Genomic DNA, 48211 nt, shown 5'->3' with positions numbered 1-48211 from the left:
GACTCTACGCCGATGATAGTGCGGATTGCCCGTGTGAAAGTAGGTAATCGTCAGGCTTCTTATTGCGAAACCCCGGCCCTAAAAAGCCGGGGTTTTTGCTTTTTCGCTCTCCCTATAAGTGAGAGCGTTGTGGGTTCAGCGCCGAATAAAGTGCTTGACACAGTTCGGAACTTACCCCATAATCATCAGTTCTCTACGGAGGGGTGCCCGAGTGGCTAAAGGGGGCAGACTGTAAATCTGTTGGCTTACGCCTACGTTGGTTCGAATCCAACCTCCTCCACCAGAATTCAGCTGAAGTTAAGTGTCGGGAATCGGCAGTAGTCGGAAAAACTTCGCGGGTGTAGCTCAATGGTAGAGCAGAAGCCTTCCAAGCTTACGACGAGGGTTCGATTCCCTTCACCCGCTCCAGCGACGCAATAAAGCAGTTCAGAGCAGTTTTTGCCCATGTGGCTCAGTGGTAGAGCACTCCCTTGGTAAGGGAGAGGTCGGCAGTTCGATCCTGCCCATGGGCACCAGCCGGTATCTAGCAGGCCTCCAGAAGCGTTCAGAAGGCCTCGCATCGAGCAGGCAGCAGCAACCCAGTGATTGTTTGCGCGCCCCGCGCAACGTACGGAAAAATCCTCTTAGGAGTCGAAAATGGCCAAGGGTAAGTTTGAGCGGACCAAGCCGCACGTGAACGTGGGCACGATCGGTCACGTTGACCACGGCAAGACCACGCTGACGGCAGCTATCACGACGGTTCTGACCAAGAAGTTCGGCGGCGAAGCCAAGGCTTACGACCAGATCGACGCGGCACCGGAAGAAAAGGCACGTGGTATTACCATCAACACTGCGCACGTCGAGTACGAAACGGCTAACCGCCACTACGCACACGTCGACTGCCCGGGCCACGCTGACTATGTGAAGAACATGATCACGGGCGCGGCACAGATGGACGGCGCGATCCTGGTTTGCTCGGCTGCTGACGGCCCGATGCCGCAAACGCGTGAGCACATCCTGCTGGCACGTCAGGTTGGCGTTCCGTACATCATCGTCTTCCTGAACAAGTGCGACATGGTCGACGACGCCGAGCTGCTCGAGCTGGTCGAAATGGAAGTGCGCGAGCTTCTGTCGAAGTACGACTTCCCGGGCGACGACACGCCGATCGTCAAGGGTTCGGCCAAGCTGGCGCTGGAAGGCGACACGGGCGAGCTGGGTGAAGTGGCGATCATGAGCCTGGCCGACGCGCTGGACACGTACATCCCGACGCCGGAGCGCGCAGTTGACGGCGCCTTCCTGATGCCGGTCGAAGACGTGTTCTCGATCTCGGGTCGTGGCACGGTGGTGACGGGTCGTATCGAGCGTGGCCTGGTCAAGGTCGGCGAAGAAATCGAAATCGTCGGTATCAAGCCGACGGTGAAGACGACCTGCACGGGCGTGGAAATGTTCCGCAAGCTGCTCGACCAGGGTCAGGCAGGCGACAACGTCGGTATCCTGCTGCGCGGCACGAAGCGTGAAGACGTCGAGCGCGGCCAGGTTCTGGCCAAGCCGGGTTCGATCACGCCGCACACGCACTTCACGGCTGAAGTGTACGTGCTGAGCAAGGACGAAGGCGGCCGCCACACGCCGTTCTTCAACAACTACCGTCCGCAGTTCTACTTCCGTACGACGGACGTGACGGGCTCGATCGAGCTGCCGAAGGACAAGGAAATGGTCATGCCGGGCGACAACGTGTCGATCACGGTGAAGCTGATCGCTCCGATCGCGATGGAAGAAGGTCTGCGCTTCGCAATCCGCGAAGGTGGCCGTACCGTCGGCGCCGGCGTGGTTGCAAAGATCATCGAGTAAGTTTTTGCCAGTCTCGTTGATCGACTAAGTGGTTTCCGGGGTGGTGGTTACCGCCACCCCAAAATGGTTTAGGGGTATAGCTCAACTGGCAGAGCGTCGGTCTCCAAAACCGAAGGTTGGGGGTTCGATTCCCTCTGCCCCTGCCAACTTCACGCGCTACGGCGCGTTGTTCTTTAAGGTGTTATGGCGAATCCTTCCGTCGAAACTGTAAATACTTCCAGCGACAAGCTCATGCTTGCAGCAGGTGTATTGTTGGTTGTGGCCGGGTTCGTAGGGTTCTACTGGCTCGGTAGCCAGGAGTGGTATGTCCGCGGTGCAGCGCTTGCAGTTGGCGTGATCGCGGGGGTGGTAGTCGGTCTTCTCTCGGCGCCCGGCAAGAGCTTCATCGCGTTTGCCAAAGACTCGTACAAAGAAGTTCGCAAGGTCGTCTGGCCGACTCGTAAAGAGGCCACGCAAACGACGTTGGTGGTCTTCGGTTTTGTGCTGGTAATGGCCATCTTTCTGTGGGTTTGCGACAAATCCATCGAATGGGTGATTTTCTCGGCGATTCTGGGTTGGAAATGATATGAGCGATACACCGGCATCCCCGAGCGGAAAACGTTGGTATGTGGTGCACGCCTACTCCGGGATGGAGAAGAGCGTGCAACGTGCGCTTCAGGAGCGCATCGATCGTGCCGGCATGCAAGACAAGTTTGGCCAGATCCTCGTCCCGACTGAAGAAGTCGTCGAGGTGAAGGGCGGTCACAAATCGGTGACCGAACGTCGTTTCTTCCCGGGCTACGTCCTGGTTGAAATGGAAATGACGGACGAAACGTGGCACCTCGTGAAGAACACGGCAAAGGTGACCGGTTTCGTCGGCGGGGCGCGTAATCGCCCGAGCCCGATTTCGCCGCGCGAAGTCGAAAAGATCATGTCGCAGATGCAGGAAGGCGTTGAGAAGCCGCGCCCCAAGACCCTGTTCGAAGTCGGCGAGATGGTCCGCGTGAAGGAAGGTCCGTTCACGGACTTCAACGGCAGCGTCGAAGAAGTCAACTACGAAAAATCGCGCGTCCGGGTCTCCGTCACCATTTTTGGCCGCGCCACACCAGTCGAACTCGAATTCGGCCAGGTCGAAAAGCTGTAAATCGAATACGACGGATCGCATCTCTGGTGCGATCCGTTTTTCCGCGCTTACGGTCCGCGTCATGGCCGTAGAGGAGCGCCAGTACTCCAGTCGGCTGTAAAAGATGTTTGGTACAGCGAAGATTGGGCGAGCGCGCGCTACCACTCACCCGAACGCTCACGCGTTCCAAAGAGGTTTTCAACATGGCAAAGAAAATCATCGGCTTTATCAAGCTGCAGATTCCTGCAGGTAAAGCCAACCCGTCGCCGCCGGTCGGTCCGGCACTGGGCCAACGCGGCCTGAACATCATGGAGTTCTGCAAGGCGTTCAACGCGCAGACCCAGGCACTGGAACCGGGTCTGCCGATTCCGGTCGTCATCACCGCGTTCGCCGACAAGAGCTTCACGTTCGTCCTGAAGACGCCGCCGGCTACGGTCCTGATCAAGAAGGCAGCGAAGGTCGACAAGGGTTCGGCCAAGCCGCACACGGACAAGGTCGCTACGATCACGCGCGCGCAAGCCGAAGAAATCGCCAAGACCAAGATGCCGGACCTCACGGCAGCCGATATGGATGCAGCGGTCCGCACGATCGCTGGTAGCGCCCGCTCGATGGGCATCGTCGTGGAGGGCGTGTAAATGGCTAAGGTTTCGAAGCGTCAAAAGGCTCTGGCCGCCAAGATCGATCGCCAGAAGCAATACGCAATCGTCGACGCACTGTCGCTCGTGAAGGAATGCGCTACGGCGAAGTTCGACGAGTCGATCGACGTCGCAGTCCAACTCGGCATCGACGCGAAGAAGTCGGACCAGGTCGTTCGTGGTTCGGTCGTTCTGCCCGCAGGTACCGGCAAGTCGGTTCGCGTTGCTGTGTTCGCACAAGGCGAAAAGGCTGAGCAAGCCAAGGCAGCTGGCGCAGAAATCGTCGGCATGGAAGACCTCGCCGAGCAGATCAAGGGCGGCAACCTGAACTTCGACATCGTGATCGCTTCGCCGGACACGATGCGTATCGTCGGTACGCTGGGTCAGATCCTCGGCCCGCGCGGCCTGATGCCGAACCCGAAGGTCGGTACGGTTACGCCGGACGTCGCCACCGCGGTCAAGAACGCGAAGGCTGGTCAGGTGCAATTCCGTGTCGACAAGGCCGGTATCATCCACGCGACCATCGGCCGTGCATCGTTCGAAGCGACCGCGCTGCGCAGCAACCTCGACGCGCTCCTCGAAGCGCTGACGAAGGCCAAGCCGGCAACGAGCAAGGGCGTGTACCTGCGCAAGATCGCTGTTTCGAGCACGATGGGCGTTGGCGTTCGCGTCGACCAGTCGTCGCTGGCAGCCTGATTGCCGCAATAGCGTCGCAACAAGTTTTGCCGCGCTGAGGTCTGGAGCGTAGCTTGCTACCCTGATCGCAGTGCGGATTTAAAGGGCTTTGGGCGGTTGTGCAGCGGCAGTCTGCGCGGCACAACCGGTTGTCAAAGACCGTTGGCGGAAGTGCAGTCGTTGGGTGCTTCCTTAATGCAAAGCCAACGCAGATGGCGAACCCGAAAAAGTTTTGAAGTGCTGATGTGAGCTGAATCAGGCGGAAACGCCTGCAGATGCAAACTGATTTACTCCGGACTGGTCGGTCGCCGTTGTTGAACGCGGCATCTGGCGCAATCGCGTTGGGTGTCGAATCTGGAGGTTAACCGTGCCACTGAACAAAGAAGGTAAGCAGGCCGTCGTGGCTGAAGTCTCCGCGCAAGTCGCGAAGGCTCAGACCGTCGTGTTGGCCGAGTATCGTGGAATCGCGGTTGGCGATCTGACCAAGCTGCGCGCGAAAGCGCGTGAGCAGCAGGTGTACCTCCGCGTGTTGAAGAACACGCTGGCGCGTCGCGCTGTTGAAGGTACCCCGTTTGCTCCGCTGGCAGAGCAGATGACTGGCCCCCTGATCTACGGCATCTCGGAAGATGCAATTGCTGCAGCGAAGGTCGTGAACGACTTCGCAAAGAGCAATGACAAGTTGGTCATCAAGGCTGGTTCCTACGAAGGCAAGGTGATGGACAAGGCAGGCGTGCAAGCGCTGGCCAGCATCCCGAGCCGCGAAGAACTGCTCTCGAAGCTGCTGTTCGTTATGCAAGCTCCTGTCTCCGGTTTCGCGCGTGCACTCGCCGCGCTGGCAGAGAAGAAGCAAGCAGAAGCTGCCTGAGTTCAGGCAGTCGAACAAGCAAGAGCGAGCGAATATCGCTAGCTGTTTCCGAATTCAAATCTGGAGTAATTTCAAATGGCAATCGCAAAAGAAGACATCCTCGAAGCCGTTGGCGCGATGTCGGTTCTCGAACTGAACGAACTGGTCAAGGCATTCGAAGAGAAGTTTGGCGTGTCGGCAGCTGCTGTTGCAGTCGCTGGCCCGGCAGGCGGCGGCGCTGCTGCTGCTGCTGAAGAGCAGACCGAATTCACGGTCAACCTGCTCGAAGCAGGCGCGAACAAGGTTTCGGTCATTAAGGCCGTTCGTGAACTGACGGGTCTCGGCCTGAAGGAAGCGAAGGACCTGGTCGACGGCGCACCGAAGCCCGTGAAGGAAGCGGTGCCCAAGGCTGCTGCTGAAGAAGCGAAGAAGAAGCTGGAAGAAGCCGGCGCGAAGGCTGAAATCAAGTAAGTTTCAGCGCGCTGTGCGAAGGCTGGCGGTTTTTACACCGCCGGCCTTTTTGTGCTTTGTGGGGACTGCGTTTTTGTGTTCGATTTTCAGGAGTCGGAGGCAGGATGCGGGACCCAGAAGCCAAAGAAAAACGTCTTGTTCAGGGTGAGTGCCAGAACGGCATGAGGAACATCCAGACGCACGACGCTTCTCTTTGTCTTCTGAAGCGACTGCAGAAGGCAAGTTTGGTCGGGCAGCGGGCAAGTTATGACAAGCCCAAATCCGCTGCCGTCAGCCAGCGGTTGGTAGAGGCCAACCACCAAGCTTCCAAGGCTCGCGAAGCCATCGGGTCTCAGTCGGTGAACACTCGGGTCGTCCTACCCGCCGTGATTCGGAGATCGTATGCAATATTCCTTCACCGAGAAGAAGCGTATTCGCAAGAGTTTCGCGAAACGCCCCATCGTTCACCAAGTTCCTTTCCTGCTGGCTACCCAGCTTGAATCATTCAGCACGTTCCTGCAAGCAGAAACGGCGAGCGCCCAGCGCAAGTCGGAAGGTCTGCAAGCAGCGTTTTCGTCTGTTTTTCCTATTGTTTCCCATAACGGCTTTGCTCGTCTAGAGTTCGTCAGCTACATGCTGTCGCCGCCGGCATTCAACATCAAGGAATGCCAGCAGCGCGGTCTGACGTACTGCTCGGCGCTGCGCGCCAAGGTGCGTCTGGTCCTGCTCGACAAGGAATCGCCGAGCAAGCCGGTCGTCAAGGAAGTGAAGGAGCAGGAAGTGTACATGGGCGAAATTCCGCTCATGACGCCGACCGGTTCGTTCGTTATCAACGGCACCGAGCGTGTGATCGTCTCGCAGCTGCACCGTTCGCCTGGCGTGTTCTTCGAACACGACAAGGGCAAGACGCACAGCTCGGGCAAACTGCTGTTCTCCGCTCGTATCATTCCTTACCGCGGTTCGTGGCTCGATTTCGAGTTCGACCCGAAGGACGTGCTGTACTTCCGCGTCGACCGCCGCCGCAAGATGCCGGTCACGATCCTGCTGAAGGCCATCGGCCTCACGCCGGAACAGATCCTCGCGAACTTCTTCGTGTTCGACAACTTCACGCTGATGCCGGAAGGCGCGCAGATGGAGTTCGTGCCGGAGCGTCTGCGTGGTGAAGTCGCGCGCTTCGACATTTCGGATCGCGAAGGCAAGGTCATCGTCCAGAAGGACAAGCGCATCAACGCGAAGCACATTCGCGACCTCGAAAGCGCCAAGACCACCTACATTTCGGTCCCCGAAGATTATCTGCTCGGCCGCGTTCTGGCGAAGAACGTCGTCGACGGCGACACGGGCGAAGTGATCGCGAACGCGAACGACGAAATCACCGAAGGTGTGCTCGACAAGCTGCGCGAAGCGAAGATCAAGGACATCCAGACGCTCTACACGAACGATCTGGACCAGGGTCCGTACATCTCGTCGACGCTGCGTATCGACGAAACCGCCGACAAGACGGCCGCGCGCATCGCGATCTACCGCATGATGCGTCCGGGCGAGCCGCCGACCGAAGAAGCGGTCGAAGCCCTGTTCAACCGCCTGTTCTACAGCGAAGAAGCGTACGACCTCTCGAAGGTGGGTCGTATGAAGTTCAACCGCCGCGTCGGCCGTGACGAAATCGTCGGCCCGATGACGCTGCAGGACGACGACATCCTCGCGACGATCAAGATCCTCGTCGAGCTGCGCAACGGCAAGGGCGAAGTGGACGACATCGACCACTTGGGCAATCGTCGCGTGCGTTGCGTCGGCGAACTGGCGGAAAACCAGTTCCGCGCCGGTCTCGTGCGTGTCGAACGTGCAGTCAAGGAACGCCTCGGCCAGGCCGAAAGCGAAAACCTGATGCCGCACGACCTGATCAACTCGAAGCCGATTTCGTCGGCGATTCGCGAGTTCTTCGGTTCGTCGCAGCTGTCGCAGTTCATGGACCAGACCAACCCGCTGTCGGAAATCACCCACAAGCGCCGCGTGTCGGCACTTGGCCCGGGCGGTCTGACGCGCGAGCGCGCTGGCTTTGAAGTCCGCGACGTGCACCCGACCCACTACGGCCGCGTGTGTCCGATTGAGACGCCGGAAGGTCCGAACATTGGTCTGATCAACTCGCTCGCACTGTACGCGCACCTGAACGAATACGGCTTCCTCGAAACGCCGTATCGCAAGGTCGTGGACAGCAAGGTGACCGACCAGATCGACTACCTGTCGGCGATCGAAGAAGGCCGTTACGTGATCGCTCAGGCGAACGCGATGGTGGCTGAAGACGGCACGCTGACCGACGAACTCGTCTCGTCGCGTGAAGCGGGCGAAACGCTGATGGTCACGCCGGACCGCATCCAGTACATGGACGTGGCGCCGTCGCAGATCGTCTCGGTTGCAGCTTCGCTGATCCCGTTCCTCGAGCACGATGACGCGAACCGCGCACTGATGGGTTCGAACATGCAGCGTCAGGCCGTGCCTTGTCTGCGTCCGGAAAAGCCGGTCGTCGGTACGGGTATCGAGCGTACGGTTGCGGTCGACTCGGGTACGACGGTTCAGGCGCTGCGTGGCGGCGTGGTGGATTACGTCGACGCGGGCCGTATCGTGATTCGCGTGAACGACGATGAAGCCGTCGCCGGTGAAGTCGGCGTGGACATCTACAACCTGATCAAGTACACGCGTTCGAACCAGAACACGAACATCAACCAGCGTCCGATCGTGAAGATGGGCGACAAGGTTGCGCGTGACGACGTGCTGGCTGACGGCGCATCGACCGATCTGGGCGAGCTCGCGCTCGGCCAGAACATGCTGATCGCGTTCATGCCGTGGAACGGCTACAACTTCGAAGACTCGATCCTGATCTCGGAGAAGGTCGTTGCGGACGATCGCTACACGTCGATCCACATCGAAGAACTGAATGTCGTTGCACGCGACACGAAGCTCGGACCGGAAGAAATCACGCGCGACATTTCGAACCTCGCGGAAGTGCAGCTTGGCCGTCTCGACGAGTCGGGCATCGTGTACATCGGCGCGGAAGTCGAAGCGGGCGACGTGCTCGTGGGCAAGGTCACGCCGAAGGGCGAAACCCAGCTCACGCCGGAAGAAAAGCTGCTGCGCGCGATCTTCGGCGAGAAGGCTTCGGACGTGAAGGACACGTCGCTGCGCGTGCCCTCGGGCATGAGCGGCACGGTCATCGACGTGCAGGTGTTCACGCGCGAAGGCATCACGCGCGACAAGCGTGCGCAACAGATCATCGACGATGAACTGAAGCGTTATCGCCTCGACCTGAACGACCAGCTGCGCATCGTGGAAGGCGACGCGTTCCAGCGTCTCGCACGTATGCTCGACGGCAAGGTCGCGAACGGCGGTCCGAAGAAGCTCGCGAAGGGTACGAAGATCGATCAGGCTTACCTGAGCGACCTCGACCACTACCACTGGTTCGACATCCGCCTCGCGGACGAAGAAGCAGCGGCGCAGCTCGAAGCGATCAAGAACTCGATCGAAGAAAAGCGTCACCAGTTCGATCTGGCGTTCGAAGAGAAGCGCAAGAAGCTCACGCAAGGCGACGAACTGCCGCCGGGCGTGCTGAAGATGGTCAAGGTGTACCTCGCGGTCAAGCGTCGTCTGCAGCCTGGCGACAAGATGGCCGGCCGTCACGGTAACAAGGGTGTCGTGTCGAAGATCGTCCCGATCGAAGACATGCCGTACATGGCCGATGGCCGTCCGGCCGACGTCGTGCTGAACCCGCTGGGCGTTCCGTCACGGATGAACGTGGGTCAGGTTCTCGAAGTGCACCTCGGTTGGGCCGCGAAGGGTCTGGGCTGGCGTATTGGCGAAATGCTCGCGCGTCAGACCAAGATTGCAGAACTGCGTGAGTTCCTCACGAAGATCTACAACGAATCGGGCCACAAGGAAGACCTCGACAGCTTCAGCGACGACGAAATCTTCGAACTCGCGAAGAACCTGCGCGAAGGCGTGCCGTTCGCAACGCCGGTGTTCGACGGTGCGACCGAAGAGGAAATGGGCAAGATGCTCGATCTGGCATACCCGGACGACATCGCCGCGAACCTCGGCATGACGCCGTCGAAGAACCAGGTGCGTCTGTACGACGGCCGCACGGGCGAGATGTTCGAACGCACCGTGACCGTGGGTTACATGCACTACCTGAAGCTGCATCACCTTGTCGACGACAAGATGCACGCGCGTTCGACGGGTCCGTACTCGCTCGTCACGCAGCAGCCGCTGGGTGGTAAGGCGCAGTTCGGTGGTCAGCGCTTCGGTGAAATGGAAGTGTGGGCGCTCGAAGCGTATGGCGCTTCGTACGTGCTGCAGGAAATGTTGACGGTGAAGTCGGACGACGTGAACGGCCGGACGAAGGTGTACGAAAACCTCGTCAAGGGCGACCACGTGATCGATGCAGGCATGCCGGAATCCTTCAATGTGCTGGTGAAGGAAATCCGCTCGCTCGGTATCGACATCGACCTCGACCGCAACTAATCGGACTACGGAGAGAAGGCAATGAAAGCTCTGCTCGATCTATTCAAGCAAGTCCAACAAGAAGAAGTTTTTGACGCGATCAAGATCGGTCTGGCCTCGCCGGACAAGATCCGCTCGTGGTCGTTCGGCGAAGTGAAGAAGCCGGAGACCATCAACTACCGTACGTTCAAGCCGGAACGCGATGGTCTGTTCTGCGCGAAGATCTTCGGGCCGATCAAGGACTACGAGTGCCTGTGCGGCAAGTACAAGCGCCTGAAGCATCGTGGCGTGATCTGCGAGAAGTGCGGCGTTGAAGTCACGCTGGCGAAGGTGCGTCGCGAACGCATGGGCCACATCGAACTGGCCTCGCCGGTCGCGCACATCTGGTTCCTGAAGTCGCTGCCGTCGCGTCTGGGCATGGTGCTCGACATGACGCTGCGCGACATCGAACGCGTGCTGTACTTCGAAGCGTATGTGGTGATCGAACCGGGCATGACGCCGCTGAAGGCGCGTCAGATCATGACCGAAGAGGATTACTACAATAAGGTCGAAGAGTACGGTGACGAATTCCGCGCCGAGATGGGCGCGGAAGGCGTGCGCGAGCTGCTGCGTGCGATCAACATCGACGAACAGGTCGAAACGCTGCGCACCGAGCTGAAGAACACCGGCTCGGAAGCGAAGATCAAGAAGTACGCGAAGCGCCTGAAGGTGCTCGAGGCCTTCCAGCGTTCGGGCATCAAGCCCGAATGGATGGTGCTCGAAGTGCTGCCGGTGCTGCCGCCCGAACTGCGTCCGCTGGTGCCGCTGGACGGTGGCCGCTTCGCGACCTCGGACCTGAACGACCTGTATCGCCGCGTCATCAACCGTAACAACCGTCTGAAGCGTCTGCTCGAGCTGAAGGCGCCGGAGATCATCGTCCGCAACGAAAAGCGGATGCTCCAGGAAGCGGTTGACTCGCTGCTCGATAACGGCCGTCGCGGCAAGGCGATGACGGGCGCGAACAAGCGACCGCTGAAGTCGCTCGCCGACATGATCAAGGGTAAGGGCGGCCGCTTCCGTCAGAACCTGCTGGGTAAGCGCGTCGACTACTCGGGCCGTTCGGTCATCGTGGTGGGTCCGACGCTCAAGCTTCACCAGTGCGGTCTGCCGAAGCTGATGGCGCTCGAACTGTTCAAGCCGTTCATCTTCAACAAGCTGGAAACGATGGGCGTCGCGACGACCATCAAGGCTGCGAAGAAGGAAGTCGAGAACCAGACGCCGGTGGTGTGGGACATCCTCGAAGAGGTGATCCGCGAGCATCCGGTCATGCTGAACCGTGCACCGACGCTTCACCGTCTTGGCATTCAGGCTTTCGAGCCGGTGCTGATCGAAGGTAAGGCAATCCAGCTGCACCCGCTCGTTTGCGCGGCGTTCAACGCCGACTTCGACGGTGACCAGATGGCTGTTCACGTTCCGCTGTCGCTCGAAGCGCAGATGGAAGCGCGCACGCTGATGCTGGCGTCGAACAACGTCCTGTTCCCGGCCAACGGCGATCCGTCGATCGTGCCGTCGCAGGATATCGTGCTGGGCCTGTACTACGCCACGCGTGAAGCGATCAATGGCAAGGGCGAAGGCATGACGTTCACGGGCGTGTCGGAAGTGCTCCGCGCGTACGAGAACAAGGAAGTCGAGCTGGCTTCGCGCGTGAACGTGCGTATTACCGAAATGGTCCACAACGAGGACAAGTCGGAAGGCGCACCGGCATTCGTGCCGAAGATCTCGCTGTACGCGACCACGGTCGGCCGTTCGATCCTGTCGGAAATTCTGCCGCCGGGCCTGCCGTTCTCGGTGCTGAACAAGCCGCTGAAGAAGAAGGAAATCTCGCGTCTGATCAACACCGCGTTCCGCAAGTGCGGTCTGCGTGAGACGGTGATTTTCGCTGACCAGCTGATGCAGTCGGGTTTCCGCCTGGCAACGCGCGCCGGTATTTCGATCTGCGTGGACGACATGCTCGTGCCGCCGCAGAAGGAAACCATCGTCGGCGAAGCCGCGAAGAAGGTGAAGGAATACGACCGTCAGTACATGTCGGGTCTCGTCACCGCGCAGGAACGCTACAACAACGTGGTCGACATCTGGTCGAACACGTCGGAAGCGGTCGGCAAGGCGATGATGGAGCAGCTCGCGACGGAACCGGTTATCGACCGCGACGGCAAGGAAACGCGTCAGGAATCGTTCAACTCGATCTACATGATGGCCGACTCGGGCGCGCGGGGTTCCGCAACCCAGATTCGCCAGCTGGCGGGTATGCGCGGCCTGATGGCGAAGCCGGACGGCTCGATTATCGAAACGCCGATTACCGCGAACTTCCGCGAAGGTCTGAACGTGTTGCAGTACTTCATCTCGACCCACGGTGCACGTAAGGGTCTGGCTGATACGGCACTGAAGACCGCGAACTCGGGTTACCTGACGCGTCGTCTCGTCGACGTCACGCAGGATCTCGTGGTCGTCGAGGAAGATTGCGGCACGTCGAACGGCGTGGCGATGAAGGCACTCGTGGAAGGCGGTGAAGTCGTCGAAGCGCTGCGCGACCGTATTCTCGGCCGCGTTGCAGTGGCGGACGTCGTCAATCCTGAAACCCAGGAAACGATCTACGCTTCGGGCGACCTGCTCGACGAAGACGCAGTCGAAACGATCGAAAGCCTCGGCATCGACGAAGTGCGCGTGCGCACGCCGCTGACCTGCGAAACGCGTTACGGTCTGTGCGCGTCGTGCTATGGCCGCGACCTGGGTCGTGGCTCGCGCGTGAACGTCGGCGAAGCAGTCGGCGTGATCGCGGCACAGTCGATCGGCGAACCGGGCACGCAGCTCACGATGCGTACGTTCCACATCGGTGGTGCGGCATCGCGTGCAGCAGTGGCCTCGTCGGTGGAAGCCAAGTCGAACGGTACGGTCCGCTTCACGGCGACGATGCGTTACGTCACGAACGCGAAGGGCGAGCAGATCGTCATTTCGCGCTCGGGCGAAGCCATCATCGCCGACGATCACGGCCGCGAGCGCGAGCGTCACAAGGTGCCGTACGGCGCGACGCTGCTGCAACTCGACGGCGACACGATCAAGGCCGGCACGCAGCTCGCCACGTGGGATCCTCTGACGCGTCCGATCATCACCGAGTACGGTGGTACGGTGAAGTTCGAAAACGTCGAAGAAGGCGTGACGGTTGCGAAGCAGATCGACGATGTGACGGGTCTGTCGACCCTCGTCGTGATCGACGTGAAGCGCCGCGGTTCGCAGGCTTCGAAGAGCGTGCGTCCGCAGGTCAAGCTGCTCGACGCGAACGGCGACGAAGTCAAGATCCCGAACACCGAGCACTCGGTGCAGATCGGCTTCCAGGTCGGCGCTCTGATCACGGTGAAGGACGGTCAGCAAGTGCAGGTCGGTGAAGTGCTCGCACGTATCCCGACTGAAGCGCAGAAGACGCGTGACATTACCGGTGGTCTGCCGCGTGTGGCGGAACTGTTCGAAGCACGTTCGCCGAAGGACGCAGGTATCCTGGCGGAAGTCACGGGTACGACGTCGTTCGGTAAGGACACGAAGGGCAAGCAGCGTCTCGTTATCACGGACCTCGAAGGCAATCAGCACGAGTTCCTGATCGCGAAGGAAAAGCAGGTTCTGGTTCACGATGCACAGGTCGTCAACAAGGGCGAAATGATCGTGGACGGCCCGGCCGATCCGCACGACATCCTGCGTCTGCAGGGTATCGAAGCGCTGTCGCGTTACATCGTGGACGAAGTGCAGGACGTGTACCGTCTGCAGGGCGTGAAGATCAACGACAAGCACATCGAAGTAATCGTGCGTCAGATGCTGCGCCGCGTGCAGATCACCGACAACGGCGATACGCGTTTCATCCCTGGCGAACAAGTCGAGCGTTCGGACATGCTCGACGAGAACGACAAGATGATCGCGGAAGACAAGCGTCCGGCGACGTACGAGAACGTGCTGCTCGGTATCACGAAGGCATCGCTCTCGACCGACTCGTTCATCTCGGCGGCATCGTTCCAGGAAACGACCCGCGTGCTGACCGAAGCGGCGATCATGGGCAAGCGCGACGATCTGCGTGGCCTGAAGGAAAACGTGATCGTCGGCCGTCTGATTCCGGCCGGTACGGGTCTCGCGTTCCACAAGGCGCGCCGTGCGAAGGAATCGTCGGATCGCGAGCGTTTCGACCAGATCGCAGCGGAAGAAGCGTTCGACTTCGGCGCACCGGAAACCCCGGCTGCCGAAGTGCCGGAACAGCCGCATACGACGGACGAGTAAAGCAGGGGGCGGCGCAAGCCGCCTGATGCTGAACTCGCGCGCCATGCGCACCCAAAAAGCCGTCTGGTTTACGCCAGACGGCTTTTTTTATGGGCTTTTCTCGCGTATGTGCCGGTTTGTGTGCGCGCACCGATTCGCAGTCCCTGGTATTTTTTGCGAAGTGTGTGCGGGTCGTGCGAGGCCTTGCAAGGACATTGCGGGGCCGTCGCGTGTGCGACCTCGCGCCGCACTGCTGGCGCGGTCGCTGCGCGTGTCTGCGGCGCGTGCTAACGTAGCGCGCCAAGTCTGTCGGCGTACGAACTTTCGCGGCGCGCCGGCAGCATCTTTCTGAATCTGGAGGCGGTAATCATGTGGGTCGTTGGTGTCGGTCTCATCCTGAATCTGGTGGCGTGCATCGCCGACTTTTCGCATCTGCTGCATCACGTCGGAAATCAGGAGGCCGCCATGTTCTTCGCGACCTTCCTCGTGATGTGGGCATTCCTGATCATCGGTTACATCATGCAGCTGGCGGGCAAGGTGAAGATGGGCGGGCTGCTGCTCGCGCTCGGCTCGTTGCTGCTCATCGTGGGCAGTTTCGTGCAGTTGCCGTTCGGCGGGCTCGTGCTGTTTTCGGTGGTGGCGGGCATCGTGACGTTCGTCGGTGCGCTGCGCGTCGCGCAAAAGCGCGCCTGAGTCTTCCGGTTCGCTTGCCGCAGGCGCGGGCTCTCCGCGCTCGTCGCGTCGTCTTTTGAAAGCAGCGTGCGCACCCGACGCGCACGCGCGTTTCTGCCGTTTTTCCTCCGCGGGCTTTCGCTCTTTTCCCCGCTTTTCCCTCGCCTTATCTGCGCCGCCCCCTGGCCTGATGGCTAATCTTCGCGGTTGCGGCGGTCAAGGCGCGCCCGGGTTGGTAAAATCCGGTCCACCGCCTTCGCTTCACGCCTCCTCCTTACCCACCGTCGCCGCCTTCATGTCCCGTTCGCTCGAAATCCTCAACGAAGTCTTCGGTTATCCCGCCTTTAGAGGGCAGCAAGCCGAGATCGTCGAGCATGTCGCGGGCGGCGGCGATTCGCTGGTCCTCATGCCCACCGGCGGCGGGAAATCGCTCTGCTACCAGATTCCCGCGCTGGTACGCCACGAGGCGGGCCTCGGCGCCGGCATCGTGGTGTCGCCGCTGATCGCGCTGATGCAGGACCAGGTGGCCGCGCTGACCGAAGTCGGCGTGCGCGCGGCGTATCTCAATTCGACGCTCACCGGCGCCGAGGCGGCCGCCACCGAGCGCGCGCTGCGCGAAGGCGACCTCGATCTGCTCTACGTGGCGCCCGAGCGCCTGATGACGTCGCGCTTTCTCGAACTGCTCGAGCGCACGCGCATCGGCCTGTTCGCGATCGACGAGGCGCACTGCGTGTCGCAATGGGGGCACGATTTCCGCCCCGAGTACATTCAGCTGTCGGTGCTGCACGAGCGCTTCCCGAACGTACCGCGCATCGCGCTCACGGCCACCGCCGACGCGATCACGCGCGACGAGATCATGCATCGTCTCGCGCTCGACGACGCGCGCGTGTTCGTGTCGAGCTTCGACCGGCCGAATATCCGCTATCGCATCGTCGAAAAGGACAATGCGCGTACCCAGCTGCTCGATTTCATCCGCGCGGAGCACACGCGCGCCGACGGCACGACCGACGCGGGCGTGGTCTATTGCCTCTCGCGCCGCAAGGTCGAGGAAACCGCGGAGTGGCTGAAGGGGCAGGGCGTGCGCGCGCTGCCGTATCACGCCGGCATGGAATTCGAGGTGCGCCAGAAGCATCAGGAGCTGTTCCAGCGCGAAGAGGGCGTGGTGATGTGCGCGACCATCGCGTTCGGCATGGGCATCGACAAGCCGGATGTGCGCTTCGTCGCGCATCTGGATTTGCCGAAGAGCGTCGAAGGCTACTACCAGGAAACCGGCCGCGCGGGCCGCGACGGGCTGGCGGCCAATGCCTGGATGGCCTATGGCCTCGGCGACGTGGTGCAGCAGCGCAAGATGATCGACGAGTCCGACGCCGACGAGCAGCACAAGCGCGTGCAGACCGGCAAGCTCGACGCGCTGCTCGGCCTATGTGAAACGGCCACTTGCCGCCGTGTGCGCCTGCTCGCGTATTTCGGCGAAGAGAGTCAGCCCTGCGGCAACTGCGACAGCTGTATCGAGCCGCCCGCCACGTGGGACGCGACGCGCGAGGCGCAGATGGCGCTGTCCTGCGTGTTCCGCGCGCAGCGCGCGAGCGGCTTCAATTTCGGCGCGGGCCACCTGATCGACATTCTGCGCGGCAATCGCAACGAGAAAATCCTGCAGCGCGGCCACGAGAAGATCTCGACTTTCGGCATCGGCGCGGCGCTGTCCGAGGCCGAGTGGCGCGGGATCTTCCGTCAGCTGGTGGCGTTCGGCTATCTGACCGTCGACCACGAGGGCTTCGGCGCGCTCGTGCTCACGGAGGCGAGCAAGGCGGTGCTCAAGGGCGAGCAGCAGGTCACGATGCGCCGCTACGTGAAGCCCACGCGCACCCGCGCGTCGTCGAGCCGCACCAGCGAGCGCGCCGATCCGACCGTGGGTATGAGCCCGCGTCAGCGCGCGCGCTGGGAGCGCCTGCGCCTGTGGCGCACCGATACGGCCAAGAGCGAGGGCGTGCCCGCCTACGTGATCTTCCACGACGCCACGCTGGCGGAAATCGCGCGCAACGGCCCCGAATCGGTCGACGATCTGCGTGACATTCCGGGTATCGGCGCGCGTAAGCTCGAGCGTTTCGGCGAGGAGCTCGTCGAGGTGGTCGGCGACGAGTGAGCGCCGGCCGGCGGCGACAATCGCGAGCCGAAAGAGAGTCGAAAAAGGGTTGAAAGCACCACCGATGCGCGATCGGTGCGTGACCGCCATGGCGCGTGCGCACCGTCATTCCGGCGTCCCAAACCGCCTGAGGCGCGCCGCAGCGAGAATGCCGGCTTTTCCGCGCGCTGCGGCGCTGTCATTTACCGGTGAGCGTGCGTTTTATCGCTGCCGCACCGCAACACGCCGCACACTTCTTCCGTCGTCCGAAATACCGCAAGCCGTTGACTTGCTTGGTATTTTCGGAATATCATGCTGGGTTCCGGTTCTTGGGTTGTCTGCGCACGTCAGTTAGTTTGACTAATTCGGCGTAAAAGCACTTCGGAGTGCGCTCCAGGTGTGTGCGTCGCAGGCGCCAGTTTTAGGAGCCGGAATTCTCGTAGGAGTTTAGATGCGTGGTTTTCCGCTTTGCCCGGAAATAAACGCGTCGATTTTGTTCAATTTCAGGAATAAACAATGCCAACCATCAATCAACTGGTTCGCAAAGGCCGCACTTCGGAAGTCACGAAGAGCAAGTCGCCGGCCCTGCAGGACTGCCCTCAGCGTCGCGGCGTGTGCACGCGTGTGTACACGACGACGCCGAAGAAGCCGAACTCGGCACTTCGTAAAGTTGCCAAGGTTCGTCTGACGAACGGCTTCGAAGTCATTTCGTACATCGGTGGTGAAGGCCACAACCTGCAGGAACACTCGGTTGTGCTGATCCGCGGCGGCCGTGTGAAGGACTTGCCGGGTGTGCGTTACCACATGGTTCGCGGCTCGCTGGATACCCAGGGCGTCAAGGATCGTAAGCAGGCTCGTTCGAAGTACGGCGCGAAGCGCGCGAAGGCTGCGAAGTAAGAGTCGAGCGTCGTCTGCGCTTTCGGGCGTTGGCGATAAAAGCGACAGGTGCCGGATTGGCCGGTGCTGTCGAGTAAGTGGTCACCCGACCAGGCTGGTAAGTCGTGAGATGAATCGGGTTAGTTGGTGGCCGCGGAGCGTAGGGTTCCATCCACGCTTCAACTGAAAAGTTAAAGGAAGAAACATGCCGCGTCGTCGCGAAGTCCCCAAGCGGGAAGTGTTGCCGGATCCGAAGTTCGGCAACGTTGATGTAGCCAAGTTCATGAACGTGCTGATGCTCTCCGGCAAGAAGTCGGTTGCCGAGCGTATCGTGTACGGCGCTTTCGAACAGATCCAGACCAAGGGTGGCAAGGACCCGCTGGAAGTGTTCACTGTCGCGCTCAACAACGTGAAGCCGGTGGTGGAAGTGAAGAGCCGCCGCGTTGGTGGTGCGAACTATCAGGTTCCGGTCGAAGTGCGCCCCTCGCGTCGTATGGCATTGGCGATGCGTTGGCTGCGTGAAGCCGCGAAGAAGCGCAGCGAGAAGTCGATGGCCCTGCGTCTGGCAGGTGAACTCTCCGAAGCGGCCGAAGGCCGTGGCGGCGCGATGAAGAAGCGCGACGAAGTTCACCGGATGGCAGAAGCGAACAAGGCGTTCTCGCACTTCCGCTTCTAAGAGAAAACCCCTTCTGGGGTTGACTCAAAAGACGGAAAAAATTCCGGGCGGGTGCGCTTATCAAGCGCCTCGCCCGTTTGTGTTCAGGCGCGTTGGGATCGACCCGGTCGGGTTCGGCCCCGGCGCGCACCTCCCGATAGAGGATCAAAGTGGCTCGCAAGACTCCTATCGAGCGCTACCGTAACATCGGTATTAGCGCTCACATCGACGCCGGCAAGACGACGACGACCGAGCGCATTCTGTTTTACACCGGCGTGAACCACAAGATTGGTGAAGTTCACGACGGCGCCGCGACCATGGACTGGATGGAGCAGGAGCAGGAGCGTGGCATCACGATTACCTCCGCTGCTACGACCGCGTTCTGGAAGGGCATGGGCGGTAACTACCCCGAGCACCGCATCAACATCATCGACACCCCGGGCCACGTCGACTTCACGATTGAAGTTGAGCGCTCGATGCGCGTGCTCGACGGTGCATGCATGGTCTACTGCGCAGTGGGCGGCGTTCAGCCCCAGTCGGAAACCGTGTGGCGCCAGGCGAACAAGTACAAGGTTCCCCGTCTCGCGTTCGTCAACAAGATGGACCGTACGGGCGCGAACTTCTTCAAGGTCTATGACCAGCTGAAGACGCGTCTGAAGGCGAACCCGGTTCCGGTCGTGGTGCCGATCGGCGCAGAAGACACGTTCCAGGGCGTGGTCGACCTGATCAAGATGAAGGCGATCATTTGGGACGAAGCGTCGCAAGGCACGAAGTTCGACTACGTCGACATCCCCGCTGAACTCGTTGACTCGTGCAACGAATGGCGCGAAAAGATGATCGAGTCGGCTGCTGAAGCCAGCGAAGAGCTGATGGAAAAGTACCTCGGCGGCGAAGAGCTGACCGAAGCGGAAGTCGTCAAGGCAATCCGCGACCGTACCATCGCTTGCGAAATCCAGCCGATGCTGTGCGGCACCGCGTTCAAGAACAAGGGCGTGCAGCGTATGCTCGACGCCGTGATCGACTTCCTGCCGTCGCCGGTGGACATTCCCCCGGTCACGGGCGAACTCGAAAACGGTGAGAAGGCAGAGCGCCGCGCAGCCGACGACGAGAAGTTCTCGGCACTCGCGTTCAAGATCATGACCGACCCGTTCGTCGGCCAGCTGATCTTCTTCCGCGCGTACTCGGGCGTCGTCAACTCGGGCGATACGGTGCTGAACTCGACCAAGGGCAAGAAGGAACGCCTTGGCCGTATTCTGCAGATGCACGCGAACAACCGCGAAGAAATCAAGGAAGTTCGTGCAGGCGACATCGCCGCAGCCGTTGGCCTGAAGGAAGCAACCACGGGCGACACGCTGTGCGACCCGGCGAACCCGATCATCCTGGAACGCATGATTTTCCCGGAGCCGGTGATTTCGCAGGCCGTCGAGCCGAAGACCAAGGCTGACCAGGAAAAGATGGGCCTCGCCCTGAACCGCCTGGCACAGGAAGACCCGTCGTTCCGCGTCCAGACGGACGAGGAATCGGGCCAGACCATCATTTCGGGTATGGGCGAGCTCCACCTCGAAATTCTGGTCGACCGTATGAAGCGTGAATTCAACGTGGAAGCGACCGTCGGCAAGCCGCAGGTTGCATACCGCGAAACGATCCGCGCAACGGCGAAGGACGTCGAAGGCAAGTTCGTCAAGCAGTCGGGCGGTCGCGGCCAGTTCGGTCACGCTGTCATTACGCTTGAGCCGAACGAGCAGGGCAAGGGCTACGAGTTCCTGGACGAGATCAAGGGTGGTGTGATTCCGCGTGAATTCATCCCCGCGGTCGACAAGGGTATCCAGGAAACGCTCAAGGCCGGCGTGCTGGCGGGCTTCCCGGTCGTCGACGTCAAGGTTCACCTGACGTTCGGTTCGTACCACGACGTTGACTCGAACGAAAATGCGTTCCGCATGGCCGGTTCGATGGCGTTCAAGGAAGCAATGCGCAAGGCTCAGCCGGTCATCCTCGAACCGATGATGGCTGTCGAAGTCGAAACGCCGGAAGACTACATGGGCAACGTGATGGGCGACCTGTCGGGCCGTCGCGGTATCGTCCAGGGCATGGAAGACATGGTTGGCGGCGGCAAGATCGTTCGCGCCGAAGTGCCGCTGTCGGAAATGTTCGGCTACTCGACGTCGCTGCGCTCGCTGTCGCAAGGTCGCGCAACGTACACGATGGAATTCAAGCACTACGCAGAAGCACCGCGTAACGTGGCCGACGCGATCATCAGCGCGAAGGCGAAGTAAGCATCGGCATTCAGTTGACCATGCGGCGAACCGGACATGGGTCCGGTTCGCATCGCCCAGTCACCGATTCACCACTTTTTTGAAAGAAGAGAAACATGGCAAAAGGTAAATTCGAACGGACCAAGCCGCACGTCAACGTCGGCACGATCGGTCACGTTGACCACGGCAAGACCACGCTGACGGCAGCTATCACGACGGTTCTGACCAAGAAGTTCGGCGGCGAAGCCAAGGCTTACGACCAGATCGACGCGGCACCGGAAGAAAAGGCACGTGGTATTACCATCAACACCGCGCACGTCGAGTACGAAACGGCTAACCGCCACTACGCACACGTCGACTGCCCGGGCCACGCTGACTATGTGAAGAACATGATCACGGGCGCGGCACAGATGGACGGCGCGATCCTGGTTTGCTCGGCTGCTGACGGCCCGATGCCGCAGACGCGTGAGCACATCCTGCTGGCACGTCAGGTTGGCGTTCCGTACATCATCGTCTTCCTGAACAAGTGCGACATGGTCGACGACGCCGAGCTGCTCGAGCTGGTCGAAATGGAAGTGCGCGAACTTCTGTCGAAGTACGACTTCCCGGGCGACGACACGCCGATCGTCAAGGGTTCGGCCAAGCTGGCGCTGGAAGGCGACACGGGCGAGCTGGGTGAAGTGGCGATCATGAGCCTGGCCGACGCGCTGGACACGTACATCCCGACGCCGGAGCGCGCAGTTGACGGCGCCTTCCTGATGCCGGTCGAAGACGTGTTCTCGATCTCGGGTCGTGGCACGGTGGTGACGGGTCGTATCGAGCGTGGCCTGGTCAAGGTCGGCGAAGAAATCGAAATCGTCGGTATCAAGCCGACGGTGAAGACGACCTGCACGGGCGTGGAAATGTTCCGCAAGCTGCTCGACCAGGGTCAGGCAGGCGACAACGTCGGTATCCTGCTGCGCGGCACGAAGCGTGAAGACGTCGAGCGCGGCCAGGTTCTGGCCAAGCCGGGTTCGATCACGCCGCACACGCACTTCACGGCTGAAGTGTACGTGCTGAGCAAGGACGAAGGCGGCCGCCACACGCCGTTCTTCAACAACTACCGTCCGCAGTTCTACTTCCGTACGACGGACGTGACGGGCTCGATCGAGCTGCCGAAGGACAAGGAAATGGTCATGCCGGGCGACAACGTGTCGATCACGGTGAAGCTGATCGCTCCGATCGCGATGGAAGAAGGTCTGCGCTTCGCAATCCGCGAAGGTGGCCGTACCGTCGGCGCCGGCGTCGTCGCGAAGATCATCGAGTAAATCGAGTAGAATACTCGGCTTGCTGTAGAAGTTGATGTACCCTGGGACCATCCGGCGGCGTCTTGCCGCAGGGTGGTCCTGCGCTCTTTATATTGTCTGGCGGCGCAAGTCCGCCTCGCTCTTTTTAAGGAATCGTCATGCAGAACCAAAAAATCCGTATCCGCCTGAAAGCTTTCGACTACCGCCTGATCGACCAGTCGGCTGCTGAAATCGTCGATACGGCGAAGCGCACGGGCGCAATCGTCCGCGGTCCGGTGCCGCTGCCGACGCGTATCCAGCGTTTCGACATCCTGCGCTCGCCGCACGTCAACAAGACGTCGCGCGACCAGCTCGAAATCCGCACCCACCTGCGCCTGATGGACATCGTCGACCCGACGGACAAGACCGTTGACGCGCTGATGAAGCTGGACCTCCCGGCTGGCGTGGACGTCGAAATCAAGCTGCAGTAAGAGTCTCGAGCGCGGCCAGGATGACCTGATCGCGCTAAGTCTTTGATTGCTTGCGGAAATCGTGGGAGGGCGTTATACTTGACGTCTTTTCGCGCATTTGCGCAAAAAAATCGGTGTGCCTTGCGAGCCTTTACCTCGGAAACACGCCGGTACTTTGTAAATTAGCCCCGACCAATCGCAGTCGGGAATGGAGAAAACGATGAGCCTTGGACTCGTAGGTCGCAAGGTTGGCATGACCCGTATCTTCACGGCCGAAGGGGATTCGATTCCCGTGACCGTGCTGGACGTGTCCGACAACCGCGTGACGCAGATCAAGACTGTTGAAACCGACGGCTACACGGCCGTGCAGGTTGCGTTCGGTACGCGCCGCGCTTCGCGCGTGACGAAGCCGATCGCAGGTCATCTCGCCAAAGCCGGTGTTCAAGCCGGTGAAATCCTCAAGGAATTCCAGATCGACGCCGCCAAGGCTGCCGAGCTGTCGAATGGCGCCGTGATCGGTGTGGACCTCTTCTCGGAAGGCCAGAAGGTCGATGTGCAAGGCACCTCGATCGGTAAGGGCTACGCCGGTACCATCAAGCGTTACAACTTTGCTTCGGGTCGTGCTTCGCACGGTAACTCGCGCTCGCACAATGTGCCGGGCTCGATCGGTATGGCGCAGGATCCGGGTCGTGTTTTCCCGGGTAAGCGCATGACCGGTCACATGGGTGACGAAACCGTGACGGTGCAAAACCTCGAAATCGCCCGTATCGACGCAGAGCGTAGCCTGCTGTTGGTCAAGGGTGCCGTGCCGGGTGCAAAGGGCGGCAAGGTTTTCGTGACGCCGGCTGTCAAGGCACGCGTCAAGAAAGGAGCGCAATAATGGAACTGAAGCTCCTGAACGCTAATGGTCAGGAAGGCGCAGCAGTTAACGCGTCGGACGTCGTGTTCGGCCGTGACTACAACGAAGCGCTGATCCATCAGATCGTTGTCGCCTATCAGGCGAACGCGCGCAGCGGTAACCGCGCGCAGAAGGACCGTGAGCAGGTCAAGCACACCACCAAGAAGCCGTGGCGTCAGAAGGGTACGGGCCGCGCTCGTGCCGGTATGTCGTCGAGCCCGCTGTGGCGTGGCGGTGGTCGCATCTTCCCGAATTCGCCGGAAGAAAACTTCGCTCACAAGGTCAACAAGAAGATGCATCGCGCAGGCCTCTGCTCGATCTTCTCGCAGCTGGCCCGTGAAGGCCGCATCTCGGTCGTCGAAGAGCTGTCGCTCGAAGCGCCGAAGACGAAGCTGCTGGCCGAAAAGTTCAAGGCCATGGGTCTCGAATCCGTGCTGGTCATCACCGACACGGTCGACGAGAACCTGTTTCTCGCGTCGCGCAACCTGCCCCACGTGGCAGTCGTTGAGCCGCGTTTTGCCGACCCCCTCTCGCTGATCTACTTCAAGAAGATCCTGATCACGAAGGCAGCGGTCGCCCAGATCGAGGAGTTGCTGTCATGAGCGAGATTCGCAAGAACGATCATCGTTTGATGCAGGTCCTGCTCGCGCCGGTGATCTCCGAAAAGGCGACGCTGGTGGCGGAGAAGAACGAACAAGTCGTCTTCGAAGTCGCCCCGGATGCGACGAAGCAGGAAGTCAAGGCTGCTGTCGAGCTGATGTTCAAGGTGGAAGTCGACTCCGTCAACGTGCTGGTCCAGAAGGGTAAAGCCAAGCGCTTTGGCCGCTTCAACGGCAAGCGCAAGGACGTGAAGAAGGCGTACGTCTGCCTGAAGCCCGGCCAGGAAATCAACTTTGAAGCGGAGGCCAAGTAATCATGGCAATCGTGAAAGTTAAGCCGACTTCGCCGGGTCGCCGCGCGATGGTCAAGATCGTCAACAAGGATCTGCATAAGGGTAAGCCGTTCGCCGCGCTGCTCGACACGCAATCCACGACGGCTGGCCGTAACAACAATGGTCGCATCACGACCCGTCACAAGGGTGGTGGTCACAAGCAGCACTACCGTGTGATCGACTTCCGTCGTACGAAGGACGGCATTCCGGCAAAGATCGAACGCCTGGAATACGACCCGAACCGTAGTGCGAACATCGCGCTGGTTCTGTACGCAGACGGTGAGCGTCGCTACATCATCGCCCCGAAGGGCGCGGTGGTTGGCCAGCCGCTGATGTCGGGTTCGGAAGCGCCGATCAAGTCGGGTAACGCTCTGCCGATCCGTAACATCCCGGTCGGTACGACGATCCACTGCATCGAAATGCTGCCGGGCAAGGGCGCGCAGATCGCGCGTTCGGCTGGTACGTCGGCAATGCTGCTGGCACGCGAAGGCGTCTACGCGCAGGTTCGTCTGCGTTCGGGCGAAATCCGCCGCGTCCACGTCGAGTGCCGCGCGACGATCGGTGAAGTTGGCAACGAAGAACACAGCCTCCGTCAAATCGGTAAGGCTGGTGCGAACCGCTGGCGCGGCATCCGCCCGACGGTCCGCGGCGTTGCAATGAACCCGGTTGATCACCCGCACGGTGGTGGTGAAGGCAAGACTGCTGCAGGTCGCGATCCGGTTAGCCCGTGGGGCACGCCGGCTAAGGGCTACCGCACCCGTAGCAACAAGCGCACGACGAGCATGATCGTCCAGCGCCGTCACAAGCGCTAAGGAGTAGGCAATGGCACGTTCTATTAAGAAAGGTCCGTTCTGCGACGCCCATTTGCTGAAGAAGGTTGAGGCAGCTGCAGCATCGCGTGACAAAAAACCGATCAAGACCTGGTCGCGTCGCTCGACGATCCTGCCGGACTTTATCGGCCTGACGATCGCCGTTCATAACGGCCGTCAACACGTTCCCGTGTATGTCACGGAAAACATGGTCGGCCACAAGCTTGGCGAGTTCGCACTGACCCGTACGTTCAAGGGTCACGCGGCCGACAAGAAGGCCAAGAAATAAGGGGCAATCAAGATGGAAGTGAAGGCAATTCATCGCGGTGCCCGCATCTCGGCGCAGAAAACGCGCCTTGTGGCTGACCAGATCCGCGGTCTGCCGGTCGACAAGGCACTGAACGTTCTGACGTTCTCGCCGAAGAAAGCGGCTGGCATCGTGAAAAAGGTTGTGCTCTCGGCGATCGCAAACGCGGAACACAACGAAGGCGCTGACATCGACGAGCTCAAGATCAAGAGCATCTACGTCGACAAGGCGGCTTCGCTGAAGCGTTTCACCGCGCGCGCCAAGGGCCGCGGCAACCGCATCGAGAAGCAATCCTGTCACATCACTGTGACGGTCGGGAATTAAGGAGCCATACGATGGGACAGAAAATTCATCCGACTGGCTTCCGTTTGGCCGTCAGCCGCAATTGGGCTTCGCGTTGGTACGCGAACAACAACAATTTCGCGGCGATGTTGAAGGAAGACATCGGTGTTCGTGAATACCTGAAGAAGAAGCTGAAGAACGCTTCGGTGGGCCGTGTTGTGATCGAGCGTCCGGCAAAGAACGCTCGCATCACGATTTACAGCTCGCGCCCGGGTGTGGTGATCGGCAAGAAGGGCGAGGACATCGAACTCCTCAAGGCCGAACTCCAGAAGCGCATGGGCGTTCCGGTTCACGTGAACATCGAAGAAATCCGCAAGCCGGAAACCGACGCGCAGCTGATCGCCGACTCGATCACGCAGCAGCTCGAGCGCCGCATCATGTTCCGTCGCGCAATGAAGCGCGCGATGCAGAACGCGATGCGTCTGGGTGCCCAAGGCATCAAGATCATGAGCGCCGGCCGTCTGAACGGTATCGAAATCGCACGTACCGAGTGGTACCGCGAAGGTCGAGTGCCGCTTCACACGCTGCGTGCTGACATCGACTACGCAACCTCGGAAGCGAAGACGACGTACGGCATCATCGGCGTGAAGGTTTGGGTCTACAAGGGCGACACGCTCGGCCGCAACGACGCACCGGTGGTGGAAGAAGTCGCCGAAGAAAAGCGTCCGCGCCGCAACGCGCGTCCGGGCGATCGTCGTCCGCGCCGTGATGGCGAAGGTGCACCGGGCGCACGCCGTGGCGCACCGCGCCGTGGCGCTGCCGGCGGTGACGGCAAGAGTGGAGAATAACGATGCTGCAACCGAAACGCAGGAAGTATCGCAAAGAGCAGAAGGGTCGTAACACCGGCGTCGCAACTCGCGGCAACGCAGTTTCGTTCGGCGAATACGGTCTGAAGGCTATCGGTCGTGGTCGCCTGACCGCGCGTCAGATTGAAGCGGCGCGTCGTGCAATGACGCGTCACATCAAGCGTGGCGGCCGCATCTGGATCCGTATCTTCCCGGACAAGCCGATCTCGCAAAAGCCGGCGGAAGTGCGTATGGGTAACGGTAAGGGTAACCCTGAGTACTACGTCGCAGAGATTCAACCGGGCAAGATGCTGTACGAAATGGATGGTGTGTCCGAAGAACTGGCCCGTGAAGCGTTCCGTCTGGCTGCAGCGAAGCTGCCGCTGAAGACGGTCTTCATGGTTCGCCAGCTCGGCGCCTAAGGAGTTAATGATGAAGGCATCTGAACTTCTTCAGAAAGACAAGGCCGCGCTCGATCAAGAGCTGTCGGACCTCTTGAAGGCGCAATTCGGCCTGCGCATGCAACTCGCGACCCAGCAGCTCACGAACACGAGCCAGCTGAAGAAGGTTCGTCGCGACATCGCACGTGTGCGGACCGTCCTGACTCAGAAGGCGAACCAGAAATGAACGAAAGCGTGAAAACCTCGCTTAAGCGGACGCTGGTCGGCAAAGTCGTCAGCAACAAGATGGACAAGACGGTCACCGTCCTGGTCGAGCGCCGCGTCAAGCACCCGATCTACGGCAAGTACGTCGTGCAGTCGAAGAAGTACCACGCTCACGACGAGTCGAACACGTACAACGAGGGTGACCTCGTTGAAATCCAGGAGACCCGTCCGCTGTCGAAGACGAAGGCCTGGACCGTGTCGAAGCTGGTAGAAGCAGCACGCGTCATCTAAAACGTCCGTTTCAGATGATGAAACATCCCGGGGTTCTCCCCCGGGATGCAGAAGTAGTTGAAATCGCAGAAGATTTCGCTTGCTAGACCAAGATTATCGAGTTATAGTCTTGGTCTTCCCTCTTTATGGGTTCGCTGTTGGCAAAGCAGCGGGTAAACATGAAAGGGGAAGCAAAATCCGGGCGCCAGTCCGGGTTAGCAAGATTCACCGGAATGCGATGGCCGGTTTCGTTTGCCGTCGCTGCTGTTCATACCCAAGCAGCTGAGCGGTCGTTCTAGTGGCGGCGCGGCTGACGGGACCAAGACTGACCGGATGTGCCATGGTGGCGCGACCGGATTAAGTTGGGATAGATAAACCATGATCCAGACCGAAACTCGGCTTGAAGTAGCCGACAACACGGGTGCGCGTGAAGTCATGTGCATCAAGGTGCTCGGCGGCTCGAAGCGTCGTTATGCCAGCATTGGCGACATCATCAAGGTGACCGTCAAGGAAGCAACGCCGCGCGGGCGCGTGAAAAAGGGCGAAATCTACAACGCTGTTGTGGTTCGCACCGCGAAGGGCGTGCGCCGTCAAGACGGCTCGCTGATCAAGTTCGATGGCAACGCCGCCGTGCTTTTGAACACCAAGCTTGAGCCGATCGGCACCCGTATTTTCGGGCCGGTTACGCGTGAGCTGCGTAGCGAACGATTCATGAAGATCGTTTCGCTGGCGCCGGAAGTGCTGTAAGGAGTCGCGATGAACAAGATTCGCAAGGGTGACGAAGTTATTGTCGTCACTGGCAAAGACAAGGGCAAGCGCGGCGTCGTGGTGGCAATTGGCGAAGACCGCGTGACCGTCGAAGGCATCAACATCGCGAAGAAGCATGTTAAGCCGAACCCCATGAAGGGTACGACGGGTGGCGTTGAAGCCAAGGCAATGCCGCTGGCTATCTCGAACGTCGCATTGGTCGACGCGAACGGCAAGCCGTCGCGCGTGGGCATCAAGGTCGAAGGGGACAAGAAGGTTCGTTTCCTTAAGACGACCGGTGCTGTTCTGAGCGCCTGACGCTGCGGAGTAAAAAATGGCACGTTTGCAAGAATTTTATAAAGAGAAGGTCGTTCCCGGCCTGATCGAGAAGTTCGGTTACAAGTCGATCATGGAAGTGCCGCGCCTCACCAAGATCACCCTGAACATGGGTGTCGGTGAAGCCGTTGCTGACAAGAAAGTACTTGAGCACGCCGTGGGCGACCTCACGAAGATCGCCGGTCAGAAGCCTGTCGTGACGAAGTCGCGCAAGGCAATCGCCGGTTTCAAGATTCGTGAAGGCTACCCGATCGGCACGATGGTCACGCTGCGTGGCCAGGCAATGTACGAATTCCTGGACCGTTTCGTGACGGTTGCGCTCCCCCGCGTGCGCGACTTCCGTGGCGTGTCGGGCAAGGCGTTCGATGGCCGTGGTAACTACAACATCGGTGTGAAAGAGCAGATCATTTTCCCCGAAATTGACTACGACAAGATCGACGCGCTGCGTGGGCTGAACATCAGCATCACGACGACCGCGAAGACCGACGAAGAAGCAAAGGCACTGCTCGCCAGCTTCAAGTTCCCGTTCAGAAACTGAGGTTACCGTGGCTAAACTGGCACTGATCGAACGTGAAAAGAAGCGCGCTCGTCTGGCAGCGAAATTTGCGCCGAAGCGCGCAGAGCTGAAGGCGATCATCGACGACCAAAGCAAGTCGGAAGAAGAGCGTTACGCAGCTCGCCTCGAACTGCAACAACTGCCCCGCAACTCGAACCCGACCCGCAAGCGTAACCGCTGCGCGATCACGGGTCGTCCGCGTGGCACGTTCCGCAAATTCGGTCTCGCACGTAACAAGATTCGTGAAATCGCGTTCCGTGGTGAGATCCCTGGCATCACCAAGGCGAGCTGGTAATAGGAGAAACATAAATGAGCATGAGTGATCCTATCGCCGATATGCTGACTCGCATCCGCAATGCGCAGATGGTCGAGAAAGTTTCGGTTGCTATGCCCTCGTCGAAAGTGAAGATTGCGATTGCGCAGGTTCTGAAGGACGAAGGTTATATCGACGACTTCGCGGTGAAAACCGAAGGTGCGAAGTCGGAATTGAACATCGCGTTGAAGTACTACGCTGGCCGTCCCGTTATCGAGCGCATCGAACGCGTCTCGAAGCCGGGTCTGCGCGTGTACCGCGGCCGCAACGACATCCCGCAGGTCATGAATGGCCTCGGCGTTGCGATCGTGTCGACGCCCAAGGGTGTGATGACGGACCGCAAGGCGCGCGCTACTGGCGTCGGCGGCGAAGTTATCTGCTACGTCGCTTAAGGCCTAAGGAGAAGAAACATGTCTCGAGTAGGTAAGAGCCCGGTCGCGCTGCAAGGCGCAGAAGCGACGCTCAGCGACGAGAAGATTACCGTCAAGGGCGCGCTGGGCACGATTTCGCAAGCTGCGAACCGCCTCGTGAAGGTGGTGAACGACAACGGCACGCTCAAGTTCGAGCCGGCCGACGACAGCCGCGAAGCAAACGCAATGTCGGGCACGATGCGCGCGATCGTCGCGAACATGGTGCAGGGCGTGACGAAGGGTTTCGAGCGCAAGCTGACGCTGGTTGGCGTCGGTTACCGTGCTCAAGCACAAGGCGACAAGCTGAACCTGTCGCTGGGTTTCTCGCACCCCGTGGTGCACCAGATGCCGGAAGGCGTGAAGGCCGAAACCCCGTCGCAAACGGAAATCGTGATCAAGGGGATCGACAAGCAGAAAGTCGGCCAAACCGCAGCCGAAGTGCGCGGTTATCGCCCGCCTGAGCCCTACAAGGGCAAGGGTGTGCGTTACGCCGACGAGGTTGTGATCCTCAAAGAAACGAAGAAGAAGTAAGGGTGCGCAATCATGGATAAGACTCAATCTCGCCTGCGCCGCGCTCGTCAGACGCGTCTCAAGATCGCTGAGCTGCAAGTCGCGCGCCTGGCCGTGCATCGCACGAACACGCACATTTACGCGCAAGTGTTCTCGCCCTGCGGCACCAAGGTGCTGGCCAGCGCATCGACGCTTGAAGCCGAAGTGCGTGCGCAACTGGCTGACCAGTCGGGCAAGGGTGGCAATGTCGCCGCTGCCTCGCTGATCGGCAAGCGTATCGCAGAAAAGGCTAAGGCCGCCGGCATCGAATCCGTCGCCTTTGACCGCTCGGGTTTCCGCTACCACGGCCGCGTCAAGGCGCTGGCTGATGCAGCGCGCGAAGCCGGGCTCAAGTTCTAAGGAAGGAATTCGTCATGGCAAAGATGCAAGCGAAAGTTCAGGCTGACGAACGCGACGACGGCCTTCGTGAAAAAATGATTTCGGTCAATCGCGTGACCAAGGTCGTGAAGGGTGGCCGTATTCTCGGCTTCGCCGCACTGACCGTGGTTGGCGATGGTGATGGCCGCGTCGGTATGGGCAAGGGCAAGTCGAAAGAAGTGCCCGTCGCTGTCCAGAAGGCGATGGAACAAGCTCGTCGCAACATGTTCAAGGTGCCCCTGAAGAACGGCACCCTGCAACACGAAGTGCACGGCAAGCATGGCGCATCGGTCGTCCTCCTCGCTCCGGCGAAGGCTGGTACGGGCGTGATCGCCGGCGGCCCGATGCGCGCAGTGTTCGACGTGATGGGCGTGCAGAACGTCGTGGCCAAGAGCCACGGTTCGACGAACCCGTACAACCTCGTTCGTGCAACGCTGGACGGTCTGCGCAAGCAGTCGACCCCGGCTGACATCGCGGCGAAGCGCGGCAAGTCCGTCGAAGACATTCTGGGCTAAGGGTGGGCACTATGTCTGAAAAAACTGTCAAGGTTCAGCTCGTCAAGAGCCTGATTGGGACCCGCGAAACGCACCGTGCCACCGTGCGCGGTCTCGGCCTGCGTCGCCTGAACTCGGTCTCCGAGCTGCAGGATACGCCGGCTGTGCGCGGCATGATCAACAAGGTCTCGTACCTCGTTAAGGTCATCGGCTAAGCGGTCGACCAAGACTCCAGGAGTTGAAAATGGAATTGAATAACCTGAAGCCGGCAGAAGGCGCGAAGCACGCAAAGCGTCGCGTCGGTCGCGGCATCGGCTCCGGCCTCGGCAAGACCGCTGGCCGTGGTCACAAGGGTCAGAAATCGCGTTCGGGCGGCTTCCACAAGGTTGGCTTCGAAGGCGGTCAAATGCCGCTGCAGCGTCGTCTGCCGAAGCGTGGCTTCACCTCGCTGACGAAGGAATTCGTCGGTGAAGTGCGCCTCGCCGACATCGAGAAGCTGCCGGTCGACGAAATCGATCTGTTGGCTCTCAAGCAGGCAGGCCTGGTTGGCGAACTGACCAAGAGCGCGAAGATCATCGCCACCGGCGAGATCAAGCGTAAGGTCGTCGTGAAGGGCCTGGGTGCGACGAAGAATGCGCGTGCTGCGATTGAAGCAGCAGGCGGTTCTTTTGCCGAGTGATTGTGAGTGGTGCGCGCGGGTTCGCCCGCCGTCACTAACATCTGCATCGGAGAAGCTACTTGGCTACTAGCCCGAGTCTCGCAAAAACCGGTCGCAGCGCTCCGAAGTTCGGCGACCTGCGTCGGCGTGCAATGTTCTTGCTGCTGGCGCTGGTCGTTTATCGTATCGGTGCGCACATTCCGGTTCCGGGTATCGACCCAGACCAGCTGGCGAAGCTCTTTCAAAGCCAGTCGGGCGGCATCCTGGGCATGTTCAACATGTTCTCGGGTGGCGCGCTGTCTCGCTTCACGATCTTCGCGCTGGGTGTGATGCCGTATATTTCGGCGTCGATCATCCTGCAGCTGATGGCGATCGTCTCGCCGCAGCTGGAAGCGCTGAAGAAGGAAGGGCAGGCCGGACAACGCAAGATCACGCAGTACACGCGGATCTTCACGGTGGTGCTGGCGACGTTTCAGGCGTTTGGCATCGCGGTCGCGCTGGAAAACCAGCCTGGCCTCGTGATCGATCCGGGCATGGTGTTTCGCCTGACGACGGTCGTAACGCTCGTGACGGGCACGATGTTCCTGATGTGGCTTGGTGAGCAGATCACGGAACGCGGTCTCGGCAACGGCATTTCGATCATCATCTTCGGCGGGATCGCAGCGGGCTTCCCGAATGCGATTGGCGGTCTGTTCGAACTGGTTCGCACCGGCTCGATGGGCCCCGTCTCGGCGATCATCATCGTGGCGCTGATCGCGGCTGTGACGTACCTGGTGGTGTTCATCGAACGCGGCCAGCGCAAGATCCTCGTGAACTATGCGAAGCGTCAGGTCGGTAACAAGATTTACGGCGGGCAGTCGTCCCACCTGCCGCTCAAGCTGAACATGTCGGGCGTGATTCCGCCGATCTTCGCATCGTCGATCATCCTGTTCCCGGCAACGATTCTGAATTGGTTCAGCTCGGGTTCGCGATCCAACTGGTTCGCAGACACGCTGCACAACCTGGCTGAAGCTCTCAAGCCCGGCCAACCCGTGTACGTGTTGCTGTATGCGTTGGCGATCGTCTTCTTCTGCTTCTTCTACACCGCACTGGTGTTCAACAGCAGGGAAACGGCCGACAACCTGAAGAAGAGTGGCGCGTTCGTACCTGGCATCCGCCCGGGCGATCAGACGGCTCGCTATATCGACCGCATCCTCACGCGTCTGACGCTGGCCGGTGCGATCTATATCGTGTTCGTCTGCCTGCTGCCGGAGTTTCTGGTGCTGCGCTGGAATGTGCCGTTTTATTTTGGTGGCACGTCGCTGCTGATCATTGTCGTCGTCACAATGGACTTCATGGCGCAGGTGCAGTCGTACGTCATGTCGCAACAATACGAATCGCTGCTCAAGAAGGCGAACTTCAAGGGTGGCGGAGTCCCGATGCGCTGAAGGACATATGGCCAAAGACGATGTGATCCAGATGCAAGGTGAGGTCATAGAAAACCTCCCTAACGCTACTTTCCGGGTGAAACTGGAAAACGGCCATGTGGTCCTTGGGCATATTTCCGGGAAGATGCGGATGCACTATATCCGCATCCTTCCGGGCGACAAGGTGACGGTTGAGTTGACGCCTTACGATCTGTCGCGTGCGCGGATCGTGTTCCGGGCGAAGTGATTTAGAAAAAGGGTAATATCATGAAAGTGATGGCATCGGTAAAGCGCATGTGCCGTAACTGCAAAATCATCAAGCGCAACGGCGTCGTTCGCGTGATTTGCAGCACGGACCCGCGCCACAAGCAGCGTCAAGGCTGATCAGCGCGCTTTTTGCTTGCGCTTTTTGTTTGAGGAAAAACAATGGCTCGTATCGCAGGGGTTAACATCCCGAACCACCAGCACACGGAAATCGGCCTTACGGCGATCTTCGGTATCGGCCGCACGCGTTCGCGCAACATCTGCGTCGCTGCTGGTGTCTCGTTTGACAAGAAGGTCAAGGACCTGACCGACGCGGATCTCGAAAAGCTGCGTGATGAAGTGGGCAAGTTTGTCGTCGAAGGCGATCTCCGCCGTGAAACGACGATGAACATCAAGCGCCTGATGGATCTCGGCTGCTACCGCGGCGTGCGCCATCGCAAGGGCCTGCCCCTGCGTGGCCAGCGTACGCGTACCAACGCACGTACGCGCAAGGGTCCGCGCCGCGCAGCACAGTCGCTGAAGAAGTAAGCGGTTCTGACAGTTACAGGAAAACGTAATGGCTAAGGCTTCGAACAACTCCGCGGCGCAACGCGTTCGCAAGAAGGTTAAGAAGAACGTCGCCGAGGGCGTGGTTCACGTTCACGCGTCGTTCAACAACACGATCATCACGATCACCGACCGTCAAGGCAATGCACTCGCCTGGGCAACGTCGGGCGGTCAGGGCTTCAAGGGTTCGCGTAAGTCGACGCCCTTCGCAGCTCAGGTCGCAGCTGAATCGGCTGGCCGTGTTGCAATGGAATACGGCGTCAAGAACCTCGAAGTGCGTATCAAGGGCCCCGGCCCGGGTCGCGAATCGGCGGTGCGCGCGCTGCATGGTCTTGGCATCAAGATCACCGCGATCTCCGACGTGACGCCGGTCCCGCACAACGGCTGCCGTCCGCCGAAGCGCCGTCGTATCTAAGGCGTCGCGCTTGCCGACTGCCTGAGCCGCCGGTAACGGCGTCCCAGGCTCTCGGCGCTATTGAATTGACTAAGCCCACCGTTCGGTCCAAAGGGCCGGACTAGCGCGAGTCGCGGGGTCTCCCCGTTTCAGGCTTCGCGTGATCAATTATCGAAGGAAAGCAACGTGGCACGTTATATCGGCCCGAAGGCCAAGCTGTCCCGCCGTGAAGGCACCGACCTCTTCCTGAAGAGCGCACGCCGCTCGCTCGCTGACAAGTGCAAGCTCGACAGCAAGCCGGGTCAACACGGCCGCACCTCGGGTGCGCGCACGTCCGACTACGGCACGCAGCTGCGCGAGAAGCAAAAAGTGAAGCGTATCTACGGCGTGCTCGAGCGTCAGTTCCGCCGCTACTTCGCGGAAGCTGACCGTCGCAAGGGCAACACCGGCGAAAACCTGCTGCAACTGCTCGAATCGCGTCTCGACAACGTCGTGTACCGCATGGGCTTCGCATCGACCCGCGCTGAAGCGCGTCAGCTCGTGAGCCACAAGGCTCTCACGCTGAACGGCGTCGTTGCTAACGTCCCGTCGATGCAAGTGAAGGCAGGCGACGTCGTCGCTATTCGCGAAAAGGCGAAGAAGCAGGCGCGTATCGCTGAAGCCCTCTCGCTGGCAGAGCAAGGCGGCATCGCAGGCTGGGTCGCAGTCGACGCGAAGAAGTTCGAAGGTACGTTCAAGGGCGTGCCGGAGCGCAGCGACATCGCTGGCGACATCAACGAAAGCCTGATCGTCGAATTGTATTCGCGTTAATCGAATTGACGGCCGGGGTAACCTCTGTGCTTCGCGCAGGAGGAAGCCTCGGCTGTTTTTTTCAGGTTGTGGCCATCTCAGCCTTATCGGTGTAACGAGCCGAGGGTATTGAAAAGGAAAACCTATGCAAACCAGTTTGTTGAAACCCAAGATCATCGCTGTGGAATCGCTCGGCGACAACCACGCGAAAGTGGTCATGGAGCCGTTCGAACGCGGTTATGGCCATACCTTGGGTAACGCGCTTCGGCGCGTGCTGCTGTCGTCGATGGTGGGCTACGCGCCGACCGAAGTGACGATCGCAGGCGTCGTGCACGAATACTCGACGCTCGATGGTGTGCAAGAGGATGTGGTCAACCTGCTGTTGAACCTGAAGGGTGTGGTCTTCAAGCTGCATAACCGTGACGAAGTGACGGTTACGCTGCGCAAGGAAGGCGAAGGCGTTGTCACCGCTGGCGACATCGAACTCTCGCACGACTGCGAAGTCATCAACCCGGAACACGTCGTTGCGCATCTGACGAAGGGCGGCAAGCTCGACGTCCAGATCAAGATCGAGAAGGGCCGCGGCTACGTGCCGGGCAACGTGCGCCGTTACGGCGACGAGTCGGCCAAGATCATCGGCCGCATCGTGCTGGACGCTTCGTTCTCGCCGGTTCGCCGCGTGAGCTACGCAGTGGAAAGCGCGCGTGTCGAACAGCGTACCGACCTCGACAAGCTCGTGATGAACATCGAAACCAACGGCGTGATCTCGCCTGAGGAAGCGATCCGCCAGTCGGCGCGCATCCTCGTGGATCAGCTGTCGGTGTTCGCTGCACTGGAAGGCACGGAAACGGCGGCGGAAGCCCCGTCGCGCGCACCGCAGATCGATCCGATCCTGCTGCGTCCGGTGGACGATCTCGAACTCACGGTTCGCTCGGCGAACTGCCTGAAGGCCGAGAACATCTACTACATCGGCGACCTGATCCAGCGTACCGAGAACGAGCTGCTCAAGACCCCGAATCTGGGTCGCAAGTCGCTCAACGAGATCAAGGAAGTGCTCGCTTCCCGCGGTCTCACGCTCGGCATGAAGCTCGAAAACTGGCCGCCGGCTGGTCTCGACAAGTAAGAAGTCTGGCACGGACGCGGATTTTCCTTTAAAATCCGCGTCTTGCCTTTTTCACGTACCGGCCCGTGCCTTGGTAGTCTCGAGGCGATAGAAGAGCTGGACCAAAACTTTGTTTCAAGGAAATTGAAATGCGTCACCGTCATGGTCTGCGGAAACTGAACCGCACGAGCAGCCACCGTCTGGCAATGCTCCGTAACATGTCCAACTCGCTCATCGAGCACGAAGTCATCAAGACGACGCTGCCGAAGGCGAAGGAACTCCGTAAGGTTGTCGAGCCCCTCATCACGCTGGGCAAGAAGCCGTCGCTGGCAAACCGTCGTCTGGCGTTCAACCGCCTGCGCGATCGTGACTCGGTCACGAAGCTGTTCGACGTGCTCGGTCCGCGTTTCGCGAACCGTCCGGGCGGCTACCTGCGTATCCTGAAGTTCGGTTTCCGTGTTGGCGACAACGCACCGATGGCACTGGTCGAACTGCTCGACCGTCCGGAAGTCACGGAAGAGAACATCCAGGAAGCGGAATAAGCTTTCAGTCGCTCAATCCCGTATTGAGCGATGTGCGAAAAAGCCAGGCCTAGCCTGGCTTTTTTGTTTTGGGCGCCTCCAGACTGGAAACCGATCCTCGATCTGCTTGCTTAAAGACAGCGGAGCTTGACGTACTGCGACCTCGGCGCGGAATCGTCACCGTATAGTCAGGGACAGAAGCGGGCGTCGCCGGCGATGGAGGAGACATGGATCACTGGTCCCAAAATATTTTAGGATTCCGTAGTAATAGTGCGCGTGAAGTATGCAATATCGCGGCGCGTTCGGCGCTTCGATTCGTCATGGCGTGTTGCGCGATGCTTGCCGTGCTGGCGCTCGGCGCTTGCGGCAGTTCTCTCGACAGTTCAAAGTCACCCGGCGCCCAGGCCGCAAAGCTCGGCGACAGCCTGAAGCTGAGCGTCGCGATCGATACGAACGATGCGAGCCAGGCGGGCGTGTCCTGCGCGAATCTCGGCGCGGACTGGGCGAGTTGCGCGCGCGGTCGCCTGATCCTCGAAAATCGCGGCTCGGAGCCCGTGAGCGCGGGCGGTTGGACGCTCTATCTGCACAGCATCCGGCGCGTGCTGGCGATCGACAATGCGGCGATCGCGTGGCGTCACATCACGGGCGATCTGTATGCCCTGTCGCCGGCCCAAGGGGCGTTTACGCTGGCGCCGGGGCAGCGTCTCGAAGTGCCGTTCGTGGGCGAATACTGGTATCGGCGCTATAGCGATTTGCTGCCGCGTGCCTACGTGGTGGTCGAGGGCGCGCCGGCGGTTGTCCTCAAGGCGAACAATACCGACGATGAAACGCAGTACGTCGAAGGTCTGCCGCCCAACGCGGACAGCGCGGCCGATTTCGAGCAGACGCCTGCGCAGATCCAGCGCGCCCGCGCCGAGGCCGCCGCGCCGTCCGCGCAGCAGGTCGCGGCGCGCGCGGTTCCGGCCGTCCTGCGCGAGCAGGCGGGCGACGGCGATCTGAGCGTCGGCGGCGTGGCGCTCGCGGCGCCCGATCTTCAGGCCGGGCAACTGGCGGCACTCGAGGCGCGGGCATCGGCGCTCGGGCTGACGGGTACGCCGGTCGCGGTGACGGGCCGCATCGCGCCCACTGCGCTGCCCAGCGACGTGGCCGTGTCGGGCGGCTATCGCCTGACGATCGCGCGCGGCGGCGTGACCATCGACGGCTACGACGCCGCCGGCGTGTACTACGGCGTGCAGACGCTCTTTGCGCTGACGCCCGCAGGCGGCGGCCGCGTGCCCGCGCTGACGATCGAAGACGCGCCGCGCTACACGCATCGCGGCATGATGGTCGATCTCGCGCGCAACTTCCGCCATCCGGCCACGCTCGAGCGCTTGATGGACCAGATGAGCGCCTACAAGCTCAATCGCCTCCATCTGCATCTGTCCGACGACGAAGGCTGGCGCATCCAGATTCCCGGCTTGCCCGAGCTGACCGACATCGGCGGCCAGCGTTGCCATGATCCCGACGAGAACCGTTGTCTGCCGCCGCAACTGGCTTCGGGCCCGAACAACGAATCGGGCGGCGGCTACCTGAGCCGCGCCGACTACGTAGCGCTCGTGCGCTACGCCGCGGATCGCTTCATCGAAATCATTCCCGAAATCGACATGCCCGCCCACGAACGGGCCGCCGTGGTGGCGATGGAGGCGCGTTACCGCAAGCTGCACGCGCACGGTGACGAGCCGGGAGCGAACGAATACCGGCTGCTCGATCCGCAGGACACCACGAACATGACGTCGGTGCAGTTCTACGACCGGCGCACGGCGCTCAATCCGTGTTCTGAGAGCGCGCGCCGCTTCGCCAACAAGGTCATCGGCGAAATCGCGGCGATGCACCGGGACGCGGGCGCGCCGCTCTCGCTCTGGCACTTCGGCGGCGACGAGGCGAAGAACATCCTGCTCGGCTCGGGCTTCCAGGCGCTCGACGGTAGCGACGCCGGCAAGGGCCGCATCAATCTCGCGGCGCAGGACAAGCCGTGGGCGCGCTCGCCCTGGTGCGCGGCGTGGATTCAGCAAGGCAAGGTCGCTTCGGTCGACGAACTGCCGACGAAGTTCGCGACCGATGTCAGCCAGCTTGTCAGCGCCAACGGCATCAACGCGATGGCGGCCTGGCAGGACGGCGTCAAGCACGCCAACGGCCCGCAGGACTTCGCGACGAAAAGCGTGATGGTGACGCTCTGGGACACGCTTTACTGGGGCGGCGCGGACACGGTTCAGTCGTGGAGCCAGAAGGGCTATCGGGGCGTGCTCGCGTTGCCGGATTACCTCTACTTCGATTTCCCGTACACCATCGATCCACACGAGCGCGGCTACTACTGGGGCTCGCACGCGACGGACAGCTTCAAGGTCTTTTCGCTTGCGCCCGACAATCTGCCGCAGAACGCCGAGATCATGCCCGATCGCGACGGCAAGCCGTTCGAGATCACGACTGCGGGCACGGCGCCGCACATCGAGGGCATGCAGGGGCAGGCGTGGGCCGAGGTGATTCGCAACGACCAACTGTTCGAGTACATGGTGTATCCGCGACTGCTTGCGCTGGCCGAACGCGCCTGGCACCGCGCTCCCTGGGAACTGCCGTATCGGGTGGGCGAGCGCTTCAAGCTCGGCGAGACCGACAAGGTCGACAAGGCCGCGCTGGCGCAGGACTGGGCCGCGTTCATGCGCGTACTCGAGACGCGCGAGATTGCCAAACTTCAGCGCTCGGGCGCGGTTGTGCGGCCGTCGCTCAGACTTTCCGGCAACTAACGGATCTCGCGCGATCCAGCGCTGAGCAAGGCGCGCGCAAGCCAGGTCTGCAACCAGTCCTGGCTTTTTCTGTTGCGTGCGTGGAATAAAGCGCGAGCCGCCGCGTTTGCCTGGTTGGCCCCGTCTTGTTGGCTTCGCTGCCGCGGAGTGCATGAACGAAGCCAATCGATGGCGGTGGTACGATAACGTCCTGCCTCAAGTCCCCGGCCTTTCGCGTGCGTACATACGCGGTGGCGCGCGCGGGACGCCCAGCCGGAGTTCGCCGTGACCCTCAATGTGACCCTGATGCTGACCACGGTGCCCGACGAGGACACCGCCGACAAGCTCGCTTCCGCGGCACTCGCGGCGCGGCTCGCGGCCTGCGTGACGCGGCTCGGCGCCGTGCATTCGCAGTATCACTGGCAGGGCAAGATCGAGTCCGGCAGCGAGATCCAGCTGCTTTTCAAGACGAGCCTCGCCCGCGCGGCCGAGCTCGAACAGTTCATCCAGACCCAGCATCCCTACGACACGCCCGAGATCCTCGCCTGGCAGGCGACGGCGTCGACCGCTTACGGGCAGTGGGTCAATACCGAAACCCAGCGTCCCCTCCATGTCTAACCGCTTCGATCGGCGCCTGCGCGCCGCGCCGTACGCTTCGCTGCTGGCCTCGCTGTTGTCGTTCTTCGCGTTTGTGGTCTGCGTGCTGCCGCTGCTGTTCGGCGCGTCGCCCGCGCACGCCGACGACGACTTCCTGCCGCCCGACCAGGCCTTCACGTTCAGCGCGAGCGAAGAGCCGGGCATGGTCGACGTGCACTTCAAGATCGCCGACGGCTACTACATGTACCGCGAGCGTTTCGCGTTCGAGGCGCAGAACGGCGCGACGATCGGCGATGCGCAGATTCCGCCCGGTCACGTGAAGTTCGATCCGACGTTCAACAAGAACGTCGAGACCTACCGCAAGGAGCTGACGATCCGCGTGCCGGTGAAGCAGGCGAGCGGCGCGTTCGATCTCACGGTGACGTCGCAGGGTTGCGCCGATGCGGGCATCTGCTATCCGCCCGCGCAGCACGTTTATCACGTGAGCGGCGCGGCGCTGCAGGCGGCGAATGCGTCGACGAACGCCACGAACGCTACGAGCGCGACTACGATCACCGCAGCAGCAACCACCACCGGCAGCACCGAAGAACCCTGGTACGAACGCGCCACGAGCGCCGACTACGCGCAATCGCTGCTGCAAGGCGGCGGCTTCTTCGCGGTGATCGGCCTTTACTTCGTCGCGGGCATGGTCCTGAGCCTGCTGCCCTGTTCGTATCCGATGATCCCGATCCTCTCGGCGATCATCGTCGGCGAGGGCGCGCAGGTGACGCGCTCGCGCGGCTTCGCGCTCTCGTTCGTCTACGTGCTCGGCATGGCGCTGGTCTACACGGTGCTCGGCATCGCGGCCGCGCTGGTCGGCCAGAGTCTGGGCGCCTGGCTGCAGAATCCGTGGGTACTCGGCGTGTTCGCCGTGCTGCTCACCGCGTTCGCCGTGATGCTGATCGCGGGCTACGACATCGCGCTGCCCCAGCGCTGGCAGGACGGCGCCTCGCGCGCGTCGCAGGGCCGTTCGGGCGGCAAGTTCGCCGCCGTCGCCGTGATGGGCGCGCTTTCCGCGCTCGTGGTGGGCGCGTGCATGACGGCGCCGCTGTTCGCCGTGCTCGCCTTCATCGCGCACACGGGCAACGCGGTGCTCGGCGGCGCGGCGCTGTTCGCGATGGGCATCGGCCTCGGCGTGCCGCTGATGATTCTCGGTCTCGGCGCGGGCACGCTGCTGCCGCGCGCGGGCACGTGGATGGACGGCGTGAAGGTGTTCTTCGGCGTCGTGCTGCTGGCCGCCGCGCTGTGGATCGTCTGGCCGGTGCTCGGCGCGACCGCGCAAATGCTGCTCGCCGCGCTCTGGCTGCTGCTGGCCGCCGCCGCGCTGGGCCTGTTCACACCGAATGCGGGCGCAACCAATGTGTGGCGGCGTCTCGGACGCGGTCTCGGCGCCGCATTCGCGATCTGGGCAGCGACGCTGATCGTCGGTCTCGCGGCGGGCTCGGTTGATCCGCTGCGTCCGCTTGCGGTGCTCGCCGCGCGCTCGGGAGGCGCGGGCGAGGCGGTAGCGGGTGCGCAACCGGGCGCGTCCACGAATGGCGCGGATGCGCTCGCGTTCGCGCCCGTGCGTTCGTCGGCGCAACTCGACGCGGCGCTCAAGTCGGCGGGCAAGCCCGCGATGCTCGACTTCTACGCGGACTGGTGCGTGAGCTGCAAGGAGATGGAGAAGTTCACGTTCAGCGACGCGCGCGTGCAGGCGCGTCTCGCGCAACTCGGCCTGCTGCGTGCCGACGTGACCGCCAACAGCCCCGACGATCAGGCGCTGCTCAAGCGCTTCGGTCTGTTCGGGCCGCCGGGCATCATCTTCTTCGATGCTCAGGGCAACGAAGTGCTGCGCGTGGTCGGTTACGAGAACGCCGACAAATTCCTCGCGCGGCTCGATCGCGTGGTCCCGGCGGCGAACACGCAGTCGTAAGCCGCGCACATCGACGCGCATCGACACGCATCGGCACGCATCGCCGCAAGACGCACAAATGAAAAAAGCCCCGGAAAACCGGGGCTTTTTTCGCATCTGAACGCGGTGAGCGCGTCGCTTACTTCTGCGCGCGCAACAGTCGCGCAGCGTCGAGCGCGAAGTACGTCAGGATGCCGTCGGCGCCCGCGCGCTTGAACGCGAGCAGCGATTCCATCATCACCTTGTCGTGATCGAGCCAGCCGTTTTGCGCGGCGGCCTTGAGCATCGCGTATTCGCCGCTCACCTGGTAGACGTAGGTCGGGAAGCGGAACTCGTCCTTCACGCGGCGCACGATATCGAGGTACGGCATGCCCGGCTTGACCATCACCATGTCCGCGCCTTCCTCGATGTCGAGGCGCACTTCGCGCATCGCTTCGTCCGAGTTCGACGGGTCCATCTGGTAGGTCATCTTGTTGCTCTTGCCGAGATTCGATGCCGAACCCACGGCGTCGCGGAACGGACCGTAAAACGCCGACGCGTACTTGGCCGAGTAGGCCATGATCTTCGTGTGGACGTGGTTCTCGCTCTCGAGCATTTCGCGGATCGCGCCGATACGGCCGTCCATCATGTCCGAAGGCGCGACGATGTCGACGCCCGCTTCGGCCTGCGTACGTGCCTGCGCAACGAGGATCTCGATGGTTTGATCGTTGATGACGTAGCCGTTCTCGTCGAGCACGCCGTCCTGGCCGTGGCTCGTGTACGGATCGAGCGCGACGTCGCAGAGCACGCCCAGATCGGGGAAGCGCTTCTTGAGTTCGCGCACGGCGCGCGGAATCACGCCGTCGGGATTGGTCGCTTCGATGCCGTCGGGCGTCTTGAGCGACGGATCGACAACGGGGAAGAGGGAGAGCACCGGAATGCCCAGCTCGACGCATTGTTCGGCCACACCCATCAGCAGGTCGATCGACACGCGCTCGACGCCGGGCATCGACGGCACGGCTTCGCGCACGTTCTCGCCCGCGATGACGAACACCGGGTAGATCAGATCGTTGGTGGTGAGGAGGTTTTCGCGCATCAGGCGGCGCGAGAAGTCGTCGCGGCGCATGCGGCGCGGACGGTGATGCGGATAGAAGCTCATGTCGGCGGATATCTCGAATCGGGGCGGCGGGCCAGGGCTGAAAACCAGCCGCGGTCGCGCGTGCAATTCATTTGCAATTGCTTGAAATGGAACCGCGCCGTGGGCGCAGGAAACTTTTCAGGACAATGGTATATCATACCGATCGAGCGAGGCGCCTTGCGCCAGACTCCCCGCTTCTCCTCCCTGAGCGGGTGCCTGTCGTTTTTCGATAAGGCTGTTTAGCCCGCCGGCACTTACGGCGGGTTTTTTTATGCGCAGTCGAAAACGTGCATTACGCATATTCTGGACGTCGCGCACGGTGTGCCGGGCGGCCTTTATGTGGGCTGCCGCACACTCACGCAGAGAAAAATCGGGATGGACTCGCCGGATGGCGGCGGCGCGCCCCGCGGCGTTGCTGCGCGGGGCCTGCGCCGATACTGCGGAGGAGCCGGGGCGCGCTTACGCGCCGGCTTTGGGGGTGGTGTCGCCGAGGCTGACCTGGGGCACGATCCAGCTTTCGATGACCGCGTGCGCCTCGTCGAGCCCGACACGCTTGAGCGCCGAAAAGAGCTGCGCGCTCAGCTTGCCCTGATAGCCCTGCTGACGGTATTCGTCGAACGCCTTGTTCGTCGTGCGCAGCGCGAGCACGCTTTCCTGACGCGTCAATTTGTCGCATTTTGTCAGGAGTGCGTGGATCGGCTTACCGGTGGGCGCGAACCACTCGATCATGCGGCAGTCCAGATCGGTCAGCGGACGGCGCGCGTCCATCATCATCACGAGGCCGCTCAGTTGCGCGCGCGTCTGCAGATACACCGAGAGCAGATGCTGCCAGTGCTGCTTGGCCGCTTCCGGCACTTCGGCGTAACCGTAGCCGGGCAGGTCGACCAGATAGCCGGACGGATCGTCGGCGAGACCCACCGAGAAATAGTTGATGTGCTGCGTGCGGCCGGGCGTCTTCGACGCGAAGGCGAGGCGCTTCTGGTTGCACAGCAGATTGATCGCAGTCGATTTGCCCGCATTCGAGCGGCCGGCGAACGCCACTTCCGGCCGCGCCGTGGCGGGCAGGTCGCGTAAATGATTCACCGTCGTGAAGAAACGGGCTTGATGCAGCAGGAAGGCCATCTGTAGGACCACATTATGAAATAACGAGGCGGCTGACCTACCTCGCCCGGAGACGCCCGGGAACGATATGGAGATATCGGGGAGAGGCCCGACTGGCGCGGTTGCGCCTTGCGCGCTATTGTACAATGCGACGGTTTACTGAAGACCCGTGAGGCCGGCGCGGGCTTTTCGAGCGAGATCGGTCGCCGTCGTACATTGCAGAACCTGATTCCCACAAGACGAAACAAGGTGCGCGAATGAATCGACTGTGCAAGTCCCTGAAAGTACTCAATTTTGCGATTGTTACGGTAACGGCAGGTCTTGCAGCAGGGGTGTCGATGATAGCGATGGCGGCGGATCCGGCAACCCCGGCGAAGCCCGACCTCGCGCGGGGGCAGGCGATCGCGGCGCAGGTGTGCGCGGCCTGTCACGCGGCCGACGGCAACAGCGCGGGCGGTGCCTATCCGAAGCTCGCCGGCCAGCACGCCGACTATCTCGTCAAGCAGTTGAAGGATTTCAAGCCGCAGCCCGGCGGCAAGCCCCCCGCGCGAAATAATGCGATTATGGCGGGCTTCGCATCGGCGCTGTCCGATCAGGATATGATCAACGTCGCCGCCTGGTTCGCGTCGCAAACGCCCAAGCCCGGCTTCGCCCACGACGCGAAGACCGTGCCGCTGGGCCAGAAGATCTGGCGCGCCGGTATCGCCGACAAGGGCGTGCCCGCCTGCGCCGCCTGCCACGGTCCGACCGGGCAGGGCATTCCGATCCAGTATCCGCGCTTGTCGGGCCAGTGGTCGGAGTACCTCGTTACGCAGCTCACGGCTTTCCAGCAGGGCACGCGCAACAACAACGAGCCGATGCATACGATCTCGCACCGTCTTTCGGACGACGAGATCAAGGCGGTGGCGGATTACGCGGCCGGCCTGCATTGACCGGTTCGCCGGAGTCGAAGAACAAGAAAAGGGTGTGGGCGCCGCGCGTATGCGGCGGTCCCGCACCCTTTTTTGCTGTAAGCGCGCACGTCGTGCGCACTCGAAGCGGAGTTTGAATGAGCGTCACCACGCAGGGTCTGCAGTTGAATGTCCGCCAGAAGGCGGTGAGAAGCGCCGTCGAACTGCTCAGTTCGATGCGTTTTGCCATCTCGCTGCTGGTCGTGCTGGCCATCGCGAGCATCATCGGCACGGTGCTCACGCAGGACGATCCCTATCCCAACTATGTGAATCAGTTCGGTCCGTTCTGGGCCGACATCTTCCGTTCGCTGAGCCTCTACACGGTCTATAGCGCGTGGTGGTTCATGACCATCCTCGGCTTTCTCGTGATCTCGATCTCGCTGTGCGTGATCCGCAACGGCCCGAAGATGATCGCCGACATGAAGAGCTGGAAGGACAAGGTGCGCGAAGGCAGCCTGCGCGCCTTCCATCACAAGGGCGAGTTCGCGCTCGAAGGCGCCACGCGCGAGCAGACCGCCGCGACGCTCGGCAAGCTGGCGGACCGCCTCGGCTACAAGTTCGTCACGCGCGAGACCGAAGGCGCCACGCTGATCGCGGCCAAGCGCGGCGCGCTCACGAAGATCGGCTATATCTTCGCCCACCTCGCGATCGTGGTGATCTGCGTCGGCGGCCTGCTCGACAGCAACCTGCCGATCAAATTCCAGATGTGGCTGTTCGACAAGTCGCCGATCCGCAGCAATGCCGTGATCAACGACATCTCGCCCGAACACCGCCTCTCGACCTCGAACCCGACCTTCCGCGGCTACGCGTGGGTGCCCGAAGGCCAGTTCGTCTCGACGGCCATCCTGAATCAGCCCGACGGCTCGCTGATCCAGGACCTGCCCTTCTCGATCCAGCTCAACAAGTTCATCGTCGATTACTACTCGACCGGCATGCCCAAGCTGTTCGCGAGCGACATCGTCGTGATCGATCACAAGACGGGCCAGCGCATTCCGGCGCGCATCGAGGTGAACGAGCCGTTCACGTACGACGGCGTCTCGATCTATCAGTCGAGCTTCCAGGACGGCGGCTCGCAGATGCAGATGACGGCCTGGCCGATGAGCGGCGCGAGCGCGAAAAGCTTCCCGTTCGGCGGCACGATCGGCAACTCGGCGCCGCTGAAGCTGCCCGCGGGCCAGAGCGTGCCGGGCGTGGACGGCCAGACCATCGAGTTCGCCGATTTCCGCGCCATCAACGTCGAGAACATCTCGAACGGCAGCGGTCAGACCGACGCGCGCGGCGTCGCGCATCAGACGCTCAAGGAAGCGTTCGACGAGCGTCTGGGTTCGGGCGCGAAGAGTTCGAAGCCGCTCGATCTGCATAACGTCGGGCCGTCGGTGCAGTACAAGGTGCGCGACAAGGACGGCCAGGCGCGCGAGTACAACAACTACATGCTGCCCGTCGACGTGAACGGCGAGCGCATGTTCCTCGCGGGCATGCGCGAGAATCCCGACGATCCGTTCCGTTACCTGCGCATTCCGGCCGACAGCGGCGGCACCATGAAGGAATGGATGATGCTGCGCGCCGCTTACGAGGACCCGGCGCTGCGCGCGCAGGCGGCGCATCGCTTCGCCGTGCGCTCGGTTCCCGAAGCGAACCACGAGCTTCAGCAGCATCTCGAAGACAGCGCGTCGCGCGTTCTGACCCTGTTCGCGGGCGCCGACGATTCGACTCAGGGTGCGCCGAAAGCGCAGCAGGGCGGCTTCCAGGCCGTGGCCGCGTTCATCGACAAGTCGGTGCCGAAGGAGCAGCAGGAAAAGGCCGCAGGCCTGTTGCTGCGCATGCTCGAAGGCGCGACGTGGGATCTCTGGCAGCTCGCGCGCGAGCAGGCCGGCGAGCCCGACCTGAAGCCGGACGCCGACTCGGCGCGCTTCGTTCAGGACTCGATCAATGCGGTATCTGACAGCTTTCTGTATGGATCGCCCGTCTATCTACAGCTCGATTCATTCAAGCAGGTGCAAGCTTCGGTATTTCAGTTGACGCGCGCACCGGGCAAAAAAGTCGTGTATCTTGGCAGCCTGTTGCTCGTGCTCGGCATCTTCTCGATGTTCTACGTGCGCGAGCGGCGTCTGTGGTTCTGGCTGAAGGACCGGAATGGCGAAGCAGGCGGCGGGCAGGGCGTGAACGTCATCATGGCGATGTCAACCGCGCGCCGTACACTCGACTTCGAGAAGGAATTTGCCCGTACCCGCGAAGCGGTCGCGCGCGCGCTCGGCGCGAAAGCGCAGGCCGCCGATGCTGAAGCCGACGCGGACGCCGAAGCCCACGCCAAGGCGGACCGCCATGCAAACGAAGGCGGGACGGACCGTGCACCTTGATCCTCGCGATCCTTGCGCGCTTTCCACGTTTTGCGCGCGCTTCACGGACATTCACGATCAACACCGGTAAGCCCATGGACTTGACTCAGGTTTCCTCATCCGCAAAAGCCCGCCGCGCCGACCGCGCCGCGGTGCAAACGGCGGCGCACGATTTGCCCGCCGATGACTTCTTCGACGAACGCCCCTTCCTGCGCCGCCTGACGCTGGTCGACTGGCTGTTCGCCCTGGCGATGGTGGCAGGCGCGGGTTTCGCGCTGTCGCGCTACCACGCGCACATGAACTACTACGACAAGCTGGTGATGTGCGGCACGGTGCCGGCGCTCGTCGTGCTCGGCTGGCGCTGGAAGCCGTCGCGCCTGCTGATGGCGGCCATCGCCGTCAT

The 48211-nt window shown here is 61.4% G+C and carries 52 protein-coding genes and 4 tRNA genes (1 of these 56 only partly in view); 54 read left to right on the top strand and 2 right to left on the bottom strand.

Going from position 1 to position 48211, the window contains the following annotated elements; all coding sequences use genetic code 11:
* Positions 1-197: 197 nt before the first annotated feature.
* The 51 genes from U4Y88_RS34005 to dsbD all read left to right on the top strand — a co-directional run bounded on the left by U4Y88_RS34005 (position 198) and on the right by dsbD (position 42325).
* Positions 198-283 (top strand) — tRNA-Tyr (locus U4Y88_RS34005).
* 51 nt (positions 284-334) lie between these two features.
* Positions 335-408 (top strand) — tRNA-Gly (locus tag U4Y88_RS34000).
* Positions 409-440: 32 nt separating this feature from the next.
* A tRNA-Thr gene (locus U4Y88_RS33995) sits at positions 441-515 on the top strand.
* Between the two features lie 121 nt (positions 516-636).
* Positions 637-1827 (top strand): elongation factor Tu, encoded by a 1191-nt coding sequence (tuf, locus tag U4Y88_RS33990; protein ID WP_158951573.1) that lies wholly within the window; start codon positions 637-639, stop codon positions 1825-1827.
* A 70-nt stretch (positions 1828-1897) separates the two neighbouring features.
* Positions 1898-1973: transfer RNA gene (locus tag U4Y88_RS33985), tRNA-Trp, on the top strand.
* A 37-nt stretch (positions 1974-2010) separates the two neighbouring features.
* A complete protein-coding gene (gene secE, locus U4Y88_RS33980; RefSeq protein WP_028222169.1) occupies positions 2011-2391 on the top strand; it encodes a preprotein translocase subunit SecE in 381 nt (126 codons plus the stop codon).
* A 1-nt stretch (position 2392) separates the two neighbouring features.
* Entirely contained in the window at positions 2393-2950 is a 558-nt protein-coding gene (nusG, locus tag U4Y88_RS33975) for a transcription termination/antitermination protein NusG (protein ID WP_027821101.1), read from the top strand.
* A 182-nt stretch (positions 2951-3132) separates the two neighbouring features.
* A complete protein-coding gene (gene rplK / locus U4Y88_RS33970; protein WP_074987833.1) occupies positions 3133-3564 on the top strand; it encodes a 50S ribosomal protein L11 in 432 nt (143 codons plus the stop codon).
* The gene (gene rplA / locus U4Y88_RS33965) at positions 3565-4260 is read left to right on the top strand and encodes a 50S ribosomal protein L1 (protein ID WP_224017196.1); all 696 of its coding nucleotides are present in this window, start codon (positions 3565-3567) and stop codon (positions 4258-4260) included.
* 346 nt (positions 4261-4606) lie between these two features.
* A complete protein-coding gene (rplJ, locus tag U4Y88_RS33960) occupies positions 4607-5104 on the top strand; it encodes a 50S ribosomal protein L10 (protein WP_224017198.1) in 498 nt (165 codons plus the stop codon).
* Between the two features lie 75 nt (positions 5105-5179).
* Positions 5180-5554, top strand: a complete 375-nt coding sequence (rplL, locus tag U4Y88_RS33955; RefSeq protein ID WP_205986969.1) for a 50S ribosomal protein L7/L12 — start codon at positions 5180-5182, stop codon at positions 5552-5554.
* Between the two features lie 381 nt (positions 5555-5935).
* The gene (gene rpoB / locus U4Y88_RS33950; RefSeq protein WP_224017201.1) at positions 5936-10042 is read left to right on the top strand and encodes a DNA-directed RNA polymerase subunit beta; all 4107 of its coding nucleotides are present in this window, start codon (positions 5936-5938) and stop codon (positions 10040-10042) included.
* Between the two features lie 21 nt (positions 10043-10063).
* Positions 10064-14314, top strand: a complete 4251-nt coding sequence (gene rpoC / locus U4Y88_RS33945; protein ID WP_224017203.1) for a DNA-directed RNA polymerase subunit beta' — start codon at positions 10064-10066, stop codon at positions 14312-14314.
* 348 nt (positions 14315-14662) lie between these two features.
* Positions 14663-14986 carry a hypothetical protein gene (locus U4Y88_RS33940; RefSeq protein WP_224017205.1) on the top strand — a complete coding sequence of 108 codons (324 nt, stop codon included), beginning with the start codon at positions 14663-14665 and terminating at the stop codon, positions 14984-14986.
* A gap of 274 nt (positions 14987-15260) precedes the next feature.
* A complete protein-coding gene (gene recQ / locus U4Y88_RS33935; RefSeq protein WP_224017206.1) occupies positions 15261-17108 on the top strand; it encodes a DNA helicase RecQ in 1848 nt (615 codons plus the stop codon).
* Positions 17109-17603: 495 nt separating this feature from the next.
* Positions 17604-17984, top strand: a complete 381-nt coding sequence (gene rpsL, locus U4Y88_RS33930; RefSeq protein WP_027821136.1) for a 30S ribosomal protein S12 — start codon at positions 17604-17606, stop codon at positions 17982-17984.
* A gap of 184 nt (positions 17985-18168) precedes the next feature.
* Positions 18169-18639 carry a 30S ribosomal protein S7 gene (gene rpsG / locus U4Y88_RS33925; RefSeq protein ID WP_006053291.1) on the top strand — a complete coding sequence of 157 codons (471 nt, stop codon included), beginning with the start codon at positions 18169-18171 and terminating at the stop codon, positions 18637-18639.
* Positions 18640-18788: 149 nt separating this feature from the next.
* The gene (gene fusA / locus U4Y88_RS33920) at positions 18789-20891 is read left to right on the top strand and encodes an elongation factor G (protein ID WP_065062799.1); all 2103 of its coding nucleotides are present in this window, start codon (positions 18789-18791) and stop codon (positions 20889-20891) included.
* 95 nt (positions 20892-20986) lie between these two features.
* The gene (tuf, locus tag U4Y88_RS33915; RefSeq protein WP_158951573.1) at positions 20987-22177 is read left to right on the top strand and encodes an elongation factor Tu; all 1191 of its coding nucleotides are present in this window, start codon (positions 20987-20989) and stop codon (positions 22175-22177) included.
* A 137-nt stretch (positions 22178-22314) separates the two neighbouring features.
* The gene (gene rpsJ, locus U4Y88_RS33910; RefSeq protein ID WP_017777154.1) at positions 22315-22626 is read left to right on the top strand and encodes a 30S ribosomal protein S10; all 312 of its coding nucleotides are present in this window, start codon (positions 22315-22317) and stop codon (positions 22624-22626) included.
* Positions 22627-22825: 199 nt separating this feature from the next.
* A complete protein-coding gene (gene rplC / locus U4Y88_RS33905; protein ID WP_065062826.1) occupies positions 22826-23485 on the top strand; it encodes a 50S ribosomal protein L3 in 660 nt (219 codons plus the stop codon).
* Positions 23485-24105: a 50S ribosomal protein L4 gene (gene rplD / locus U4Y88_RS33900; protein WP_065062797.1), complete on the top strand. Its 621-nt coding sequence runs from the start codon at positions 23485-23487 to the stop codon at positions 24103-24105. Before rplC ends, rplD begins: the two co-directional genes overlap by 1 nt.
* Complete coding sequence (rplW, locus tag U4Y88_RS33895) at positions 24102-24416, top strand: 50S ribosomal protein L23 (protein WP_065062794.1); 315 nt, start codon at positions 24102-24104, stop codon at positions 24414-24416. Before rplD ends, rplW begins: the two co-directional genes overlap by 4 nt.
* 2 nt (positions 24417-24418) lie before the next feature.
* Complete coding sequence (gene rplB, locus U4Y88_RS33890; RefSeq protein ID WP_224018140.1) at positions 24419-25246, top strand: 50S ribosomal protein L2; 828 nt, start codon at positions 24419-24421, stop codon at positions 25244-25246.
* Positions 25247-25256: 10 nt separating this feature from the next.
* Complete coding sequence (gene rpsS / locus U4Y88_RS33885; protein WP_006998484.1) at positions 25257-25532, top strand: 30S ribosomal protein S19; 276 nt, start codon at positions 25257-25259, stop codon at positions 25530-25532.
* 12 nt (positions 25533-25544) lie between these two features.
* Entirely contained in the window at positions 25545-25874 is a 330-nt protein-coding gene (gene rplV / locus U4Y88_RS33880) for a 50S ribosomal protein L22 (RefSeq protein WP_004199272.1), read from the top strand.
* An 11-nt stretch (positions 25875-25885) separates the two neighbouring features.
* Positions 25886-26680, top strand: a complete 795-nt coding sequence (gene rpsC, locus U4Y88_RS33875) for a 30S ribosomal protein S3 (RefSeq protein WP_028213348.1) — start codon at positions 25886-25888, stop codon at positions 26678-26680.
* Positions 26681-26682: 2 nt separating this feature from the next.
* Entirely contained in the window at positions 26683-27099 is a 417-nt protein-coding gene (gene rplP / locus U4Y88_RS33870) for a 50S ribosomal protein L16 (protein ID WP_027797288.1), read from the top strand.
* A gap of 10 nt (positions 27100-27109) precedes the next feature.
* A complete protein-coding gene (gene rpmC, locus U4Y88_RS33865; RefSeq protein WP_027819350.1) occupies positions 27110-27304 on the top strand; it encodes a 50S ribosomal protein L29 in 195 nt (64 codons plus the stop codon).
* The gene (gene rpsQ, locus U4Y88_RS33860) at positions 27301-27573 is read left to right on the top strand and encodes a 30S ribosomal protein S17 (protein ID WP_065062790.1); all 273 of its coding nucleotides are present in this window, start codon (positions 27301-27303) and stop codon (positions 27571-27573) included. The genes rpmC and rpsQ overlap by 4 nt, the downstream gene beginning before the upstream one ends.
* Before the next feature lie 357 nt (positions 27574-27930).
* Positions 27931-28299, top strand: a complete 369-nt coding sequence (rplN, locus tag U4Y88_RS33855) for a 50S ribosomal protein L14 (RefSeq protein ID WP_006998478.1) — start codon at positions 27931-27933, stop codon at positions 28297-28299.
* 9 nt (positions 28300-28308) lie between these two features.
* Entirely contained in the window at positions 28309-28617 is a 309-nt protein-coding gene (gene rplX / locus U4Y88_RS33850) for a 50S ribosomal protein L24 (protein ID WP_310631335.1), read from the top strand.
* Positions 28618-28633: 16 nt separating this feature from the next.
* Positions 28634-29173 carry a 50S ribosomal protein L5 gene (gene rplE, locus U4Y88_RS33845; protein WP_065062786.1) on the top strand — a complete coding sequence of 180 codons (540 nt, stop codon included), beginning with the start codon at positions 28634-28636 and terminating at the stop codon, positions 29171-29173.
* Positions 29174-29180: 7 nt separating this feature from the next.
* Positions 29181-29486 carry a 30S ribosomal protein S14 gene (rpsN, locus tag U4Y88_RS33840; RefSeq protein ID WP_027819346.1) on the top strand — a complete coding sequence of 102 codons (306 nt, stop codon included), beginning with the start codon at positions 29181-29183 and terminating at the stop codon, positions 29484-29486.
* Positions 29487-29500: 14 nt separating this feature from the next.
* Positions 29501-29896 (top strand): 30S ribosomal protein S8, encoded by a 396-nt coding sequence (gene rpsH, locus U4Y88_RS33835; protein ID WP_027819345.1) that lies wholly within the window; start codon positions 29501-29503, stop codon positions 29894-29896.
* 18 nt (positions 29897-29914) lie between these two features.
* Positions 29915-30445 carry a 50S ribosomal protein L6 gene (rplF, locus tag U4Y88_RS33830; RefSeq protein ID WP_065062784.1) on the top strand — a complete coding sequence of 177 codons (531 nt, stop codon included), beginning with the start codon at positions 29915-29917 and terminating at the stop codon, positions 30443-30445.
* A gap of 12 nt (positions 30446-30457) precedes the next feature.
* Entirely contained in the window at positions 30458-30823 is a 366-nt protein-coding gene (gene rplR, locus U4Y88_RS33825; RefSeq protein WP_027819343.1) for a 50S ribosomal protein L18, read from the top strand.
* 14 nt (positions 30824-30837) lie between these two features.
* Entirely contained in the window at positions 30838-31356 is a 519-nt protein-coding gene (gene rpsE / locus U4Y88_RS33820; RefSeq protein WP_028206522.1) for a 30S ribosomal protein S5, read from the top strand.
* Positions 31357-31367: 11 nt separating this feature from the next.
* Complete coding sequence (gene rpmD, locus U4Y88_RS33815; RefSeq protein ID WP_010106952.1) at positions 31368-31550, top strand: 50S ribosomal protein L30; 183 nt, start codon at positions 31368-31370, stop codon at positions 31548-31550.
* A 29-nt stretch (positions 31551-31579) separates the two neighbouring features.
* Positions 31580-32014, top strand: a complete 435-nt coding sequence (gene rplO / locus U4Y88_RS33810) for a 50S ribosomal protein L15 (protein ID WP_027797298.1) — start codon at positions 31580-31582, stop codon at positions 32012-32014.
* A gap of 59 nt (positions 32015-32073) precedes the next feature.
* Positions 32074-33420, top strand: coding sequence for a preprotein translocase subunit SecY (gene secY / locus U4Y88_RS33805; RefSeq protein WP_224018144.1), 1347 nt, complete (start codon positions 32074-32076; stop codon positions 33418-33420).
* 7 nt (positions 33421-33427) lie between these two features.
* Entirely contained in the window at positions 33428-33646 is a 219-nt protein-coding gene (gene infA / locus U4Y88_RS33800) for a translation initiation factor IF-1 (protein ID WP_004521905.1), read from the top strand.
* Positions 33647-33666: 20 nt separating this feature from the next.
* Positions 33667-33783 carry a 50S ribosomal protein L36 gene (gene rpmJ / locus U4Y88_RS33795; protein ID WP_027797300.1) on the top strand — a complete coding sequence of 39 codons (117 nt, stop codon included), beginning with the start codon at positions 33667-33669 and terminating at the stop codon, positions 33781-33783.
* 42 nt (positions 33784-33825) lie between these two features.
* The gene (rpsM, locus tag U4Y88_RS33790) at positions 33826-34191 is read left to right on the top strand and encodes a 30S ribosomal protein S13 (RefSeq protein WP_205993805.1); all 366 of its coding nucleotides are present in this window, start codon (positions 33826-33828) and stop codon (positions 34189-34191) included.
* A gap of 28 nt (positions 34192-34219) precedes the next feature.
* Positions 34220-34624: a 30S ribosomal protein S11 gene (gene rpsK, locus U4Y88_RS33785; RefSeq protein ID WP_006052224.1), complete on the top strand. Its 405-nt coding sequence runs from the start codon at positions 34220-34222 to the stop codon at positions 34622-34624.
* A 165-nt stretch (positions 34625-34789) separates the two neighbouring features.
* On the top strand, positions 34790-35413 hold the full coding sequence (gene rpsD, locus U4Y88_RS33780) for a 30S ribosomal protein S4 (protein WP_224018146.1): 624 nt from the start codon (positions 34790-34792) through the stop codon (positions 35411-35413).
* A 124-nt stretch (positions 35414-35537) separates the two neighbouring features.
* On the top strand, positions 35538-36515 hold the full coding sequence (locus U4Y88_RS33775) for a DNA-directed RNA polymerase subunit alpha (RefSeq protein WP_027819335.1): 978 nt from the start codon (positions 35538-35540) through the stop codon (positions 36513-36515).
* 128 nt (positions 36516-36643) lie between these two features.
* Positions 36644-37036 (top strand): 50S ribosomal protein L17, encoded by a 393-nt coding sequence (gene rplQ / locus U4Y88_RS33770; RefSeq protein ID WP_027819334.1) that lies wholly within the window; start codon positions 36644-36646, stop codon positions 37034-37036.
* 314 nt (positions 37037-37350) lie between these two features.
* Entirely contained in the window at positions 37351-39795 is a 2445-nt protein-coding gene (locus U4Y88_RS33765; protein WP_321789201.1) for a family 20 glycosylhydrolase, read from the top strand.
* Positions 39796-40059: 264 nt separating this feature from the next.
* Positions 40060-40392, top strand: coding sequence for a divalent-cation tolerance protein CutA (gene cutA, locus U4Y88_RS33760; protein ID WP_310631331.1), 333 nt, complete (start codon positions 40060-40062; stop codon positions 40390-40392).
* Positions 40385-42325, top strand: a complete 1941-nt coding sequence (dsbD, locus tag U4Y88_RS33755) for a protein-disulfide reductase DsbD (protein WP_321789199.1) — start codon at positions 40385-40387, stop codon at positions 42323-42325. Before cutA ends, dsbD begins: the two co-directional genes overlap by 8 nt.
* A 118-nt stretch (positions 42326-42443) precedes the next feature.
* Here the strand turns inward: dsbD and hemB are convergent, their stop codons facing one another.
* Entirely contained in the window at positions 42444-43442 is a 999-nt protein-coding gene (hemB, locus tag U4Y88_RS33750) for a porphobilinogen synthase (RefSeq protein WP_224018153.1), read from the bottom strand.
* A 438-nt stretch (positions 43443-43880) separates the two neighbouring features.
* Positions 43881-44543, bottom strand: a complete 663-nt coding sequence (gene yihA / locus U4Y88_RS33745; RefSeq protein ID WP_310631329.1) for a ribosome biogenesis GTP-binding protein YihA/YsxC — start codon at positions 44541-44543, stop codon at positions 43881-43883.
* Positions 44544-44779: 236 nt separating this feature from the next.
* Here yihA and U4Y88_RS33740 point away from each other — a divergent pair, with 236 nt between their 5' ends.
* From U4Y88_RS33740 to ccsB, 3 genes are all read left to right on the top strand, one after another.
* Positions 44780-45454 carry a c-type cytochrome gene (locus U4Y88_RS33740; RefSeq protein ID WP_224018157.1) on the top strand — a complete coding sequence of 225 codons (675 nt, stop codon included), beginning with the start codon at positions 44780-44782 and terminating at the stop codon, positions 45452-45454.
* Between the two features lie 116 nt (positions 45455-45570).
* Positions 45571-47829 carry a cytochrome c biogenesis protein ResB gene (locus tag U4Y88_RS33735; protein WP_321789197.1) on the top strand — a complete coding sequence of 753 codons (2259 nt, stop codon included), beginning with the start codon at positions 45571-45573 and terminating at the stop codon, positions 47827-47829.
* Between the two features lie 74 nt (positions 47830-47903).
* On the top strand, positions 47904-48211 hold the start of the coding sequence (ccsB, locus tag U4Y88_RS33730) for a c-type cytochrome biogenesis protein CcsB (protein ID WP_321789195.1). It continues 913 nt past the right edge of the window; only the first 308 of its 1221 coding nucleotides appear in the window; the start codon lies at positions 47904-47906; its stop codon lies beyond the right edge, outside the window.

This window comes from Paraburkholderia sp. J94 (genome assembly GCF_905220285.1).
Lineage (GTDB): Bacteria > Pseudomonadota > Gammaproteobacteria > Burkholderiales > Burkholderiaceae > Paraburkholderia > Paraburkholderia tropica_A.
Note: the sequence above shows the minus strand (reverse complement) of the source record. Positions and strands in the feature narration are given on the sequence as shown.

Coding starts and splice junctions, on each gene's coding strand:
- tuf (WP_158951573.1), top strand. CDS start 637: ATGGCCAAGGGTAAGTTTGAGCGGACCAAGCCGCACGTGAACGTGGGC.
- secE (WP_028222169.1), top strand. CDS start 2,011: ATGGCGAATCCTTCCGTCGAAACTGTAAATACTTCCAGCGACAAGCTC.
- nusG (WP_027821101.1), top strand. CDS start 2,393: ATGAGCGATACACCGGCATCCCCGAGCGGAAAACGTTGGTATGTGGTG.
- rplK (WP_074987833.1), top strand. CDS start 3,133: ATGGCAAAGAAAATCATCGGCTTTATCAAGCTGCAGATTCCTGCAGGT.
- rplA (WP_224017196.1), top strand. CDS start 3,565: ATGGCTAAGGTTTCGAAGCGTCAAAAGGCTCTGGCCGCCAAGATCGAT.
- rplL (WP_205986969.1), top strand. CDS start 5,180: ATGGCAATCGCAAAAGAAGACATCCTCGAAGCCGTTGGCGCGATGTCG.
- rpoB (WP_224017201.1), top strand. CDS start 5,936: ATGCAATATTCCTTCACCGAGAAGAAGCGTATTCGCAAGAGTTTCGCG.
- rpoC (WP_224017203.1), top strand. CDS start 10,064: ATGAAAGCTCTGCTCGATCTATTCAAGCAAGTCCAACAAGAAGAAGTT.
- U4Y88_RS33940 (WP_224017205.1), top strand. CDS start 14,663: ATGTGGGTCGTTGGTGTCGGTCTCATCCTGAATCTGGTGGCGTGCATC.
- recQ (WP_224017206.1), top strand. CDS start 15,261: ATGTCCCGTTCGCTCGAAATCCTCAACGAAGTCTTCGGTTATCCCGCC.
- rpsL (WP_027821136.1), top strand. CDS start 17,604: ATGCCAACCATCAATCAACTGGTTCGCAAAGGCCGCACTTCGGAAGTC.
- rpsG (WP_006053291.1), top strand. CDS start 18,169: ATGCCGCGTCGTCGCGAAGTCCCCAAGCGGGAAGTGTTGCCGGATCCG.
- tuf (WP_158951573.1), top strand. CDS start 20,987: ATGGCAAAAGGTAAATTCGAACGGACCAAGCCGCACGTCAACGTCGGC.
- rpsJ (WP_017777154.1), top strand. CDS start 22,315: ATGCAGAACCAAAAAATCCGTATCCGCCTGAAAGCTTTCGACTACCGC.
- rplC (WP_065062826.1), top strand. CDS start 22,826: ATGAGCCTTGGACTCGTAGGTCGCAAGGTTGGCATGACCCGTATCTTC.
- rplD (WP_065062797.1), top strand. CDS start 23,485: ATGGAACTGAAGCTCCTGAACGCTAATGGTCAGGAAGGCGCAGCAGTT.
- rplW (WP_065062794.1), top strand. CDS start 24,102: ATGAGCGAGATTCGCAAGAACGATCATCGTTTGATGCAGGTCCTGCTC.
- rplB (WP_224018140.1), top strand. CDS start 24,419: ATGGCAATCGTGAAAGTTAAGCCGACTTCGCCGGGTCGCCGCGCGATG.
- rpsS (WP_006998484.1), top strand. CDS start 25,257: ATGGCACGTTCTATTAAGAAAGGTCCGTTCTGCGACGCCCATTTGCTG.
- rplV (WP_004199272.1), top strand. CDS start 25,545: ATGGAAGTGAAGGCAATTCATCGCGGTGCCCGCATCTCGGCGCAGAAA.
- rpsC (WP_028213348.1), top strand. CDS start 25,886: ATGGGACAGAAAATTCATCCGACTGGCTTCCGTTTGGCCGTCAGCCGC.
- rplP (WP_027797288.1), top strand. CDS start 26,683: ATGCTGCAACCGAAACGCAGGAAGTATCGCAAAGAGCAGAAGGGTCGT.
- rpmC (WP_027819350.1), top strand. CDS start 27,110: ATGAAGGCATCTGAACTTCTTCAGAAAGACAAGGCCGCGCTCGATCAA.
- rpsQ (WP_065062790.1), top strand. CDS start 27,301: ATGAACGAAAGCGTGAAAACCTCGCTTAAGCGGACGCTGGTCGGCAAA.
- rplN (WP_006998478.1), top strand. CDS start 27,931: ATGATCCAGACCGAAACTCGGCTTGAAGTAGCCGACAACACGGGTGCG.
- rplX (WP_310631335.1), top strand. CDS start 28,309: ATGAACAAGATTCGCAAGGGTGACGAAGTTATTGTCGTCACTGGCAAA.
- rplE (WP_065062786.1), top strand. CDS start 28,634: ATGGCACGTTTGCAAGAATTTTATAAAGAGAAGGTCGTTCCCGGCCTG.
- rpsH (WP_027819345.1), top strand. CDS start 29,501: ATGAGCATGAGTGATCCTATCGCCGATATGCTGACTCGCATCCGCAAT.
- rplF (WP_065062784.1), top strand. CDS start 29,915: ATGTCTCGAGTAGGTAAGAGCCCGGTCGCGCTGCAAGGCGCAGAAGCG.
- rplR (WP_027819343.1), top strand. CDS start 30,458: ATGGATAAGACTCAATCTCGCCTGCGCCGCGCTCGTCAGACGCGTCTC.
- rpsE (WP_028206522.1), top strand. CDS start 30,838: ATGGCAAAGATGCAAGCGAAAGTTCAGGCTGACGAACGCGACGACGGC.
- rpmD (WP_010106952.1), top strand. CDS start 31,368: ATGTCTGAAAAAACTGTCAAGGTTCAGCTCGTCAAGAGCCTGATTGGG.
- rplO (WP_027797298.1), top strand. CDS start 31,580: ATGGAATTGAATAACCTGAAGCCGGCAGAAGGCGCGAAGCACGCAAAG.
- infA (WP_004521905.1), top strand. CDS start 33,428: ATGGCCAAAGACGATGTGATCCAGATGCAAGGTGAGGTCATAGAAAAC.
- rpmJ (WP_027797300.1), top strand. CDS start 33,667: ATGAAAGTGATGGCATCGGTAAAGCGCATGTGCCGTAACTGCAAAATC.
- rpsM (WP_205993805.1), top strand. CDS start 33,826: ATGGCTCGTATCGCAGGGGTTAACATCCCGAACCACCAGCACACGGAA.
- rpsK (WP_006052224.1), top strand. CDS start 34,220: ATGGCTAAGGCTTCGAACAACTCCGCGGCGCAACGCGTTCGCAAGAAG.
- U4Y88_RS33775 (WP_027819335.1), top strand. CDS start 35,538: ATGCAAACCAGTTTGTTGAAACCCAAGATCATCGCTGTGGAATCGCTC.
- rplQ (WP_027819334.1), top strand. CDS start 36,644: ATGCGTCACCGTCATGGTCTGCGGAAACTGAACCGCACGAGCAGCCAC.
- U4Y88_RS33765 (WP_321789201.1), top strand. CDS start 37,351: ATGCTTGCCGTGCTGGCGCTCGGCGCTTGCGGCAGTTCTCTCGACAGT.
- dsbD (WP_321789199.1), top strand. CDS start 40,385: ATGTCTAACCGCTTCGATCGGCGCCTGCGCGCCGCGCCGTACGCTTCG.
- hemB (WP_224018153.1), bottom strand. CDS start 43,442: ATGAGCTTCTATCCGCATCACCGTCCGCGCCGCATGCGCCGCGACGAC.
- yihA (WP_310631329.1), bottom strand. CDS start 44,543: ATGGCCTTCCTGCTGCATCAAGCCCGTTTCTTCACGACGGTGAATCAT.
- U4Y88_RS33740 (WP_224018157.1), top strand. CDS start 44,780: ATGAATCGACTGTGCAAGTCCCTGAAAGTACTCAATTTTGCGATTGTT.
- U4Y88_RS33735 (WP_321789197.1), top strand. CDS start 45,571: ATGAGCGTCACCACGCAGGGTCTGCAGTTGAATGTCCGCCAGAAGGCG.